53 protein-coding genes and 8 pseudogenes (1 of these 61 running past the window's edge) are annotated in these 57,671 nt (G+C 56.1%); 26 read left to right on the forward strand and 35 right to left on the reverse strand.

Annotated elements, in window-relative coordinates; translation table 11 throughout:
* The 6 genes and pseudogenes from FY156_16520 (at position 1) to FY156_16545 (ending at position 2,628) form a co-directional block, all read left to right on the forward strand.
* Positions 1–569 (forward strand): annotated as a pseudogene (locus FY156_16520) (hypothetical protein).
* A 29-nt stretch (positions 570–598) separates the two neighbouring features.
* On the forward strand, positions 599–943 hold the full coding sequence (locus FY156_16525) for a DNA polymerase III subunit beta (protein ID UXS03191.1): 345 nt from the start codon (positions 599–601) through the stop codon (positions 941–943).
* 95 nt (positions 944–1,038) lie between these two features.
* Positions 1,039–1,329: a type II toxin-antitoxin system ParD family antitoxin gene (locus tag FY156_16530; GenBank protein ID UXS03192.1), complete on the forward strand. Its 291-nt coding sequence runs from the start codon at positions 1,039–1,041 to the stop codon at positions 1,327–1,329.
* Between the two features lie 15 nt (positions 1,330–1,344).
* Complete coding sequence (locus FY156_16535; protein UXS05123.1) at positions 1,345–1,644, forward strand: type II toxin-antitoxin system RelE/ParE family toxin; 300 nt, start codon at positions 1,345–1,347, stop codon at positions 1,642–1,644.
* Positions 1,645–1,776: 132 nt separating this feature from the next.
* Positions 1,777–2,127, forward strand: a complete 351-nt coding sequence (locus FY156_16540) for a DUF2384 domain-containing protein (GenBank protein UXS03193.1) — start codon at positions 1,777–1,779, stop codon at positions 2,125–2,127.
* Between the two features lie 3 nt (positions 2,128–2,130).
* Entirely contained in the window at positions 2,131–2,628 is a 498-nt protein-coding gene (locus FY156_16545; protein UXS03194.1) for an RES domain-containing protein, read from the forward strand.
* A gap of 11 nt (positions 2,629–2,639) precedes the next feature.
* Here FY156_16545 and FY156_16550 read toward each other — a convergent pair whose 3' ends face one another.
* Positions 2,640–3,452: a DUF4242 domain-containing protein gene (locus FY156_16550; protein UXS03195.1), complete on the reverse strand. Its 813-nt coding sequence runs from the start codon at positions 3,450–3,452 to the stop codon at positions 2,640–2,642.
* 386 nt (positions 3,453–3,838) lie between these two features.
* Here FY156_16550 and FY156_16555 point away from each other — a divergent pair, with 386 nt between their 5' ends.
* Entirely contained in the window at positions 3,839–4,114 is a 276-nt protein-coding gene (locus tag FY156_16555) for a helix-turn-helix transcriptional regulator (protein ID UXS03196.1), read from the forward strand.
* Between the two features lie 253 nt (positions 4,115–4,367).
* Here the strand turns inward: FY156_16555 and vapC are convergent, their stop codons facing one another.
* Together vapC and FY156_16565 are read right to left on the reverse strand one after the other, a co-directional pair.
* Positions 4,368–4,769 carry a tRNA(fMet)-specific endonuclease VapC gene (gene vapC, locus FY156_16560; protein UXS03197.1) on the reverse strand — a complete coding sequence of 134 codons (402 nt, stop codon included), beginning with the start codon at positions 4,767–4,769 and terminating at the stop codon, positions 4,368–4,370.
* On the reverse strand, positions 4,769–4,999 hold the full coding sequence (locus FY156_16565; protein UXS03198.1) for an antitoxin: 231 nt from the start codon (positions 4,997–4,999) through the stop codon (positions 4,769–4,771). Before FY156_16565 ends, vapC begins: the two co-directional genes overlap by 1 nt.
* A 207-nt stretch (positions 5,000–5,206) precedes the next feature.
* On the opposite strand from FY156_16565, the gene FY156_16570 reads away from it, so the two are divergent.
* The 5 genes and pseudogenes from FY156_16570 (at position 5,207) to FY156_16590 (ending at position 9,829) form a co-directional block, all read left to right on the forward strand.
* The gene (locus tag FY156_16570) at positions 5,207–5,692 is read left to right on the forward strand and encodes a BA14K family protein (protein ID UXS03199.1); all 486 of its coding nucleotides are present in this window, start codon (positions 5,207–5,209) and stop codon (positions 5,690–5,692) included.
* Between the two features lie 278 nt (positions 5,693–5,970).
* Positions 5,971–7,035 (forward strand): class I SAM-dependent methyltransferase, encoded by a 1,065-nt coding sequence (locus FY156_16575; protein UXS03200.1) that lies wholly within the window; start codon positions 5,971–5,973, stop codon positions 7,033–7,035.
* A gap of 970 nt (positions 7,036–8,005) precedes the next feature.
* Positions 8,006–8,277, forward strand: a pseudogene (locus FY156_16580) (SAM-dependent methyltransferase).
* A 900-nt stretch (positions 8,278–9,177) separates the two neighbouring features.
* Positions 9,178–9,419 (forward strand): annotated as a pseudogene (locus FY156_16585) (hypothetical protein).
* Between the two features lie 239 nt (positions 9,420–9,658).
* Entirely contained in the window at positions 9,659–9,829 is a 171-nt protein-coding gene (locus tag FY156_16590; protein ID UXS03201.1) for a hypothetical protein, read from the forward strand.
* A 94-nt stretch (positions 9,830–9,923) separates the two neighbouring features.
* Here FY156_16590 and FY156_16595 read toward each other — a convergent pair whose 3' ends face one another.
* The 3 genes from FY156_16595 to FY156_16605 all read right to left on the reverse strand — a co-directional run bounded on the left by FY156_16595 (position 9,924) and on the right by FY156_16605 (position 12,202).
* The gene (locus FY156_16595) at positions 9,924–10,568 is read right to left on the reverse strand and encodes an ankyrin repeat domain-containing protein (protein ID UXS03202.1); all 645 of its coding nucleotides are present in this window, start codon (positions 10,566–10,568) and stop codon (positions 9,924–9,926) included.
* 131 nt (positions 10,569–10,699) lie between these two features.
* Positions 10,700–11,353: a cytochrome b gene (locus FY156_16600; protein ID UXS03203.1), complete on the reverse strand. Its 654-nt coding sequence runs from the start codon at positions 11,351–11,353 to the stop codon at positions 10,700–10,702.
* 27 nt (positions 11,354–11,380) lie between these two features.
* Complete coding sequence (locus FY156_16605) at positions 11,381–12,202, reverse strand: hypothetical protein (protein UXS03204.1); 822 nt, start codon at positions 12,200–12,202, stop codon at positions 11,381–11,383.
* Positions 12,203–12,339: 137 nt separating this feature from the next.
* Here FY156_16605 and FY156_16610 point away from each other — a divergent pair, with 137 nt between their 5' ends.
* The gene (locus FY156_16610; protein ID UXS03205.1) at positions 12,340–12,561 is read left to right on the forward strand and encodes a helix-turn-helix transcriptional regulator; all 222 of its coding nucleotides are present in this window, start codon (positions 12,340–12,342) and stop codon (positions 12,559–12,561) included.
* A 288-nt stretch (positions 12,562–12,849) separates the two neighbouring features.
* Here the strand turns inward: FY156_16610 and FY156_16615 are convergent, their stop codons facing one another.
* From FY156_16615 to FY156_16630, 4 genes are all read right to left on the reverse strand, one after another.
* Positions 12,850–13,005 (reverse strand): hypothetical protein, encoded by a 156-nt coding sequence (locus FY156_16615; GenBank protein UXS03185.1) that lies wholly within the window; start codon positions 13,003–13,005, stop codon positions 12,850–12,852.
* 335 nt (positions 13,006–13,340) lie between these two features.
* Entirely contained in the window at positions 13,341–13,832 is a 492-nt protein-coding gene (locus FY156_16620; GenBank protein ID UXS03206.1) for a type II toxin-antitoxin system YhaV family toxin, read from the reverse strand.
* A gap of 2 nt (positions 13,833–13,834) precedes the next feature.
* A complete protein-coding gene (locus FY156_16625; GenBank protein ID UXS03207.1) occupies positions 13,835–14,167 on the reverse strand; it encodes an AbrB family transcriptional regulator in 333 nt (110 codons plus the stop codon).
* Between the two features lie 182 nt (positions 14,168–14,349).
* A complete protein-coding gene (locus tag FY156_16630; GenBank protein UXS03208.1) occupies positions 14,350–14,658 on the reverse strand; it encodes a DUF2442 domain-containing protein in 309 nt (102 codons plus the stop codon).
* 248 nt (positions 14,659–14,906) lie between these two features.
* Here FY156_16630 and FY156_16635 point away from each other — a divergent pair, with 248 nt between their 5' ends.
* The gene (locus FY156_16635; GenBank protein UXS03209.1) at positions 14,907–15,170 is read left to right on the forward strand and encodes a hypothetical protein; all 264 of its coding nucleotides are present in this window, start codon (positions 14,907–14,909) and stop codon (positions 15,168–15,170) included.
* Here the strand turns inward: FY156_16635 and FY156_16640 are convergent.
* The 3 genes and pseudogenes from FY156_16640 to FY156_16650 all read right to left on the reverse strand — a co-directional run bounded on the left by FY156_16640 (position 15,116) and on the right by FY156_16650 (position 19,407).
* Entirely contained in the window at positions 15,116–16,360 is a 1,245-nt protein-coding gene (locus FY156_16640; protein ID UXS03210.1) for a type II toxin-antitoxin system HipA family toxin, read from the reverse strand. The genes FY156_16635 and FY156_16640 overlap by 55 nt on opposite strands.
* Positions 16,361–16,372: 12 nt before the next feature.
* The gene (locus FY156_16645) at positions 16,373–16,639 is read right to left on the reverse strand and encodes a helix-turn-helix transcriptional regulator (protein UXS03211.1); all 267 of its coding nucleotides are present in this window, start codon (positions 16,637–16,639) and stop codon (positions 16,373–16,375) included.
* 2,219 nt (positions 16,640–18,858) lie between these two features.
* Positions 18,859–19,407: pseudogene (locus FY156_16650) on the reverse strand (hypothetical protein).
* A 406-nt stretch (positions 19,408–19,813) separates the two neighbouring features.
* On the opposite strand from FY156_16650, the gene FY156_16655 reads away from it, so the two are divergent.
* The 3 genes and pseudogenes from FY156_16655 to FY156_16665 all read left to right on the forward strand — a co-directional run bounded on the left by FY156_16655 (position 19,814) and on the right by FY156_16665 (position 22,718).
* A complete protein-coding gene (locus FY156_16655; GenBank protein ID UXS03212.1) occupies positions 19,814–20,713 on the forward strand; it encodes an AraC family transcriptional regulator in 900 nt (299 codons plus the stop codon).
* Between the two features lie 139 nt (positions 20,714–20,852).
* A complete protein-coding gene (locus FY156_16660) occupies positions 20,853–21,830 on the forward strand; it encodes an alpha/beta hydrolase (GenBank protein ID UXS03213.1) in 978 nt (325 codons plus the stop codon).
* Positions 21,784–22,718 (forward strand): annotated as a pseudogene (locus FY156_16665) (AAA family ATPase). Before FY156_16660 ends, FY156_16665 begins: the two are co-directional and overlap by 47 nt.
* Here the strand turns inward: FY156_16665 and FY156_16670 are convergent.
* Both FY156_16670 and FY156_16675 read right to left on the reverse strand, forming a co-directional pair.
* Positions 22,693–24,612, reverse strand: a complete 1,920-nt coding sequence (locus FY156_16670) for a PAS domain S-box protein (protein UXS03214.1) — start codon at positions 24,610–24,612, stop codon at positions 22,693–22,695. The pseudogene FY156_16665 and the gene FY156_16670 overlap by 26 nt on opposite strands.
* Positions 24,613–24,633: 21 nt before the next feature.
* Positions 24,634–25,389, reverse strand: coding sequence for a helix-turn-helix domain-containing protein (locus FY156_16675; GenBank protein UXS05124.1), 756 nt, complete (start codon positions 25,387–25,389; stop codon positions 24,634–24,636).
* 113 nt (positions 25,390–25,502) lie between these two features.
* On the opposite strand from FY156_16675, the gene FY156_16680 reads away from it, so the two are divergent.
* Positions 25,503–26,234, forward strand: coding sequence for a response regulator (locus FY156_16680; protein UXS03215.1), 732 nt, complete (start codon positions 25,503–25,505; stop codon positions 26,232–26,234).
* On the opposite strand, the gene FY156_16685 is transcribed toward FY156_16680, so the two are convergent.
* Entirely contained in the window at positions 26,186–26,650 is a 465-nt protein-coding gene (locus FY156_16685; GenBank protein ID UXS03216.1) for a hypothetical protein, read from the reverse strand. The two genes, FY156_16680 and FY156_16685, sit on opposite strands and share 49 nt — an antisense overlap.
* A gap of 435 nt (positions 26,651–27,085) precedes the next feature.
* Here FY156_16685 and FY156_16690 point away from each other — a divergent pair.
* From FY156_16690 to cadA, 3 genes and pseudogenes are all read left to right on the forward strand, one after another.
* A pseudogene (locus FY156_16690) lies at positions 27,086–27,385 on the forward strand (hypothetical protein).
* Between the two features lie 185 nt (positions 27,386–27,570).
* Complete coding sequence (locus FY156_16695) at positions 27,571–30,261, forward strand: HAD-IC family P-type ATPase (protein ID UXS03217.1); 2,691 nt, start codon at positions 27,571–27,573, stop codon at positions 30,259–30,261.
* A gap of 214 nt (positions 30,262–30,475) precedes the next feature.
* Positions 30,476–32,236 carry a cadmium-translocating P-type ATPase gene (cadA, locus tag FY156_16700; protein UXS05125.1) on the forward strand — a complete coding sequence of 587 codons (1,761 nt, stop codon included), beginning with the start codon at positions 30,476–30,478 and terminating at the stop codon, positions 32,234–32,236.
* A gap of 16 nt (positions 32,237–32,252) precedes the next feature.
* Here the strand turns inward: cadA and FY156_16705 are convergent, their stop codons facing one another.
* On the reverse strand, positions 32,253–33,083 hold the full coding sequence (locus tag FY156_16705; GenBank protein ID UXS03218.1) for a universal stress protein: 831 nt from the start codon (positions 33,081–33,083) through the stop codon (positions 32,253–32,255).
* Positions 33,084–33,741: 658 nt separating this feature from the next.
* On the opposite strand from FY156_16705, the gene FY156_16710 reads away from it, so the two are divergent.
* The gene (locus FY156_16710) at positions 33,742–35,343 is read left to right on the forward strand and encodes an MBL fold metallo-hydrolase (protein UXS03219.1); all 1,602 of its coding nucleotides are present in this window, start codon (positions 33,742–33,744) and stop codon (positions 35,341–35,343) included.
* Between the two features lie 72 nt (positions 35,344–35,415).
* Here FY156_16710 and FY156_16715 read toward each other — a convergent pair whose 3' ends face one another.
* The 9 genes and pseudogenes from FY156_16715 to FY156_16755 all read right to left on the reverse strand — a co-directional run bounded on the left by FY156_16715 (position 35,416) and on the right by FY156_16755 (position 44,499).
* The gene (locus FY156_16715; protein ID UXS03220.1) at positions 35,416–37,023 is read right to left on the reverse strand and encodes a GNAT family N-acetyltransferase; all 1,608 of its coding nucleotides are present in this window, start codon (positions 37,021–37,023) and stop codon (positions 35,416–35,418) included.
* A gap of 75 nt (positions 37,024–37,098) precedes the next feature.
* A complete protein-coding gene (locus FY156_16720) occupies positions 37,099–37,917 on the reverse strand; it encodes a universal stress protein (GenBank protein UXS03221.1) in 819 nt (272 codons plus the stop codon).
* 98 nt (positions 37,918–38,015) lie between these two features.
* Positions 38,016–38,105 (reverse strand): annotated as a pseudogene (locus FY156_16725) (ornithine aminotransferase).
* A 353-nt stretch (positions 38,106–38,458) separates the two neighbouring features.
* Positions 38,459–38,776: a DUF1476 family protein gene (locus FY156_16730; GenBank protein ID UXS03222.1), complete on the reverse strand. Its 318-nt coding sequence runs from the start codon at positions 38,774–38,776 to the stop codon at positions 38,459–38,461.
* Between the two features lie 81 nt (positions 38,777–38,857).
* Positions 38,858–39,337, reverse strand: a complete 480-nt coding sequence (locus FY156_16735) for a pyridoxamine 5'-phosphate oxidase family protein (GenBank protein UXS03223.1) — start codon at positions 39,335–39,337, stop codon at positions 38,858–38,860.
* A gap of 120 nt (positions 39,338–39,457) precedes the next feature.
* A complete protein-coding gene (locus FY156_16740) occupies positions 39,458–39,760 on the reverse strand; it encodes a hypothetical protein (GenBank protein UXS03224.1) in 303 nt (100 codons plus the stop codon).
* 1,277 nt (positions 39,761–41,037) lie between these two features.
* Entirely contained in the window at positions 41,038–41,880 is an 843-nt protein-coding gene (locus tag FY156_16745; GenBank protein ID UXS03225.1) for a hypothetical protein, read from the reverse strand.
* A gap of 825 nt (positions 41,881–42,705) precedes the next feature.
* Positions 42,706–43,510 (reverse strand): annotated as a pseudogene (locus tag FY156_16750) (DUF429 domain-containing protein).
* Positions 43,511–43,527: 17 nt separating this feature from the next.
* Positions 43,528–44,499, reverse strand: coding sequence for a 3'-5' exonuclease (locus FY156_16755; protein ID UXS03226.1), 972 nt, complete (start codon positions 44,497–44,499; stop codon positions 43,528–43,530).
* 385 nt (positions 44,500–44,884) lie between these two features.
* Between FY156_16755 and FY156_16760 the strand changes: the two genes are divergently transcribed.
* Positions 44,885–45,490 (forward strand): J domain-containing protein, encoded by a 606-nt coding sequence (locus FY156_16760; GenBank protein UXS03227.1) that lies wholly within the window; start codon positions 44,885–44,887, stop codon positions 45,488–45,490.
* 457 nt (positions 45,491–45,947) lie between these two features.
* Here the strand turns inward: FY156_16760 and FY156_16765 are convergent, their stop codons facing one another.
* The 3 genes from FY156_16765 to FY156_16775 all read right to left on the reverse strand — a co-directional run bounded on the left by FY156_16765 (position 45,948) and on the right by FY156_16775 (position 47,825).
* On the reverse strand, positions 45,948–46,283 hold the full coding sequence (locus FY156_16765; GenBank protein UXS05126.1) for a hypothetical protein: 336 nt from the start codon (positions 46,281–46,283) through the stop codon (positions 45,948–45,950).
* A gap of 362 nt (positions 46,284–46,645) precedes the next feature.
* Entirely contained in the window at positions 46,646–47,257 is a 612-nt protein-coding gene (locus FY156_16770) for an ankyrin repeat domain-containing protein (protein ID UXS05127.1), read from the reverse strand.
* A gap of 238 nt (positions 47,258–47,495) precedes the next feature.
* Entirely contained in the window at positions 47,496–47,825 is a 330-nt protein-coding gene (locus FY156_16775) for a DUF2322 family protein (protein UXS03228.1), read from the reverse strand.
* Positions 47,826–47,975: 150 nt separating this feature from the next.
* On the opposite strand from FY156_16775, the gene FY156_16780 reads away from it, so the two are divergent.
* Both FY156_16780 and FY156_16785 read left to right on the forward strand, forming a co-directional pair.
* Complete coding sequence (locus FY156_16780; protein UXS03229.1) at positions 47,976–48,482, forward strand: hypothetical protein; 507 nt, start codon at positions 47,976–47,978, stop codon at positions 48,480–48,482.
* Between the two features lie 358 nt (positions 48,483–48,840).
* Entirely contained in the window at positions 48,841–49,752 is a 912-nt protein-coding gene (locus FY156_16785; GenBank protein UXS03230.1) for a LysR family transcriptional regulator, read from the forward strand.
* Positions 49,753–50,069: 317 nt separating this feature from the next.
* On the opposite strand, the gene FY156_16790 is transcribed toward FY156_16785, so the two are convergent.
* The 6 genes from FY156_16790 to FY156_16815 form a co-directional block, all read right to left on the reverse strand.
* Positions 50,070–51,350, reverse strand: coding sequence for a TRAP transporter large permease (locus FY156_16790; GenBank protein UXS03231.1), 1,281 nt, complete (start codon positions 51,348–51,350; stop codon positions 50,070–50,072).
* Positions 51,351–51,353: 3 nt separating this feature from the next.
* Positions 51,354–51,905 carry a TRAP transporter small permease gene (locus FY156_16795; GenBank protein ID UXS03232.1) on the reverse strand — a complete coding sequence of 184 codons (552 nt, stop codon included), beginning with the start codon at positions 51,903–51,905 and terminating at the stop codon, positions 51,354–51,356.
* A 78-nt stretch (positions 51,906–51,983) separates the two neighbouring features.
* Positions 51,984–52,979, reverse strand: a complete 996-nt coding sequence (locus FY156_16800) for a DctP family TRAP transporter solute-binding subunit (GenBank protein UXS03233.1) — start codon at positions 52,977–52,979, stop codon at positions 51,984–51,986.
* A 46-nt stretch (positions 52,980–53,025) separates the two neighbouring features.
* Positions 53,026–53,910, reverse strand: coding sequence for an NAD(P)-dependent oxidoreductase (locus FY156_16805; GenBank protein UXS03234.1), 885 nt, complete (start codon positions 53,908–53,910; stop codon positions 53,026–53,028).
* An 18-nt stretch (positions 53,911–53,928) separates the two neighbouring features.
* Entirely contained in the window at positions 53,929–54,234 is a 306-nt protein-coding gene (locus FY156_16810) for an antibiotic biosynthesis monooxygenase (GenBank protein UXS05128.1), read from the reverse strand.
* A 14-nt stretch (positions 54,235–54,248) separates the two neighbouring features.
* On the reverse strand, positions 54,249–55,607 hold the full coding sequence (locus tag FY156_16815) for a flagellar biosynthesis protein FlgA (protein ID UXS03235.1): 1,359 nt from the start codon (positions 55,605–55,607) through the stop codon (positions 54,249–54,251).
* 935 nt (positions 55,608–56,542) lie between these two features.
* Between FY156_16815 and FY156_16820 the strand changes: the two genes are divergently transcribed.
* Positions 56,543–57,671, forward strand: the 5' portion of a protein-coding gene (locus tag FY156_16820) for an IS21 family transposase (protein UXS03236.1). Its footprint extends 398 nt past the window's final position; the window shows 1,129 of its 1,527 coding nt (coding positions 1–1,129); its start codon is at positions 56,543–56,545; its stop codon lies off the right edge, out of view.

The following is a 57,671-nucleotide window of genomic DNA, read 5'->3' on the forward strand; positions in this document are numbered from 1 at the left end:
ACGGTGGTACCGAGACTGCCGAAGCTGCCAGCATCGGTCCGGCATTTGACTGGAACGGTGATGGCCTCGTGGATCCGACAGCCTGGGTTGGACCCGACGACGGCCTCCTTGCAATTGATCTCGCCGCAGATGGTACTGCCGGACCTGACGAGCAAATCACTCAGGCTCCCGAGATTGCGTTTGCGCTTTGGAAAACCGAGGATGAACGCCAGGCAGAGCTGAAGGCACTGGGCATCGACGACACGGGCCGTCCTGTCACGGACCTCGAGGGCCTGCGTTTTGCCTTCGACACCAACAAGGACAACGTGCTCGATAACCGCGATGCTCGCTGGAGCGAATTCCGGATCTGGCAGGACGCGAACCAGAATGGTGTAGCTGAGGACGGTGAGCTCCAAACATTGGATGATCTCGGGATCAAGCTCATCAATCTCATCCCGTCCCCTGATGGCTCGACGGTATTTGCCGATGGGTCGGCAATCACTGGCACCAGCACGGCGCAAAAGACCGATGGCTCAACTCTGCTGATAGGAGACGTCACACTGGCATACCGGCCTTCGGCATTCGGGTGAAGAAAACCAAAAATCCAACGGATAGGGTCATGAACCGCGCCATTGCAACTCGAAGCTTGAAGAAGCACGCTCGTGCCATAAAAGGTATGGGCGCTACAGCCCTGTATCTATTCGGATCAGCGGCCCGTGATGAAAGACGATCCTCGAGTGACCTCGATCTCTTCGTTGATTACGGTCCGGCCAAGACGTTTTCGCTTCTTGAACAGATTGGCATCAAGCAATTCCTCGAAGAAAAGCTCGCTGTAGAGGTGGACATCACCACCCGTAACAGCCTCCATCCGATGCACCACGGGCGCTGTACACCCGTTCGAGCGGCTGACGAAGCGCAAGATGCCAAGGCGATCAACGTGCGGCGGAAGGTGAAGGCCACCTGAAAGGAAGCATAGAGGAAGCGGGATTAAATTCCTTTTGGTGCCAGGTAGGATTTTATCCTACCATCATAAGCAAAGCACAACGAAAGGGTTGAGCCATGCAAACCGCCGAGAAAATCAGCATCACGATGACCCCCGAAATGCTGCGCCTCATCCGCGACACCGTCAATGCGGGCGAATATGCCTCTACCAGCGAGGTGGTACGTGACGCCATGCGGATATGGCAGCGCGAGCGGAAGGAACATGCGGAACGGCTCAAGGCCATTCGGACACGTGTTCGTCGCTCCTTCGATGACCCCCGCCCTGATGTGAGTGGACAGGAAGCCGATGCGGCATTGGAGGCCGCCCTTGCCAAGATTGATGAAGACCTCGACCGTGCGGCATCTTAAGGTTTCCCCGAAGCTATTGCCGATCGTGCGGAAATCTATCGCTTCATTGCGATCCGCAGTCAAAACCGCGCCATCGCCAGCGATTTCGTCGAACGGATTAAAGACCGGTGCAACCGCATCGGATATTCCCCGTTGGGCGGAACGCCGCGTGATGATCTGGAACTAGGATTGCGCACGTTGCCCTTTGAGCGCGCCGCCGTTATTGCCTACAAGGTCGAACAGGAAACCGTGCGTATCGGTAATGTCTTCAATGGCGGGCGCGACTTTGAAGCTCTGTATTCGGACGGAAATCTATCCCCGGAGGATCAGTCATGAGCGAGCCCACCCCGGGCCCCGAATTCAAGCACCATCGCCCCTCATCAGATAGATACGAACACATTGAAAGCCCCAATTTTTGACGCTATATAACGTCTATATTATTGGCGTTATCAGAATTGGAGGCGAACCATGGGCCTCGCCCAATACGCAGACAACGGACTGTTCGTACCACGCAAGATCGCCGACGCACTTCGCACAACCAGCGAAGAGATCGCCCGAACTGCAGGGCTGGGGAAAGATGCGATCCAACGCAAAGACCGTATTCGTTCTGATCGGACGCAACGACGGCTGCGCGAGATGATCGAAATCGTCAACAAAGTCGAACCACGCTTCGGCTCCGCCTTGATAGCCTACGCCTGGTATCGCTCCGAGCCGCTCGCTGGCTTTTCAGGTCAAACGGCAATGCAACTGGTCCGCGACGGTCGTGCTGAAGACGTTCTTGACTATATTGATGCCGTGGATGCCGGCGTTCACGCATAGCCAATGCGTTATCAGGGGAAACTGTATAGAGCGCTCAATCCGATTTATGCACGCGAACCATTGTCCGGTCGCGGTGCCGAACTCTATGGCGGCCGGTTTAACCCGAAAGGCATGCCAGCACTCTACACATCGCTGACAATCATGACGGCATTGAAGGAAGCAAACCAGGTCGGCAACCTGCAGCCCACAACCCTGGTATCTTATGATGCCGACATCGAACATGTCTTCGACTGCCGGGAAGAGAAGGCCTTGCAAGCGCTAGGCATGGATAACAGCGCGCTCGCAGATCCGACATGGCGCGACCAGATGAAGCTAGTGGGCGAGGCAAGAACCCAAACATTCGCGCGCCAACTGGTCACCGATGGCTACAGTGGACTCATCGTGAAACGTTTCGCTCCCGGTGCCGCGCATGACGATCTCAATTGCGTCATCTGGAAATGGGGCAGCGCCGCTCCTTCCAGCCTGATACTGATCGACGACGAACGTCGTTTGTCACACTGATGGGCAAGGCGCTAATTCAGCCACTCACAGCGGTAGGCTAGAACCGGCTCAGCAAAACCCTTCAGCCGGAAGTGATTGCCCTCCACAGCCACGTCAACGCTGCCACACTCCTGCAGAATCCTGTCCGAGAAGAGGATCTGATCACTATCTGCCGCAGCGCAAAGCCGGGCCGCCAGTTGCACTGTCGTGCCGAAAAAATCATTGCTGTCTTCAACCGGCTCACCGCAGTCCAGCCCGATGCGGACGTGGATCGGTTCTCCATTGTCCCGGTTATAGCGCTGAAAGGCGCGCTGGATATCAATGGCGCAATCAACCGCAAAGGGCGTCGTCGAAAACACCGCCATGATGCCATCACCAGTGTGTTTCACCACCCGTCCTGACCGTCGCGCAAGGCATCCTCTCACAAGCGCATCATGAGCCCTGATGAGTTCAGCTGCCATCAGATCACCCAGGCGGGACGTCATTTCCGTCGAGCCGACAATGTCCGTAAAGAGGACCGCCCGGTGACCCGCATCCATGTCTCTTGAACCGGTGCCGCTTCCCACAGGATCCTGTATTCGCCCCAGAAATGCTTCGACCGCCGAAAGTGCGACTTCCACGACTTCGCTGGCAATAAACCCGTGCGCCTCCCGATGTACGCATTGAGCCGTTTCCGCATCCGGCGCATCCATCAGGCAAAACGCCGTACCACGATGATCATCGAACCAGTAGGTCAGAAACCTGACGCCATACTGATCCTGAATGTTGAGGTCCTTGAGATGAGCCGCAGCGATATCTGCAGCCGAAACTCCGGCAAGATCGTGCCGGTCCATAAAGATAGGCATACGCTTCCTCCCCGAGAATGAAGTGCCTCTCCTGCAGCAGTTTACGACCTTAGAAAACACCAGTCCATCGCCCGTGTGGGTGACCCTCAAAGCCACGCCCTAACCGGAAGTGCAGCGCTCACTCCCGTCAAAAGCTCCTGGACCAGAAGATGACAATGAGACATCGAAAGAATAGACCCACTAAAACGGGTTGATTACGTCGCTTTCTGGATTTATTATCCCATTATCGGGGTCAATATGCGCCTTACGACCCGTAGCATCATGCCGCCAAACTGGAACGACGGGATGACACCGCCCGAAACCGTCGAACGTGCGATGAGCCACTCCACGGAAATCGCGCAGAGCGTTCAGGCTTCCCTGTCACAGACCTGAGCAAGGGCCACACCATGCCACGGTGGAAAAAGCCGACCAAAGAAGAAATACTTCAAAACCGTCGCGACATTGCCGAGCGGGCACGTCTTGGCGAATTACGCCTGCCTGCTGCAGTGGCGGAAATCCGCAAGGGCATCGGGCTGACGCAGGAGGAGTTTGCGAGGGTGCTGTCACTGACCAGGCGCCAGGTCGCAGAGATCGAAACTGGCGCCGCAAATCCGACCCTCGAAACGCTCGAAAAAATCGGCCGGCTGTTTGGATTTGGAGTTGGCTTCGTGCCCCGGGCATGAACCGCGTCCCTCACAATGCTGGCCCGAAGCCTGTCCGTACAGAGCCTGCCAGGCGAGGCCTCACATCAGCTGCGACCTTAGAAAACACCAGTCCATCGCCCGTGTGGGTGACCCTCAAAGCCACTCCGAGCCGGTAATGCAACGCACCACCGAAGGCGCCAGAGAAACGTCAAATAGCCTGCGGCCAAACAGATGGCTTTTACGCAACAAGAGGCAAGCTACGACCTGTCCACAATACTCGCGAGTGCGTCGTCTAGACCGTCCAATCCTCAACACGTAGCCCAGGCACGCGATCAAACTCACGCCGATTATTTGTCACGACGATAAAGCCACGGGATCGCGCGTGCCCCGCGATCAGTTGGTCATAAGGTCCGATTGGGGTTCCATTCCGAACGAGTTCGGCCCGGAGCTGGGCTGTATGGCTCGCAGCAATGTCATCATAAGGCAATACTTCGAGGCGAGACGCAAAACCTTCGACAACATCCAAATTACGCTTGGGACTTACTGACTTCTCAGCCCCGTAAATCAACTCCATCAAGCTGACTGAGCTTATGCACAGTTGGCCGGAGCGGAGATTGAATGCATCGCGCACCTGTTGTGGCTTGTTTTTGATGGTAAAAATGCAGATGTTTGTATCCAGCATGTATTTCAACATCAAAATGCTTCCCGCTCCTGCGCAGCCGGCTGATCACGGTCGTTCATAAAATCGGCCGACGCCTCTGGCCCTTCGAACCAGCTGTCCCAGATCTCACCGGCAGGGGCAATGATCCGGGTGCGCCCGATTGCAACGATATCGACGCGCTTCACATCATCTGGCAAAGCAACCGCCTTTGGAAGGCGGATGGCCTGGCTCCTGTTGCTCTGAAAAACCGCACCCTGCTCCATGGCTCACCTCGTCTGTATCTACAAATGACATATCCCAAGAATAAAACTACACAGGGATATGTCAACGGGATATACGCCGAGCCTTTCACAACCTGGACGGCCTCGATCCGCTGTCCAAGAGTGTGATGGTCCAGCCCCCAGAAACTTTTGTTCATATTGCGTTCAATCCCCGCGAGCATAATGAGATGTAGCTCGAAAGGATTGTTGATGAAGAAGATTTCAATCGTGCTGATGGCAGCGTTCACAGCATTGTCTGGCATTGTCCCAGCCACTGCGGCTCCCCTATACGCCGTGCCGAAACAGCCCGTCATCCAGACCGATATCGACCAGGTTCAATATCGTCATGATCGCGACCGACGCGGTCCCCCACGCTGGGAGAGAGATCGCCGTCCAGATTATCGCCGTCCGCCACCGCGTCACGGCTGGCATAACGGTTACCAAGGCTATCGGGATCGTCGCCCCGGCTACCGCCGTTATAATGATGGCTGGTGGTATCCTCTGGCCGCGTTCGGTGCAGGTGCAATTATTGGTGGAGCAATAGCAAACCAGCCTGCGCCGCCGCCTCCAGCTTATGGACGGCTCAGCCAGGCGCATATAAACTGGTGCTCATCGCGTTACCGCACCTACCGGGCCTACGACAATACCTATGCCCCGCAGGTTGGCGTGCGGGCGCAGTGCGTATCGCCGTACTGATCGCATCAACAGACCAGACACATTGCTGAAACTGGCGTTCATGCGCTTCAACCCTGCCGGAAACGGCGGGGTTTTCTTATGGGCAGATGTATGCGAGGAGCACGCCGTCCATCGCCCGTGTGGGTGACCCTCAAACCCACGCTCTAACCGGAATGTACGACGCCCGTTTACGTGACAATTCCGAGGTGTACGGCTATATTACGTTTCACACGAGCATTCACTGACGCGGATTTCTGCGCCAGCCTTTGCCCGCCAACAGATGATTTGGGGGGAATGCGATGACACAGCTCGACGAAGCAAAACTCAACTCTTTCATTGGTAAAATGCTGGGTGATCTCGGCGGCGCCTTTAGCGTACCAACCGTCAGGATTGGCCTGCGACTGGGGCTCTTTGACGCGCTGCACCGCTCAGGTCCCGTGACCTCGGCGGGCCTGGCAGCGGCAGCGGGCGACCTGTCAGAGCGATACGTGCGGGAATGGGCTTTAGCACAGGCTGCAAACGGATACATCGACTACGACAGCGCTTCTGAAACCTTCAGTCTTTCCCCCGAACAGGCAATGGTTTTCGTCAACAAGGATAGCCCGGTCTACCTGGAAGGCGCCTTTGATCTGGCAGCAGCCATGATCGAGGGAGAACCAAAGGTCGAGAAATCGTTCAGGACCGGCGGCGGCGTACGCTGGGGTGATACTGCCGGCTGCCTGTTCTGTGCGACTGGGGCATTTTTCCGCCCAGGCTATGTCAATAATATCGTTCCCTCCTGGATACCTGCTCTGCAAGGGGTCGAAGAAAAACTCGGCAGAGGCGCCAAAGTGGCTGACGTCGGATGCGGCGTCGGTTTCTCCACCATCCTCATGGCAGAGGCGTACCCGAATGCACGTTTCATCGGTTACGATTTCCATCAACCATCGATCGACGAAGCCAACAGGCATGCCAAAAACCATGGCGTTGGCGATCGCGTCAAATTCGTCGCAGCAACCGCCAAAGACATCATGGACACCAGCTTCGATCTCGTCACCAGTTATGACTGCCTGCACGACATGGGAGATCCGCGTGGATGCGCTGCGCACATGGCGAGGATCCTCAAAAATGATGGAACGTGGATGATTGTAGAGCCGATTGCAGGCGATCGCCCGGCAGACAACATGAACCCGGTCGGCAGGCTCTACTACAACGCGTCGACCATGATCTGCGTGCCAACATCACTCGATCAGGAAGTTGGTGAAGGACTGGGGGCCCAGGCTGGGGAGGCAAAACTTACTGAGGTCATTCGCGCTGGCAACTTCAAGACTGTAAGGCGCGCATTTTCAGGGCCGTTCAACATGGTTCTTGAGGCACGGCCTTAAAAACAATTGAGCTAGCCTCGCGGAAGACCGAAGTCGCCCAGGCTGGTCTTGTCGCACTAATCAATGCCCCGATCGTTCCCATACAGTGCTCAGGCCTATTTCGTTGATCAAACGATCAGCCGCAACGACCGATCTCTCCGCCCGCGCTGAGATAGTTTTTTTACCAACTCAAATGGAAACACGTCGAGTGATCTGACAAACGGCTGAACCCGGCGGCCGCCTCCGCAGCCACGATTCTCATGGCTGCGGCATTGTCTTGAACTCTCCCCCCAAGAGATAGCACAGCTGCGCGTGTCTCTGAGAGCTAACAAGCCACAAGAGACATCAGTGACATCACTTACAGCAGTACAGCAGTACAGCAGTACAGCAGTGACAGAAGCATAGCAGTGACGCCAGCACAGCACTTACAGAAGCATAGCAGTGACGCCAGCACAGCACTTACAGAAGCACAGTAGTGACCGCAGCGCAGCAGTCACAGAAGCACAGCAGTGACCGCAGCACAGCAGTCACAGAAGCACAGCAGTGACCGCAGCACAGCAGTCACAGAAGCACAGCAGTGACCGCAGCACAGCACTTACAGAAGCACAGCAGTGACCGCAGCATGGCGCTTACAGAAGCACAGCAGTGATCGCTGCACAGCACTGACAGAAGCACAGCAGTAACCGCAGCATGGCGCTTACAGAAGCAAAGTAGTGACCGCAGCGCAGCAGTCACAGAAGCACAGTGGTGACCGCAGCACAGCACTTACAGAAGCACAGCAGTGACCGCACCGCCAAGTTGCGCAGTCCCGATCCGATTTCGGAAACCGGACGCATGCATCGGAATGAATTGTTCGAGTGGCAGGATAGCAGTCTTCGTGGTACAAAAACTCGAGCCTGCCGCGGAGGGTAAAAACACCACCCCAGGTGGTCACCACGGAGTGCCCGACAGCTTCGCTGCGTCGACCAACAACTCCTCTTTCATTGATAAAATGCTGGGTGACCTTGGCGGCGCCTTTAGCCTGCCAACCGTCGGGATTGGCCTGCGACTGGGCTCTTCGACGCGCTTCCCCGCTCAGATCCCGTGATGGCAGCGGGTCTGGGAGCAGCAGCGGCTGACCTTTCAGAGCGATACGTGCGGGAATGGGCCTGAGGACAGGCTGCAAACGGATCCATCGACTACGACAGCGCTCCTGAAACCTTCAGCCTTTTCCCCGAACAGGCGACGGGTTTCGCCAACAAGGATAGCCCGGTCTACCTGGAAGTGAGAGCAGCACAGCAGTGACAGCATGGCTTCACAAGCTGCAAGCGGTTGGATCTACGAAACCGCCAAGTTGCGCAGTCCTGATCCGATTTCGGATCCCGGACGCAGGTTTCGGAATGAATTGTTCGTGTAGCAGGATAGCAGTCTTCGTGGTACAAAAACTCGAGCCTGCCGCGGAGGGTGAAAACCACCACCCCAGGCGGACACCATGGAGTGCCCGACGGCTTCGCTGCGTCGACTAACCACTCCTCTTTCATTGGTAAAATGCTGGGTGACCTTGGCGGCGCCTTTAACGTGCCAACCGCCAGGATTGGCCTGCGACCGGGGCTCTTCGACGCGCTTCACCGTCCAGTGACCTCAGCGGACTTGGCAGCAGCAGGCGACCTTTCAGAGCGATACCGTGCGGGGAATGGGCCTTAGCACAGGCCTGCAAACAGAGACATCGACTACGACAGCGCTACTAAAACTCTTCGTCTTGCCACCGAACAGGTGATTGTTTTCGTCAACAAGGATAGCCCAGTCGACCTGGAAGTTACAGCAGTGACCGCAGGACAGCAGTCACAAAAGCACAGCAATGACCGCAGCCCGCACCGCCAAGTTGCGCAGTCCCGATCCGATTTCGGATCCCAGACGCATGTATCAGAATGAATTGTTCGGGTGGCAGGATAGCAGTCTTCGTGGTACAAAAACTCGAGCCTGCCGCGGAGGGTGAAAAACACCACCCCAGGTGGTCACCACGGAGTGCCCGACAGCTTCGCTGCGTCGACCAACAACTCCTCTTTCACTGGTAAAATGCAGGGCGAGCTTGGCGGCGCCTTTAGCGTGCCAACCGTCAGGATCGGCCTGCGACCGGGGCTCTTTGACGCGTTTCACCGCTCGGGTCCCGTGACCTCAGCAGGCGCAGACAACACGAACCTGGTCGGCGGGCTCTACTACAACGCGTCGACCATGATCTGCGTAACGACATCGCTGGATCAGTAGGCTGCTGAAGGCCTCGGAGCACATGCAGGAGAAGCCAAGCTCTCCGACGTCATTCGTCCGGGAGGATTCAAAATGTCAGGCGCGCATTTACAGGACCATTCAATTTGGTCCCTGGAGGCCCGACAGAGCACACTAAAATGGCAATGGAGCCATGCCGATGAAATGGACCGCTCGGACCCGTTCACACCGAATGCAAAACTTTATCGACCGTCCGAAAACTCATGATGCCGGTTGTGACGGATAATGCGTCATCTGGCTTCCAAGCTTTCCACGACCTCGGTTTGGGATAGAAATCTTCACTCGACATATGAAACAACCGACCTCAATAGGGATATCAACTTACAGACGAAAGTTTCGGACAATATTCGCGTGATTAAAACACTCCCCACGAGGAGTACGCATGCCCGATAAACAAGACGATATTACCGAGGAAATCTTGATGCTGGCCTGGGCGATCACCGCCAAGCACCTCACACGCGGAGAAAAAGACGTCACCAGAATAGTTGCTGACGCTATCCTGCAGGAACGATTGCGTTGGGAAAATCGTCTCGGGCAACCTCAACAGGGATGAGACATTCACCGCACAATGTCTACATCATACCTTGCGCCATCGAGGCTGGTTAATTTACCGTTTGCCCGCGAAACAACCACCATCGCACCTATGCTCAGTCATTTGCTTTAGACGCTTCAAGTAGCGTGGCGATTGCCGACAGGTCACGGGCCCGAGCGTGGGCCAATGCATTCTTTCCGTCAGAGTCCTTGATGTCCACGTCAGCTCCCGCCTGCAGCAACGAGCGAACGATGCGCTGCGAGGTCGGACCACCATCCGTTAAGATCGCAACTTCGAGCAAGGCAGTCCATCCAAGCCTGTTGACATGATCGACATTAACCCCTGCAGCAATGAGCAGGTCGACGGCATCAGGATGCCCCTTCTCCGCAGCAGGGATCAAAGCGGTGCCGCCAAATCGGTTTGTGCTCGTTAGATCGGCTCCGTGCGCGAGGATCATCCGTAGAATGTCCACACGGCCTTGAGCGCCAGCCACGAGAAATGGGCTATCTTGAATGCCGTCCTTGGCATTCACATCAGCTCCGGCGGCAAGGAGGAGACGCGCGGCATCGATATCGTTTTTCCAGACTGCCACCATGAGGGCTGTTTGGCCCTGTGCGTTTTTCTCATCAACAGAGCTGCCCATTGCCAATGCCTGCTCTAATCCTTGATAGTCACCACGTTCCACGGCACTCAAAATTGTGGCTGACGCATTGCCGCCCAGTCCCATCATCAATAACCCTGCTAGAAAAAACTGCCGCATTGCATCCTCTAAGCGTTACTTGGCCATCCAAGAAGCGTGCCCGCAAAGAAATCACTCCAAGTAGCCGACCTGGCTCGACAAGCTTCTATGAACAGGCCGCACAAACACCGAGTTGTCAGGCACTGCTATTCCTAGATTAAAGGACGCTGCGACCGAACTGAAGATGACGCTCCCGTCGCGCTAATTTCAAGGTCGCAGCATCTTCCAGCAGTAGAGGGCCGAAAAGGTCCGGTCATGCGCGCAAGTGTGCCATCCTTGAGGGCCAGCTGATGGAAAAGCGCCATGACAATGTGCCCGGCAATCAAAGCCGACAGGCACCACGACAAAACGCCATGCAACTGATTGGCAGGCGCCACCATCCATTCGACCCTCACACCTGTTGCCGGGATCCACGGCATAAATCCGCGCCCGTTGCCGTAGGCCCGTACAAGCGCCAGCGCCGGAATGATGAACATCAGTCCATAGAAACAAAAATGGACAACAGCTGCCGCCCGGCCCGACCAGCCTGAAGCACGTGCCGGCCGCCGACCGCGATTGATCAGCGCCCAGATGACACGGATGACGACAAGGAGGATCGTCAGCAGGCCCACTGTTCCATGGCCCGGTCCGAACGATGTCACGTTCTTCACCCAGTCAGCCGAACCAAAGATACGCCACATGAGGATAACGGCAAACTGCCAAATGAGCAGATAGGCCATCCCCCAATGTAACAGCCGGCTGATCATTCCATACCGATCCGGCGAATCCAACCACATGTTCTTGTCGTTTCTGTTCATGCGCTGCATGTAGCAATGAACTAAAACGCGGGCAAATCACGCAGCGCACGCCTTTCCGGATCTACAGCGTCCGACGGATCTAGAAGCGCTTGCGACATCACCAATCTCCGCATCTGCCTGCAGCTCCTCGTCACCTACGATGGGTCGTAACCAGCGGATACGGGACTGCGGCTCAATGACTGACCATTGCGGCTGGATCAGTTCCTTCAACATGTTCCGGAGATAAGGCCAGGGATTTTCCTCTCGTCGAAGCCCCGGATCGTACATCACCAGCAAGCAGTGCAGTTTGGCTGCGATATCGTGAATGTAATAGGGCTGCAGTTTGATCAACACACGGCCTGCTATTCCCTCGTAACGGGCGATATCCTGTGCCTCTGCTCTGGCTGCACTGAACCCGAAATGTCCATCTGCGGATTTCCATTCGCGTCTGCGTTTGCGTAACTCCGCTCGCGCCTCCGCGGCAGCCTCAGCCCCGATCCGCGGTCCAATCTCGCGGATCTCTTCAAAAGAATTGATGACAAAAAACAGCGAAGGGTCACCGTCTATGTCGATTGTCACAGAGGGACGGCCACCGGTTTCCTCCAGCAGTTTCGCCTCAAGCTCCCGGCAGTTGCGCTCAGCAGCCAGCCGCTGCTGATGGAGGTCCCACCAACGCGGCCACAATTCCTTCGCATGCTTTGGACCGGCAATTGTTCGCGACGGAAGCTCATCCAGCAAAACCGGCAAAATGCGCGATGCCAGTGAAAGCAGATTCCGACGGTTGATCAGGCTCGGAAGGTTTTCGACGAAGCGGTCGTTCGGGAATTCATCTGCGCACGAAAATTTAGGTAAAGTTCTGCTATTCTCAGAATCAGCCATGATCCAAGCTCCAGCTAGCTAGATTGTGGTTAGGTCGAGCGGGTGTTCCAGCACCTACTCGACCGTTACAGCAAAGAGTAACTGCCTTATAAATTTTATGTCAAGGTTATAATTTGATAACAAGCGATCAAATTCGAATGGCTAGAGCAGCTTTAAGATGGGGTGTCAGGGATCTCGCAACACATGCGAAAGTCACACCTGCGACTATCACGCGCCTCGAATCTGGAAAAACAGGTCATGCGGCAACACTGATTGCCATCCAAGTCGCCTTCGAAAACGCCGGCCTGCAATTCATCGAGGAAAACGGTGGCGGTGCAGGCGTACGTTTCTCAAAACCGAGAACCGAAACACAACGCTAAGCCCCACACGATGCGGTTGTTGACGAGCTCTCACCAAACAGTGCGACGCCGTGTCCGACGAACAACCACGTGTCTTGTTCAAAGTCGCTGTTCGCGCCGACTTTCAAGCGATACGATTCTTCGTACTGCCTCAGTTCCGATCGAACATGCCGCTAAATTCCAGGTCGAGATAATACCGAAGCTTCTTGATCCGGGCAGGTCTTTGCCCCTGCCTGAGCATATCATCGTATCGTCAGAGAGCAGCATGATTTCATCGGCATTGATCAGGTTGCGCGCCGCGACAGTCTCTCAGACCTCTCCCTCGCTGAATGGCAGTGTCCCGGCGTAGGGAAGCGAGTTCCTCGACCAAACGGTATAGTCACCCTTGGTGGCCATCACCGTCATGCGACGGCGCCGGCCACCCTCGGGCCACTCGATAAGGACCTCCTGAGGGTGCTTCGACATATCGATCGCCACCGCCGTTTTTGGGAATAGAAAGATAATTTGTCACGGCTTGCCGCCTGCAAAGCGTTTTCTCGATAACTTCACATTAGAAACCTGTCGGTCGGCAATGACCACCCACTACGGCGCGCTGCGCACTACGGCACAGAGTTCACGTCCACGGCCATCCTGGCATGGGCGCAGGATCATGGCGTCGCCGCCCGCAGCCAGGATTTCTCTATGAGGACGGGACCGGCTTGTCGTGTAATGGCGAAAACGAACCTTTGGTATGGTACCGGCGCAGGCGAACGCCCGGCCCCGAGGGCAACACCGTATCCTGTGAGGTTCAACAGCATTCGTCACGGCTGCGGAGGTGAGGCTTTTTCTAGGCGGTCCACTGCGACCTGCTCGGACACGGCCTTGCGAAGCACGGCCCAATTGTCAGGCGGGTTGCCGTCCTCCAGCATCTCTTTGAAAACATTGTACGCATCGCTCTTCGCGCCATAGGTCCGCAAAGTATTTTCATCATTCACCCAGGCGAATATGATGACTTTCGCGGTCGAGTCGTAGCGGAAAAACAGGCGGAAGCGGCCATTGCCGAACTTCGCCCGGAACCAGTGCTTGTGCGCCTCGCCAAGCGTGGAACCCTGACGATAGACGGTTGCGGTCGGATCGGCAGGTATTGTCTGGAACACCAACTTGCTCAAAGCGGCCAGGAGTTTCGTGCTCGCGTTCTTTTGGTATTCGTCTGGCTTCCTGGCCTTCAGCATCTCAACAGCGTTGGTCAGCTTTTCCAACTGATCGAGAAAGAGGGGGTGCGCGAGAATGGTCGAGCCATTGATAGTCAGCATGGCTAGAGCGCGACATCCCCGTCAATTTCGGCATCGAGGTCGATATCCATGTCCCCGACAAGCGCGGCCACGCGATCGCGCAGGCTGTCGGGCAGCGTGGCGATTGATGTCCCGGGGTGTTTACTCATGTCCCGCGCCAGAAATTCGAGGAATCGATCTACGACTGGATCGCCGGCCTCTTCCGTCGCCTTCTCGACATAAACCCGGTGCTGATCGTCTACGCAGAAGGCGATGCGCCCGCCGTAGTCCACCCCCAAAACCTGCCGGACGCTCTTGGGAACTGTGGTCTGCCCCTTCGCGGTGATGGTGCTTTCTTCTTTCAGCAGCGCGCCCATGGTGTGGCTCCAAATTCGATCCCCGGAAAAGTAAGGAATTATCCTTACTTTGTCAAGAAGATCGTAGCTGCCGGTTATGACGGCATGCGAGAGGTCTGAGAACACTTTAGCAGCACGACATCGGCATTAGTCAACCCACCGTCGCGGCTCAGGGCCATCAGGGCCGAGCCGATGTGAAGACGTCATGCGCCTTCGGTTCCTCGCGACCAAAAACGCCGTGCCTTCAAGCCAGTCAGCGAAAGGTCCAGATCCAGCGCCTCCCAGTGCAGACCGTATCTTTGTCCGAGCATTTTAACGGCGGCTATCTGATGATCGTCGGCCATCCTCAATGCTTCCACCAGCGCTGCCGGAAAGGCGAAAACATAAACATTCGTGAGTTCGATGACGACTTGGCGCGAATGACGATCATAAGTCGCTTTGGCCGCACGGCATTCGTGCGTCTGCGCAACACGGCCACGCTCCAGCGCGGCGTCGATCATATCATCCGTCATATCTTGCGTTCAGTTGAAGGATGCGGCCTGAGCAATCACAACTCTTTGCCCGATTTTTAGAACCTTCGACGCGTTGATTACCAGCTGCAAGGCCGATCGGCGTTGAGGGGGCCAAGGATTATTCCGGCACCCAGGCGTCACGCGTCCGGGACAAATCGTTGCTCTGGGAACGCAATCAAATGTACGGTAAGTTGCCAACATCGCTCTCTGGGCCAGCCTCAAGCCATTCTCCAACATTGTCCGGCTGCATGAATGACGTCGGCAAGTCGTCGCAGCAGAAGTCGCCGCTAATTAACCCCCTGGACCGCAGCGAGCTTACCGGCATAGCCGCCCTTAACCGCCTCTCCAAATCCTGGCGCGCTCATGCTACCCGCAGATTGGAAACCAATACCGTAGAGGATTTGACGAAGCGCCTGGCCGGACGCATTCAAGGGACGCAAGGAAATGGCAGCGAAACCTACCCGATAATCTGTCGACTGATCCGCTGGCATCGCTTCCGGATGGCGAATTGAAGTGTTGCCCCAAACTCTCGCTGAAAAGATGGATAGTGCTCTGTCTCTCCCAGTGCCTCTTCGAGCTTTGACGTAACTATGTCGGTGAGCTCCCCTACCCGTCTAGTTAGGACGGCAGGACTGAGACCGACGGCTGATGCGAATTGCCGCCAGTCATTGCCGTGGAGTTCGTTAGCATTACTCTTAGTCGCGATCAGCTGCGGGAGCGACTGATCTACCTGTCTATAGACCGCTGCACACATCAGATCGTAGAGAGGCGCGAGTTTGGCAGTTCCGGCTGCACCGACGAGTATGGAATAGTTCTTAGCGTGGGAATCGGAGTTGCAGATCAAAATATTGAAGACCACAGCATCTAGCAACTCCAGTCTTTCGGCCGGTGACACGTAACGCGCCAGCACTTCAAACATTCGAACGAGCGATGCGCCACCGCGTTGGCCGAGCCCGGTCCGCTCATATTTTTCAGAAGGGAAAAGGCCGAGTAGCTGGCAGAAATCCTCCTGATGCACACGGCGTATCGTCCCTTGTGCATCGGCGATGCGATCATAGCGTTTGACGAGCAGGTAGTCACGCTTACCGGCGCGGCCCGTCGTCACTTCCGCTGCCTCCAGTCCGCACAGCCTGGCGAGAACCATGCAAAAGGCTTCATTCTGAACACTGCCAGCCAAGCGCCTGATGTCCGGTTTGAGGATATGCGTGGACGGGGTACCATCGACGGGAATGGCGATCTTCCCATCTTCCCCAAGGTAGACCGGCAGTTTGTCCTGCACTCCGGCGAGCGACATAGACACGCCCCGTTCCCCGACGAGGAAGGGTCTCTCGGGCAACTCATTCAAAATCCGCTCAAGCGCGGTCTCGTCCGGCACGATGCGAAAATGATTTCCGTCTCGGCGCGGTTCACCGATCGAAAAGGCTCCGGCGGTGTCTCGACCAAGGCGTGAGAGAAGACCCACAATGTCCTGCGGTGAAACCTTCAACTGTTGACCTATCTCGGAGAGATGTGTCTCTGGCAGGAGGTTGGCAAGCCATGGCATCACTTGCTCAGGACCGTAAGTACCCGATCGCAAAGGCATTGTCAGAGAAATTGGGAAAGCGGAAGCACGCCGCTCCCAGGTTTCCTCGTAGACAAGCGAAATCCCATCGCGGTCAATGAGATTGGCAACAGGAAAGCTCTCGTAGAAGATGGTGGTCACAGCGGCTCCCGATTAAGAGAAGCGGGGCAGATAGCCGAGATCGTCGTCGGCTTGCGTGCTAGGAGGCCGCGGTTCGGATTTCAGGTTACCTAGATCAATGCCAACCGTCTGTGCCGCGATGAGTGACTTTTCGAGATGGCAACTTGGCTTGCCGTTCTCCAGATCGACGATGAAGCGCTCCCCCGTCCCGCAACGTTCCGCGAGCTGGGTCTGGGTCCAACCCTGCTTCTTCCTGTGTTCACGAACAAGTGCACCGAACTCCGCAGCCGAACGGATCATCACAAACTCTCCCTAAGGTCGCCCTTACCGTACAGGAAGAATTTTTAAAAATCCACAAAAACTTACCGATAAGGAAGGAAACGCAAATACCCAAAAACTCATACCGATCGGGAAGCAAACGCCACCGAGCTTGATCACTGCGGAAATTTTTATAACCTCGCGTTGGATGCAGGCGAGACATATGGCTCGTCTGGAGTTTTAATCCGAACTCGTCAGCGCAACGCCCAACAGGGCTTCGTACCGTTCAAAGACTGCGGAGTGACGTATTTCGCATACGTCGTCTTGTGCGAGGAACATCCCTCCCAACTGAGGGATGACCTAATCGGTCATTGCACCTCGGCTTCAGCAATGAAGCAAAGGACGTGGATCCATGACATCAAAAAACAAACTTCGGAAGCTCAGAAAAAACGCTGCAAGGCAACAGGACTGGCAATGCTTCTATTGCAGGATGTCGATGTGGGACGGAAATCCGCATGCGTTCATAAAACAATTTGGACTCACAACCATATGGATCATTCCAGGGCTAGCCGTAGGCGTAGACATAGATCCTCGCAATAAGAGAAATCGATGTCTTACTCCTTAACCCGATGAACTGCAGTCAAACGAGATGGGGGCTGCTTATCGCTTACGACAGCTTTCCGTCTGGTGTTTCCGATATGATTCCAGCGTGGATTTTGTCGAGCTCAAAGAACCTCCAGAGAGAGGCTTTAAGCATTTATATTTTTCTGGAGATATTGGTTGCGGGGGCCTGACTTCATGGAGACTTGTAAATTCTGCGAGTTAAGCAGCGCATTGGCGAAAACAATTCCCATTCTGCCTTCGTCGGCTATGAACCGCCAAGAGCGGACATCGCCATGTAAGGGAATAAATGACCAAGTTGGGGCCGTCGGCAGACCTTCCGCTCTCAAGCCAACTAACGCGAAAAGCGGACACCCGAGGTGGGTACAAAGAAGGCGGATCGTGCGCGAGCCATTGAGCGCCAACCGCGCCCGTTCGCGGTCAGAGAATCTCTGGGCGCGGTTCACCTCCACCGTTACAGGATTGCCACCTCGAAGAACAAATCAATTGTGACTTTAGGCTTCAGGCACGACAACACTGAACTTCTCGACACGGAGTCGATTGATCGCGCTCTCTTGCCCAATCCTCTGTAGGGCTGACACGGCCTTCGCGGAAATGCTCTTCATCTTCTCGTCTGCGTTTCCAATGTTTCGGAAGTAGGTCAGTCCATAGATGACTAGGCGCAGCTCGTCGTCTTTTGCTACTTTCATGGCCGCATAGAAATCGTCGGCACTATGCTTGTCGATGAATTCTAGGGTGTCCTCGCTCCATCCCCTGTGTCTCACTATATCGGTCGCAACACCCGTCAGAGTTCTGTCGTCAGCGAACGCACCGGCTTTGGTAGCGAAAGCCGCGATCACATCTGGATCCTCGATACTGAAGCGCGGCGAAACAGGATCTCCCACCCAGAAGTCCTTTCCGTCATCTCGGCTGTCAACGTAGTCCTTAATGAGATCTTCGAGGCCGTCGCCATGACCGAGTTTTTTCAGGGTAGCGATCGAAGCGGAAAGATTCGCAGGACTGATTGCTGCGGCGTTGTCCCTGATCGACTGCTTCAGCTCCGTGGCGAAGGCATCTGCATTGTCATCGAAAGATCCATGGTAGATGTCCCACACCTTGCTGAACGCGGCATCCTGGTCCTTGAGTTCGAGCCTTCCCGTCAGCATGTCGGCTTCTCGCCGCAGGGAAACCTCATCGTAAAAACCGCTGCGGATGCAATCGAAGACGACGAGATCAAGGCCGTCCGCTGTGAGGAACTCATATCGCTTCAGAAGCTCGGAATGCTGGATCTCGTCTGGAGTTCGCTCCTCTCGGCCACCGAAGAGGTCGGCATAGGGGCGATGCTTCAGGATGGCATCGATCGGTGGTGCTTCGGTGGGCTGGTAGATCGCGAAGCCGAACAGGCACGCGCTATGGAAAGCCTGCTTGATGATGCGCTCGTCATAGCCCTCCAAAACCTCTTCTAGCCGACCGCATATTCTAAGGAGCTTAAAGATCGTCCGGATGTTAGTGATTTCTAGCGTCGCCGCATACTCTGCGACCATCTGGGTCAGGAGGGTCGTTCGATCCGGGACAGCTATGGCGACCGCCTCGCTCGCCGTCGGAGCGAATGTCAGATTGATGTCGATTACCTTTTCCAATTGAACGCGGAAGTCCTCAGCATTCTGCCCTTCCAATGCCTCACTGTTCAACAGCAGCACCACCTTGCAATTCTTCTTCTCTTTGAGGAAGGAGATCAGCCCCAGCACATCTTTCAGGTCGAGGCTGTCGCTCATGCGCTCAAGATCGTCGAAGCATACGATCTGGTTTCGCACGTCGAGGAACCCTGCTTCAACCAATCCTCCGTAGTCGGCAACAACGGGGATGCCGCGGATCATTCCGATCCCTGCACGCCATTTTGACGACAGTTGTGCCAAGCGTTCGGATACACCGCTGAAGGTCGCTTCCAGCCTTTCCTTCTCCCTGAAAGCTGCAGCTTCGACTGTGTTCTCGAAAACTGATCTGCGAACATCGCTTAGGGTCTCAAGGCCAAACAACGAGACGTAGGCATAGCGCGGCGGCCTTACCGTGGCATCCTTGAATGCAGCAGTGAGCAAGGTGTCCCAAGTATGGGTCTTGCCAACGCCCCACTTGCCGCTCAAACAAAGCGCAAGTTTATCCTCGGCCTTGAGAAATCGACGGATTTCGTTGTTCACTTGCTCTGTGCTCATGCTTTAATCCCGCAGCCGTCCCACTGCCGAAGGTTGTAAGTCCTTTTGCTGTTCTTGGCGAGCGCCCTGGATCAGATTGATCTCGCGCTCGAGCATATCCAGAAGGGCAGCGTCCACGATGCCCGCTTTGGCCTAGCTGCAGGAATGTCTGGTTTCAGAAACGGGCCGGAAATATCTGAACGATCAGAGTGAATGCGCTCAGCGGACAGGCTTCTTCAGCCGGAACGGCTTGTGCCCTCTATTGCAACCGCAGACGCCCTCCCGCACCTTGGGCTTGCGCGGTCCTAAGCTGACATCGGCTCAACAGGATAGTGGATTAGGCAAGATCGGATTTAGGCTTGTCTGTTCACTGATTGACAGCTCGGCTATGTTGTGCCGAACAAGCGAGCGACGTGTTTTGGACTTCATGAAGAATTCGACGATCAGCAATCAAGGCATGGAATATTTCCGTGCCAAACAGCGTGATATCGTGATTGCTCCGGTCTTCGGTAAATCTGAGATTTCGATGGCGAGGCTGTCATGCGTCACGCCAGGCCACGGAGTTATCGATCCACCCGCATATGAAAATGCGTTTTTCCTAGCATTCAATCTCCGCGATTACGAAGGCGATCTCTGGGTTGATGGCAAGAAGGTCGACACGAAAATCTCCAGGCGCGGCAACTTTACAATCTACGATCATCGTAGGTCTTGGCTTGCCGACATGAGATCAGCGTTCGATGGCGTTGGATTCCATATCCCCCGTACGGCACTAGACGCGTACGAAGAGGATTTGGGGGGCAGGCACATCGATACACTGCGTGCCGTACCTGGGCGCGATATCGAAGACGATGTCGTGCGACGGCTGATAGGCGCGTGTCTTCCCGTTCTGAATAATCCAGGTAGAGCAACGCGGCTCTTCCAGGATCATATTGCTGGAATCCTCACCTTCCACCTGTGCGCAGCCTACGGAGGTGCGAATCTTACGAATACACCGCAAGGTTCTCTTGCACCGTGGCAGAGAAAGCTAGCGCTTGAAATGCTGGAAGCCGATCTGACAGCGGACCTTCCGTTATCGGCTGTCGCTTCTGCATGCGGCCTGTCCCGGGGTTATTTTACAAAAGCTTTCAAGCTATCGACTGGCTACCCACCCTATCAATGGGTGATCCTGAAGCGTGTTGAGAAAGCGACGGAACTGCTTCGGCTGACGGACTTCACGATTGCCGAGGTCGCGTTGCTGTGCGGCTTCTGCGATCAGGCCCATCTCACGCGCGTATTTACTGGGAGACTGGGCATTACGCCGATGCAGTGGCGACGGACGTCGAGATAGCGAGATAAAGCCTACGAAATAAAAAGTCAGGAATATCCAAAACGCGTGACCTGAATACAAGAAACTGAACGCATCCGTCACGATAACGGTCCGGCCCAAGACTTTGCGAAACGCAAAGTTTGTATCGCAGGACGTTAAAATGACTCAGACTTTGCCCCCATTTACCCGCCGTGGTGTGCTGCTCTCCGCAGCGGCTACTGCTGCGTATGCGGCACTCCCAACCGCATTTGGTATGGCCACCAACGCTGTGTCCCCAACCGCTATCGAAGGAGACAAGACCATGAGCACTGTAACCACCAAGGACGGCGTCGAGATTTTCTACAAGGACTGGGGCCCGAAGGATGCCCAGCCGGTCATGTTCCATCACGGCTGGCCCCTGTCGTCGGACGACTGGGACGCACAGATGCTGTTCTTCCTGTCGCAGGGTTTTCGCGTGATCGCCCATGACCGGCGTGGCCATGGCCGCTCCGCTCAGGTGGCCGACGGTCACGACATGGACCATTACGCCGCCGACGCCTTTGCCGTTGTCGAGGCGCTCGATCTGAAGAACGTCGTTCACATCGGTCACTCCACCGGTGGCGGTGAGGTTGCCCGTTACGTCGCAAAGCATGGCCAGCCGTCGGGCCGTGTCGCCAAGGCCGTTCTGGTTGCCGCCGTTCCACCGCTGATGCTGAAGACGGCTGGCAATCCGGAAGGTCTGCCGATCGAGGTGTTCGACGGTTTCCGCTCGGCGCTTGCCGCCAACCGTGCGCAGTTCTTCCGCGATGTTCCGGCCGGCCCGTTCTACGGTTTCAACCGTGACGGTGCGACGGTTCAGGAAGGCGTGATCCAGAACTGGTGGCGTCAGGGCATGATGGGCGGCGCCAAAGCCCATTACGACGGCATCAAGGCGTTTTCCGAGACAGACCAGACGGACGACCTGAAGGCCATCACGGTTCCGACGCTGGTGCTGCATGGCGAAGACGACCAGATCGTGCCGATTGCCGATGCGGCGCACAAGGCGATCAAGCTTCTGGCGAACGGCACCCTGAAGACCTATCCCGGCTTCTCGCACGGCATGCTCACCGTCAATGCAGACACGCTCAACGCCGACCTCTTGGCATTCGTCCGAACCTGAAGCTCGGTGGCGGACGACCGTCGCAATTCTTTGCGCCGGTCGCCAGTCCGCAGAGTGTATCAGTTTTTCAGGGTCCCGTGGTCCAGCCCGAAGGGTACACTCTAACGCCGGGTCAGTTGTCATCGGCAATAAACACGTGCTGGACATTTGGTCACCCGAGTTGGTCGCCATAGGCGGCTTGATCGGCTCTGGAAAAACGAACGTCGCGGAAATTATCGCCCTTTGCTCGGCCCGGCGCCTGGCGCGCGCATCGTTGAAAGTGATCGTATCCGCAAGGCCTTGCACGGCGTTCCGGCCGAAACGCGGTTCCCCGAGGCGGCATATGGCAAGAAGGTATCTGAGCGAGTCTACGCAGAAATGGTTTTAAGAACGCATGTCGTTCTGGCGGACGGCAGTTACGTGGTGGCAGATGCAGTCTTTAATCGCGCCGATCATCGTAGCACCATAGAAGCCGCGGCACGAGCAAACCGAGCTGACTTTCGCGGATTTTGGCTGGATACGGACCCCGCAATCCTTTGGAGACGTATTCAAGACCGGATCGGTGGACCATCGGATGCCACCGTCGACATATTACAAATGCAACTTGCCCGACGGATAGGCGATATGAAGTGGCGAAGGATCGACACGTCCAGGAGTAAAAGCCTGTTGCGACGAGATTGCAAATATCTTGAAGCTGACTTCTCCACCGACACGCAAGACAGCAAGATTGTAGAAAACGATCAAAGTTTTGAACGCCGGGAAGCCCTCCTCGACAAGGCGCTTGCGGCCATGGGACGCTTTGATGGGTACCGGGAAAAGCAAAACGAGACGCTATTCAAAGGCCAATATGGTCACCATCGTGATCGTCATAGCACACTGCCTCCTAGTCGAGGAGTTCGCGTAGTCTGACGGCCAGTTCACGGGCGGTATAGGGTTTTTTAAGCCAGCTTCCCTTCATGGCCAACTGCCGTTCCGCGACCGCGGGCTCCGCATAACCCGACGTAAACAGAACTTTGAGATCGGGCCGCAAACCGCGCGCGAGGTCAGCAAGCTCATCGCCCGCGATACTACCCGGCATCACGATGTCGGAAAAAAGAAGCGCGATGTCAAAATGGCGTTCAAGCTGCTGGAGCGCCTCGGCGCCGTTGGACGCCTCCACGACACTGTAACCGAGCGCGACGAGCCGAGCGACAGCCACACGGCGTACGCGGGCGTCGTCCTCCACGACGAGAATTCGTTCACCGCCGCCAAGAGCAATCGGGGCTGAGACATCCTTGATATCACCCTCCGGTGGCATAGCGGCATCCTCAGCCGCGGGGAGGAAAATACGTACACTTGTCCCATGACCCTGCTCACTATAGAGCTGAACGTTGCCACCGGATTGTCTGGCGAAGCCATAAACCATGCTCAGACCCAAGCCGGTACCGGCTCCGACGTCTTTGGTTGTGAAAAAGGGTTCGAACGCCTTTTCCTGAACCTCCGCCGTCATGCCTGTCCCCGTATCGGTGACCGATATCAGCACATAGTTGCCTGGTTTTAAGTTCGGATACATACGCGCGTAGTCCACATCCAGCTTGACACGCGATATTTCGATCGACAGCCTTCCGCCTTTCGGCATGGCATCGCGGGCATTGATGACCAGGTTGAGAAGAGCATTTTGCAATTGCGAGCCATCGACCAATGCCTCGTTGCGAAAACCAGTCACGATCGTTTTGAATTCGATCGCCTCACCGAGTGTCCGCCGCAACAAATCAGAGATCGCGCCGACGAGTTCGGCGATGTCCGACTGCCGTGGGTTGAGCGACTGTCGGCGACCAAAGGCCAGAAGCTGGTTCGTTAGTTTTGCGCCGTCCTGCGCAGCATCCTGAGCTTCACGAAGCAGATGCCGGACACCCTCATCGCTGAGCCTGCTCTCAGCCATTTCAAGATTGCCGCTGATAACCGTGAGAAGGTTGTTGAAGTCGTGCGCCAGTCCTCCGGTCAGCTGCCCGATCGCCTCCATTTTTTGCGATTGGCGCAGCTCCTCCTCTATTTTTCGCCTGCTGGTCAAATCGCGGACAAAACCGGTAAAAATGCGATTGCCATTGGCGATCGCCTCGCCCACCGACAGCTCCATCGGGAAGCGTGACCCATCCTTGCGCTGCCCGGTCACCACACGTCCGTAGCCGATGATGCGTCTTTCACCCGTGGACAGATAACGCGCGATGTATCCATCATGCGCTTTCCGGTCGGGGTTCGGCATCAGCATCTTCACATTGTGTCCGATAACCTCGTCCGCGTCGTAACCGAAGAGCCTTTCCGCAGCGGCACTGAAAGACGAGACAATACCGCCGGCGTCGATGACCACCATCGCGTCGGGCACCGTCTCCAGGATAGAAAGAAGATGCGCCTCGCGCCGGGCCAACTCATCCTGCATTCTTTTCATGTCCGTTACATCATTGTTCGTCTGGACGATAACGGGTGAACGGTCACCGCCAAAATCAACGAATACCCATCGCGTTGCAATCAGAAGCCTGTGACCGTCCTTGTGATGGTGAACAACCTCGCCACTCCATGCCCCATGTTTGGAAACCTGTCTTCGAAGCTCGGACAACGGCAATGGAAACAGAGTTGAAAGAAGCTGGTGAACGATTTTTCCGGTCGCCTCCTCTTTGCTCCAGCCGTAAAGATGTTCGCAGCCCCTAGTCCATCTCGTAATCGTTCCGTCCATTTCGTGGACGATGATACTGGCATCATCCAGAAGTGTGGTAACGGCCTGAAGTTGTAGCCTGCCACGCTCTTCCATTTCCGAAGTTTCAGGCATCTTTGTCCTATCGAGCAGCGTTCACTGATAGCGGTGTCGCCCACCATGAACGACCGTCTGCCGCACGCCGAAACGATCATCGTCGTCGCCTGCCAATTGTGCAAGCAGAAGCGGCTTCTCGATCAGGATAGTCTGACGTGCAACGGCATTCTCAATCCGCACAACGCCCTTGCTGATCAGTCTCGTGAAGGTACGCGATACGGTTTCGATCGTCATTCCAAGATAGTCGGCTATATCCTGTCGGCACATAGGAAGTTCCACCCTTCTTACATGTTCTCCGGGCAGCTCGTTGCGCACCGGGAACTTCATGAGAAACGTACAAAGCCTCTCTTCGGCGTTCTTGGTGGACAGCAGCACCATCTGCTCCTGGGCTGCGGCTATCTCGTCGGAGACAACGGAAAGAATTTCTGGCTGGAGTCTGTGGTTTTCGCTTATGGCATATTCGAACTGTCTGCGCGTGACACGCCGCAAGGTCGTGCGAGACACTGTTTCCACACTATAGAGATAGCGGCCTCTTGCAGATATGCCAAGAATGTCGCCGGCATAAAGAAACCCAGTGATGATGCGACGGCCATCTGCTATAATTTTAAACAGTCGCAGTACACCTTCTGTAATCTGGAAAACATGATTTGCTTCGTCACCTTCAAGAAACACCGAACGCCCGGCCACTAGATGTTCTGCCGGCTGGTGACGGAAAACGTCCCGCAGCCAATATCTCCCATCGACGGGCGCCGGAATTTCACGAGCAGGTGGGCAAAGCTCATCCAAAATATGCATGATGTCCTCCATCTGGTTTTCAGTGGAGTAAGCACGACAAAAATAACGGAGTTATGCCGGAAAGAAGACGACAGGTTTCGATCTGTGACAAATTGTAACGCGGAATTGTGAAAATGGCTGGAGAGCTACACCATCTGCTTGTTGTCGATGACGATGCGCGGGTTCGCGATATGCTAACGCGTTTTTTTGAAGGAGAAGGATACAGAGTGAGCGCTGCGGCTGATGGTGTCCAGATGAAGTCGCATCTGAGGCACAATCAGGTCGACGCCATTCTGCTCGATCTCACGCTCCCCGGAGGACAGGACGGCCTTGATCTTGTTCGAGAAATCCGACCGGCTACGGATGTTCCGATTATCATGCTGACAGGTCGCGACGACGTGGTCGATAGGATTTTGGGTATCGAGCTCGGGGCTGATGACTATATTACCAAGCCGTTCCATCTTCGCGAGGTGCATGCAAGACTGAAGTCCGTTCTGCGCCGTCGTATATCAGGAGGTCCTCAGCAGCGACATGAGATATTTCGCTTCGAAGGTATGTCGCTCGATGTGTCCTGTCGCACACTTCTCGCCAGAGACGGTCGTGAACTCGATCTCACCACCGGTGAGTTCGACATGCTCGTCACTTTTGTCAGGCATCCGGGACGGGTTTTAACGCGTGAGTTTCTGATGGAAGAAACACGAGCACGCCACCTTGATACATTCGATCGGTCGATCGACACACAGGTCGCGCGTCTTCGCCGCAAGATAGAAATCGACAGCAAGCATCCAGGTATCATCAAATCAGTTCGTGGTGTTGGTTACGTTTTCGCTGCATTGTTGGAAGGCACGCCTTCATCAGCGGTCTGAAGATCGTAGACGAGACCCACAGTCGGGGGCCGCCTGTTGGGGTTCGTGACAATAGACCAGCCTTTGGGTCCAGCAGGCCAGAAATGAATGCGCTTGCATTTCAATTCCCGGGCTTTTCCCCTGGTTCCATCAAACAGCATTCGCGCAATGTTCCTCTCGTCGAACAGACTGAAGGAAGCAAAAACCGGAACTTCCATTTGAAGGGATAACGGATGGCCGGTGACGAACATATAGCAGAGGCCGCGCACCGCGCCCGCGGTATCAGTGACAGTCAACCAATCACGCCGTTTGCGATCGGTGTCCGTGGCCGCCTGCCATTGCTGGAAGGATACTTCGGAAAATAGATGCTGGATGACGGCATAGGCACGGGCTACATTGGCAACAGTGAGCGAACCAACCTCGTAATCTCCCGACATTTCCAATCTCCTGAATGACCTTGTCGATCATCGGGCGTCGAATAGTATTCGCATTGACAGCGATCAACGGCGTTCGAAGGAGCATAATTTGCACTGGCGAACCAAAAAACAGCGGGTGATTGCGCAATGTCAGGGCACTGGCCCCGGGTGATCGCCGATAGATGAACAATCACCGATCTTTCATAGGGACGCGCACTATCGCTATTCTAGTAAGCAATGACGTAGCGGAATACGTGCCGCAAACAGAAAATTTGAAGCAAGCTTCTGCTGACGTTTAATTCCGGTTCCTCACCGGTAAAAATCGGTATTTTCCGTCTGACGGAGCAATACCGAGACGTATCGAAGGCATCGGTGGATCTTTTGGACCGGCCATTGATGCTGAAGCTGCGGGAAGGGCCGCTCCCATTCTATCTGCCTTTATAGGGGGCCGCTAGTCATCGTCTGACCTGTAAACGCACCAATCATCGCAATATTCACGTGCGCGGCTTCATTTAGGAGGGCACGACGACAACGCCGTTCGATATGACCGTTCTGAATGAACTTGACCGGTTTCATCTCGCCCTGTCGGCAATCGACAGGGTGCCGGGATTGAAAGACAAGGTTCCTGGCGTCATTCGCATGCTGAGAGAAAAACTCACCGAGCATGATCGTTACGTTCGGCAACATGGCGAGGATATGCCGGAGATCCGCGACTGGAAATGGTCGAACCCGTCTCGGTCGGCAGATCAAACGTAAATCGCGCTACCTGGAATTGACCGCGATCAATGCCCGACATTGCGCGACAGGCAAAATGATCCCCGAGGGCATCTTCCGATCTTTCGGCGACAGCGAACCTCAAAACGCTACACGAAAGGCGCATTCCGATTTGTATCAGGCAGGTTCTGAAGATCGCATTGCGGAAGCAGTCAAAAGGAACGCACATGGCCGTTACGACCGCACCGTTACGACAGTCCGGGGTCTGGGCAAAAGGCCTTTCAGAGGCAGATGCACAGGCCCGTCTCAGTCTATACGGACCAAACGTCTTACCGGGAGGTGATGCTCCCTCGCCATTTACGATTTTCGTGCGGCAGTTCCGCAGCCCGCTGATCTATATCCTGTTACTAGCCGCAGCCGTTTCATTTTTCGCCGGCGAGGTGCAGGATGCCGCCTTTATTGGCGCAGTGTTGTTATTGAACGGGATAATCGGAACTCTGCAGGAATACACCGCAGGCCGGGAAGCCTCGACGCTCCGTAAACTTGAGCAGCCGTATGCAACGATCATTCGCGACGGTGAGATGCGTGAGGTTGAGGCGCGATGTCTGGTGCCTGGAGATCTGGTCGTACTTGATGCCGGCCAGCGGGTTCCCGCCGATATTGATCTGATCGAAACCACAAACCTCGTTTGTGACGAATCTCTCCTGACGGGCGAGTCTGCCCCGATCAAAAAGACAGCAGGGCCTTTCGGCATACGCGATACAGAGGACGGATCGTGCGTTGTCTTTGCCGGCACTCTGATCACGCGTGGTCGCGGCAGGGGAATTGTCACCGGCACCGGCCAAGCCACTGAAGTCGGCAAGATCGCCGTAGAGATTGGCAAGGCAGATACCGCCCAGCCGCCGTTGATGATCCGGCTTTCACATTTCTCGAACCTTATCGCCTGGACGGTCGGCGTAACATCCGTGATATTGGTCGCAATCGGCTTCTTTCAGGATTTGCCTTGGAACGAGCTTTTCCTGATGTCGGTGGGACTGGCTGTCAGCGCTATACCCGAAGGACTGCCGATCGCCATCTCCATTGCACTGGCCGTCGCCATGCGTCACATGGCAAATCAGAATGTCATCGTGCGCCGCATGCCGGCGGTTGAAGCACTGGGTTCGTGCACGATGATCGCGACTGACAAAACCGGCACTCTGACACTCAACGAACTGACCGTTGTTGAAATCCGCCTTCCGGGTGGCAACCGCTTCGAGCTTGACGCCGTCGGTAATCTTTATACGAGCGACCTTGCTGGAGCTGACAACGCTCCTTCAGCCGTTCGAGCGCGAACCGCCGCTCTTTTGCGCGCCGCATCCTTACCTAACGAAGGATCACTGACAGAAAGTGGTTCCGGCATGGATGGCGTTGGTGATCGCGTCGACGTCGCGCTGCTGGTAGCAGCGTCCAGAATTGGTCTCGATCAGGCCCGGTTATCGACAGATTTTCCATTAATCAGTCGCATCCCCTATGAGCCGGACCTCAAATATGCCGCCTCGTTCCATCGCGACGGCGAGCATGTTCGCGTTTTCGCCAAGGGGTCTCCCGAGACACTGATCGAGATGGCAGACCGGATGAAGGTGGATGACAGCGCAGTCCCCATTGACCGCAGTTCGTTGATCGCCCAGAAGGATGCAATGGCGAGCTGCGGCCTGAAGGTGCTGGCATTTGCGGAAGGTGAGATTCGTAGCGAAGTTGACCTGAACTTTGGCCCGCATCATCTTGTCGACCTCGTGTTCCTGGGTCTTGTCGGCATGCAGGATCCGATAAGGCCGGAAGTACCCATGGCGATCGAGGAGTGCAGGACGGCAGGGGTTGAACTGGCAATGGTGACGGGCGACGATCCCAGGACGGCTCTGGCCATCGCGAGGCAGGCAGGATTCAAGGTTGGGCCGGGAGAAATTACCACTGGTGAAGCCGTCGACCGGGCACAGGCGGCAGGAACGACCCAGTTGGACGAACTCACCGGAAAGGCTCGGATTTATGCTCGGGTTGACCCGGTTCAGAAACTCGCAATTGTTCAATCCATGGCCCGTAACGGCCACTTTGTCGCCGTCACCGGCGATGGGGTGAATGATGCGCCAGCGCTGAAGCATGCTCATGTGGGGATCGCGATGGGCCTCAAAGGTACGGATGTCGCGAAGGAAAGCGCCGATATCATTGTGACCGATGACAATTTCGCATCGATCATAAGCGGCATCCGCGAAGGACGGACAGCCTACGCAAACATTCGCAAGGTGATTTTGATGTCCGTGGCGACGGGCGCAGCAGAGATCCTTCTCTTTCTTGTTGCAATTCCGCTGGGTTTTCCGATGCCCTTGTTGCCCGTCCAGCTTCTCTGGCTCAATCTTGTCACCAATGGCATTCAGGATGTGGCGCTTGCGAGTGAAAAACCGGAGGGTGACGAGCTGTCTCAGCCGCCCAGACATCCCCGGGAGCCAATTTTCGATCGCGTGATGATCCGCCGCATTGCCCAGTCCACCCTTGTCATCGGCGGTGGCGGCTTCGTCGTGTTCTACTGGCTTCTGGCGACCGGTTATACGGTAGAACAAGCCCGCAACCTGCTACTTCTGCTCTTCGTGCTGTTCGAGAATGTTCAGACTGTGGCATGCCGTTCGGAACGACGGTCTGTTTTCGCGACACCCCTCTTTGGGAATCCGATCTTGATGGTCTCCGTCGGGCTATCCCAGCTTGTTCACATCGGCGCCATGCATAGCACCTGGCTCCAGGATGTCCTGTCGCTAACACCCATCTCCCTTTTCGAATGGACATTGATGCTGGTAGTCTCGGCAACACTCCTTGTCGTGACAGAGGTCGAGAAATTCGTCAGCGGCCGGTCACGCAGCGCAGATCCCACCACGACCATCTACACGGGATGATGCGTCATGCCATCGCAAGGAGGATTTGCTTTGATGCTCGCTCCGGAAACAAGCGGGCCCAGAACCTGGTCTGGCACAATCCAGGTGTTATCGACCTCACCTTTTTTTCCGGGAAACCGCTGTGCACCATCTGTCCTTTGCCGATCTTCTGAAGCGATTCAGACCAATCCTCGTCATTACCTCGCTTTGCGGGATTTCCGTTGCCCTCCTGGGCTTGCTGGCCGGTTTCGATGGAGTCTACGACGGCGCGCTGACAGTTGCCACACTCGTCGTAATTCTGGCGCTTGCGGCTCAGATTGTCATTAGCCTGCGCCAACGGGAATTCGGCCTCGATACGATTGCGCTGCTGTCGATGAGTTCTGCCCTTTTTTTCGGAGAGAATCTTGCTGCTGCTGTAGTCGCCTTGATGTATTCCGGCGGGCAATATCTTGAAAGTATCGCGGAGGGTCGCGCCCGACGTGAGATGACAGCGCTGTTGACGCGGGCGCCTCGAATCGTGACCCGCCGTCGGGGGGAAATTCTGGACGAGATCGCTATAGAACTCGTTGAACCCGGCGACCAGCTTGTCGTGCGCAGAGGCGACATCATTCCAGCCGACGGCATACTTGTCCAGGACGCCGTTCTGAACGAGGCGGCGCTCACCGGGGAGGCGTTTCCAGTTGACAGAAAAAGAGGGCAGCCGATCATGAGCGGTTCCGCCAATGCAGGCGACCTCTTTGAAATGACAGCGACAAAATCGGCCAGGGAAAGTACATATGCCGGGATCGTCAAGCTGGTGGAGGCCGCACATACCAGTAAGGCCCGCATGTCACGGCTGGCCGACCGTTATGCTTTCGCTTTCCTGTGCGTCACTTTGTCGATAGCCGGCCTCGCATGGCTGCTGACGGAAGATCCCGTTCGCGCCGTGGCCGTGCTTGTCGTTGCGACCCCCTGTCCTCTCATCCTGGCCGTTCCAGTTGCATGGACAGCTGGCATGTCGCGGGCCGCGGGCGTTGGACTTATTGTTAAAGGCGCCGACATTCTCGAAAAGCTCGGCCAGATACAAACGCTGGTTCTGGACAAGACCGGGACACTTACCGATGGCAAACCACATCTCGTGGGCATTAATGCAGTAAAGGACGAGAACGAACTGCTGCGGCTGATCGCCTCGCTGGATCAGGGCTCAAACCACGTTGCAGCACGTGCGGTGGTCTCCGCAGGGCTTGAGCGCGACCTCGTCCTGACGCCGCCAACCAATGTATCGGAGAAGCCAGGCGAAGGTATCTCGGGATACGTCGGAAGCACCGAGGTCGCCATTGGCGGCCTGGAGTACATTGCCTCGAAGGTTGCCGATACGCCCTCCCCCGATCGGGCTGACATCATGAGCGCGGCCGTTGCCCTCGACGGCAGGTTTGCCGGCACCCTGCATTTCAGCGACGCGCTTCGCGAGGGCGCCAGAGAAACCCTGACCGAGTTGAAGCGACTCGGGCTCAACCGTCTTATCCTCGCGACCGGCGACCGCGCCGAAGTGGCCCGTGCCATCACCAGCGGTTTGCCTTTGTCCGAAATCCGCGCTGGGCTGACACCGGCACAGAAGATCGAACTTGTTCGGAAGGAGGCACATCTGGCGCAAACCATGATGGTCGGGGATGGCGTGAACGATGCGCCGGCGCTCGCCGCAGCCGACGTAGGGATTGCCATGGGCTTACACGGATCGGCGGCCGCGGCCGAAGCAGCAGACGCGGTTCTGCTCTCCGAGCGGCTCGAACGCATCAGCGATGGCATCAAAATCGCAAGGGATTGCCGGCGGATCGCGATGCAGAGCGTCATAGCCGGAATAGGCTTATCGGTAGGCGCGATGATCTTTGCATCGCTCGGCTTTCTTAAACCGGTCGAGGGCGCACTACTTCAAGAGGCAATTGACGTCGCGGTCGTACTTAACGCGCTACGGGCGCTCCGCATGAAGGCTGGCTGGCGCCACCGGCGCCAACCATGATGATCGCACCTGATCGCTATCGGGTAAGAAAGACCGGTATCTGGCACTCCTCCAAAATCGAAGCCGTGACGCCCCCGAATATTCGCTCCCTCAGACGCGAATGCCCATAGGCGCCCATGACGATCATATCGCAGCCGATTTCGCGTGCACGCTGCCTCAGAACCGCTTCTATACGTCTGTCGGCGCTTGCCACTTGCTCGACGACTGCTTTGACGCCATGGCGGGAAAGAAAGGTAGCCACATCTGCCCCCGGTTCCCCGCCATTCGAATAATAGGAGGCGTCCGGATCGACGAGAACGATATGAACGGCATCCGCCCCCACCAGAAGCGGAAGGGCCTCCTTGGCCGCCCGAGCCGCTTCTGGCCGGGAATTCCAGGCAAGCAGCACCTTTTTTGGTTTGAGGGTCGCTTTTAATTCCGGCGCCAAAAAAACCAGCGGGCTGCGAGCATCGAACACCGTTGCGGCAATGACCGTTTTGCGAAGATCGCCGTCTTTTCGAATACCGTTGCCTGCAAGAACGATATCGGCATACAGCGACCGTGTGCAGAGATTGTTTTCAAGGATGAAGCGATCATCATAAATCTGGTCCACATCATAGGACACGCCATTTTTCTGACAGAGGGCTTCCGCCTCTACTCGCACGCTTGTCAATTCATCGATTTCATTCTGCCTCTCTTCCAGCCAGGCGGTCGTGAGAGGGTAATCGGCCGTCACGGGCGACAGCGCCGCCCCGAGAACGAGAATGGACAGGTGGCTGTCTGACTCGCGGGCGAGCTCGACCGCCTGACCGACATCCGCCGCAGCATGCTTTGCGCCGAGGGCAGCAAGTATGGTTTTGATTGACATTTACATGGCTCCTTCCCGTAGATCGTCCAACCAATAAACCAAGCCTGAACCGAACGTCGCAGCCCCGCGATGATCTTCGTCAACAGGTTTGCCGAATCCCGTGCACAAGAAGCCAGGCCTGCTGGCCGCGAATTGCAAGGCAGATGAAGTGTGGCATTGATCCCCATCAATGCCGGACCCGTAGCATCACGGTTGAATCGGCATGCTCACTGAAGAGCCGCAAGTAGTTGAAATGGCTCTCAACTGCTGTTTCGACCGATATCTTTATTGGAAAACAGGAGAATTATCATGGCTGAGGCCCCAACCAAACTTCGCCCGCGGGAAATTTCTGGTCGCCGTTCGAAACCCTTCGGGCGGAAGTCGATCGTCTTTTCGATGATTTCATGCCCGCATCTTGGCACGCACTCGATCTTTTCTCCTCCGGCCACCTGCTGAACGGATGGAACACCTCGCCAGCCGTCGATATGGTCGAAACTCTTCCTACTGGAGGAGGGCATTATTGACCCGACAAAGGTTGTTCGAGTGGCTTTGGAGAACGCCGTATCCGTGGCAAGCGTCCTTCCACCCACGGAGGTCACTATGACCGAAATCCCGGACCCTAACGTTCTGCAGTTGCCCGCGCCAGCCATTTAGGCGCATGTAAGCGATAGGAGGCGAAATGTCATACAGCCCGTCAATCACCTTTCATGGCGCGGCCGGCGCGGTAACCGGCTCATGCTTTCTCATTGAGTACGGCGACGAACGCGTACTAATCGATTGCGGTTTGTTTCAGGGATCCAAAACCGAAAAAGAGCTGAATTACCGTCCCTTTCCTTTCGCTCCCACCAAATTGAACGCCGTCATCCTTACCCATGCGCATATCGACCATACGGGCCTCGTGCCTAAGCTTGTAAAAGATGGTTATTCTGGCCCCATTTTCTGCACCGCTGCAACACTTGATCTTTGCGCAGTCATGCTGCCCGATTCTGGCCATATCCAGGAAATGGAAGTCGAACAACTCAACCGCCGCAACGAGCATCGGGGGCGAAAGCTCGTCGTCCCAATCTATACAGCCATGGATGCATCTGCGGCCCTGCCCCAGATGCGAGCTTATCCCATGAAGCAATGGATGGTGATTTCACCCGCCTTTCGGTTCCGCTTCTGGAATGCCGGCCATCTCCTCGGCTCTGCATCTGTCGAAGTTGAGGTTGGAAACGGCCCGGAGCGCCGGAACCTGCTTTTCTCCGGTGACATCGGACCGCAGCACAAACTGTTCCACTCTGTACCGGAGGGACCTTCTGGTCTGGATTATCTTGTCTGCGAAAGTACCTATGGTGATGTCGATCGCAATGATCCCTCGCCGGAGCAAAGGCGAAAAATGCTGCGAGATGAGGTGCAGCTCGCTGCCCGTCATCAAAACGGCGCGCTTCTCATTCCCTCCTTCGCGGTCGAACGGACGCAGGAGCTTCTTGCGGATCTGTTCAGCCTGCTTGATGCGGGCGCCATCAGAAGTTGCCCAATCATTATCGATTCGCCACTGGCAACGCGGGCGACAGAAGTTTTTAGCCGTCACGCCCGGGAACTCGAAAATGGTGAGCTACTCTCGCGTGCACTCCGCTCGCGGCAAATTCGCTTCACAGAGACGGCCGAACAATCCAGATCCATAGACAATCTCAAGGGTTTTCACATCGTAATTGCGGCGAGCGGCATGTGCGAGGCAGGTCGTATTCGCCATCGTCTGAAGAACTGGTTGTGGAGAGAAGAAGCAACAGTCCTGCTGGTAGGTTATCAGGCCTCCGGCACGCTCGGCCGCATCTTGGAGGACGGAGCCTCTACCGTTCGTATCCAGGGCGATGAAATTTTCGTACGGGCCAATATTCGCAAACTCGACGTCTACAGCGGTCATGCGGACGGGCCTGAACTGGCGGCGTGGGTTGCCGCCAGATTTCCCGTCAAACATGCGGTTTTTCTGGTGCACGGCGAACGTCCGGCAATCGCCGGTCTGAACGCCAGCCTCGCGGCAATGAACTCTACATTTGCCATCATCGAACCGGCATTGGACTCAACTTATCGCCTCACGCGCGAAGGCGCCCTTGCTGTTTCAACGCAGCAGGAACTGCCGCGACTTGAACCGCTCCACGTCGGACACCGAGATTGGCATAATGATTTCCAGTCCCTGATCATCGACCTGCAGGAGCGGATGGAGAAAGCAGCCGACGAAAAACAACGCGCCGTGCTACTGCGAAAAATGAAGCGGGCGCTTGACGACGCTGAAACCTGAAACAATACGCTTCGACTGATTGTTTATGCTGCATCGGGATTGCATGCAGATCGCCTGGTACTTATCGACGCTTCACCGGAGATTTTTTTCGATCAGGACCAATGTCGGGTCGCCTTCGTACGGCCTTGCGACGAAACCCTGTTCCTCTTCCAAGTTGACAGCGTAAATATGGTTTCGGTTTTCGATCGATTGCAGCGTTTGAACGCCTTTTTCGCGCGCCCTGTTCGACACATAGCGCAACAACTCCCAAGCAACGCCCTTATTTTTATAGTCGCCGTGCACGACGATGGCGACCTCCGCTTTCTTTTCTGCATCGTCACAAGACAACAGGGCGGATGCAATGAGCGTATTCGTCCCTTCGAGGAAAGCCAGATAGTTTTCGGTTAACCGATGATCCACCAGGGTCATGGACGCCAAGCGCTCATGGCTCACCTCCCCGATACCGCCGAAGAAGCGAAAGCGCAGGTCCTGGGGTGTGACATGCCTGAAAAGCTCCGCAAGATGCGGTTCATCGTCACTTCGCACGGGCCGCACATCAAGTAACAGGCCCACTCGCGTGGAGAGAATGACGCCGGTATCTGGCCCTCTCCCCTCGGCAACACGCTTACCGTCGTCTGAATGCACAACCTGCTCGTGTGCTGCCGGCATCTCGATAATGACCTTGAGCGCATGTGTACTGGCCGCCCGGCTGAAGGTGTCATAGGCTTCGAGAATATCGTCCAGTTTGAAGCGGTGAGTGATCATCTTCCCGGCGTCGATGAGGCCGGATTTCACCGTGCGCAGCAACATGGGCGTGCTTGTTGTATCGACCAGCCGTGTCGTGATGGCGATATTCCGCGACCACAGCTTTTCAAGGTGCAGGTCTGCCTTGAGGCCGTGAACTCCGATATTGGCGATCACGCCGCCGGCAGCGATAATCTCCTCGCAGAATTCGAACGTGGATGGCACACCGACGGCCTCGATCGCAGTGTGAACGCCCTTGCCATCTGTCAACTCGAAAATGCGCGCCACCACGTCAGGTTCATCGGCGCGAATAGTATGCGTCGCGCCGAATTGACGAGCTATCGCGAGTCGATGATCGTCAAGGTCAACCATGATTATCTCGGCGGGCGAGTAGAATTGCGCCGTCAAAAGCGCCGCCAGTCCCACGGGACCAGCACCTACGATCGCGATCGTATTGCCGGGCTGAACCTTGCCATTAAGGACGCCGCACTCAAAGCCCGTTGGGAGGATGTCACTCAGCATGACCAGGGCTTCTTCATCGGCATCCGCCGGAATGGGATAAAGGCTGGTATCGGCGTGCGGGATTCGCACAAATTCCGCTTGCGTACCGTCGATGGTATTGCCCAGAATCCAGCCCCCGGTTTCGCAGTGCGAATACATTCCCCGACGACAGTAATCACACGTGCCGCACGAAGAAATGCAGGAAACAAGAACGCGATCACCCTTCCTGAAGCGGGACACCGCAGCGCCCACGTCGTCAACGACGCCGACGCCCTCATGTCCGAGAATGCGTCCACGCGCGCAAGAGGCTACATCGCCTTTGAGTATGTGAAGATCCGTCCCGCAAATGGTTGTCCTGGTAATCCTCACGACTGCGTCCGTGACTCCTTGAATTACGGGTTTGGGTCGTTCCAGAAGCGCTTTTTGGCCCGGTCCTTGAAAAACAAGAGCTTTCATCTTTTCACCTTTTGACTTGAAGCCGTGTGGCTTGCGCCCTCTGCACCTGCCGGGCTGTCGGGTCCATCCAAGTGTTTATCGTGCCAGAAAGAGCGGCCGCCTGATCTGTTCAATCAGGCTACGCGTAGCGCCACCGAAAATCCGTTCGCGTAGCCGCGAATGACCATAGGCTCCCATGACGATCAGCCCTGATTGAATGCGTTCAGCGTAGACTTCGACGGTCTCGGCGACGGTCCGGCCCTGGCTCATCAGACTGTCTATCGACGGCGTGATGTGATGATGGGCCAGGTAGGAGCGCAGTTCGGCCGCGAGTTCCCGTTCGCCATCCGGATCAACAACGAGGATCTGAACAGACCTCGCGCGTTTCAGAACCGGAATGCTTGCCCTGACCGCAGCGGCTGTTTCAGGTGTGTCAGACCACGCGATGAGAACCGAGTTTTGGTCCCAGGAGAAGTTTCTGAGCGGGTCTATCAGCACGGGTACACGCGCGTGAAAAAGGCTTCCGTCAAGGACTGCGTCGCGTAGCGACGGATCACCCAGAATATCCGGACCTAAGGCCACGGCATCCGCAAATCGTGCACGATAACCGACGACGTTGTCCATATTGAATATCTCGGTATAGGCTTCTTCTATATCGTATGAAGAAATCCTGTCCTTGAAGTAGGTGTTCAGAGCAAGAGAGCGTCTGGCCAACCTGTCCTGATCCGCCTGTCGCTCGCCAAGCCACGCGGTGGAGACACTTTCCATATGTGCACCGACCGGCGGAGGCGACGCGACACTCGTCAACAAAACGGAAAGATGACTGCCCACCTCATCTGCCAGTCTGAGAGCAGCATCGCCCTCCAGCTCAACCGATTTACCTTTGGTGATATACAGTAGCGTAGAGAACATCATACACTCCTCCCCGACCGTGCTCGAAACGAGCAGTCCTTGTGCTGCGTGCCTAGCAGCGCTGTGGCGCGCGAGGATCCGTAAATTCGCAAGTGATCCGCATCGACAGCAACGCCGATGTTCACCGCATCAATGCTGGGTTCGAAGTCGAGCGCATCTATAATGTTCTGCCAAAGAGTATTGTCGTACATGACCATTCCCCCTTTGCTCGTTATAAACGCGGTCATGATCGGAGAACTTGCGAGAACTGCCATTGACCGCGGTCAACCCGGCCACTGATTTTGGCGGCCAACGGGTTCGGGTTCGGGTTCGGAAAGTTTTCTCCTTTGCCAAAGCGGGCGCGAAACGACGAGCCCGGCAGCATATATCAGGCAAGGCGTGTGGAGACGGTGCAACGATTGGGATAAGGCACAGGGCCCGTCAGCAGCGAAAAACGAACACGACAGTCAACAGTTTTAGGCCTGCTGCGTCCGCGTGGTGCGACATGCGAGTGCTGGCGGATCGGGCGGTCCATGTGTCGTCGTCACGGCCACGGGCACCTGTGCTATTGCCCGATCGACCCTTCGACCTCGCGCACGGCATCTGCGAGATATTTATGCATTTTTTCCCGTATCAGTTCATGCGCGCCCGACAGTCCCAGAACGCCGATATCGTGCTCCAGTTTTTTTAGGATACCTTCCTCACCCCGTGTAAAATCAGTTTCGATTATCTCTTCAAGACAACGCTCGATATCTCGACCAAGCAACATTGCCATCCAGTTCGCCAGTAATCTGTCGCGCCGCGCGCGAACCCTGAACGGCTTTTCTATCTGGATGACATATTGTTGTTCTGCCATTTTTTCACGTTCGTCGTAGATCGTCACAATGCAGACCTCCCGTGGTCATTTGTCGACATTCTCTTATCAGTCCCGCTCTGGACTGAGTTGGCATTCACCGCATCCATATCATTGCGGCGAAACCCGCTCAGGCTCACCCAGCATCGCCTCTCTTCCACTTAAGGCGTTGATATCCAGAGCGAAGAATATATGCCGGGAAGCGGCGCGAAGAGGTTGCGGTTGCGGTTGCGGTTTCAGCCCACCCGGTTCCCACCAGTCAAAGTGGTGCGAGAGAAGCGACCAGGCATGGAGCCGCTCCTCACCGGGCGGGTCTTCCTGGGGCAGTTCGCGGAAGGCCGCATCAACTATAACGCTCACCCATTGATGATCGCCACGGCTCTTGTCGACCTGCAAACAGGCACGCGGGTTCGACCGAAGAAAATCCAGTTTTTTTCCCGGCATCGAGAAGGCGTAGAGACTATTTCCGGAGTAAGCGTAGTATATCGGGACGACATAAGGGGTGCTGTCCTTAGCACATGCCATCCGCGCCAGTCTCCCTTCCGTGAGTACGGCCAGACATTCATTGTGGGTCATTTCTCGCACAAGCATTGCTCCACCTCTCTGACTAAGAAATTAAACCCTTCCTTCTTGCGAAACAAAAAAGCGGAAACCACAGGGCCATCATTCAACTTCGGCGGCCCGTCCCAAGCCGATCTTGACAGAGATGTGTCAGAGTATGGTTTTACCGTTGAGACCTTTGTAGCTCGTGCAAAGAGAAAATTTCCTCGCCTCACGCAGAAATTTGTTCGCTTCCTGCAATGTGAGCAACGTCTCACCACTCCTCCACTCGTTAAAATTCCCTGCGATCCAATGGATACCCCGGTCGGAAACAGCAAAAATCTTCCAGCCGTCGTCTCCGTGTTTCTGGAGTTCGAAATCGGCCACCTGAAACGACTGCTTTTGTTCAAGATGCCTATCGTTCTTTTGCTGATGGGTTGGCCTGCCCTGTTCCTCACTTTGACGTTCTCGCATTCGGCTTCCTCACCGTTTAACTGATCGAAAACGATGCCATCTGGACGAATGCCCGCGTTGATGCGCATCAATGGCTAACCGTATTTTTCCGAAAATCAGCATTAGGTTGCGAACCAAGCGAAGGCATCCGCCCTGTGTTGCCGGTACACTTGGCTGAAGAACCCGCTGAGCAGGCGAACCAGCGAGGACAAGCAACAGACCGATCTGCTCCTGGAGGCATGGGAAGAGAGCGACAAGGTTTACGGCTATCGAAAGCTGCACAACGATCTTCTCGACCAAGGCGAGATGGCTGCTTGAAGATCCGGGAACCGATGGTCTACTAAGGTTTTGGAGATGGAAGAAGACGGCGGTGTCGCGGCCGACTACATGACCGTGGCGAGGGAGAAACAAACAGACGAGCGCGAATTGGCCCCGGTCCGGACGCTCGACAGGCCGGTGCTCAAGCGCCCAGCCGTCGAGGCCGTCTTTGCCGCTCCATCATCAGAGCCAGACGGCGCATGCAGGCTTCGTCCTCGATGCCTTGGAGCAAGCACTTCATGATCGGCGTCCTTCTCATGGCGGCGGCCTCGTGCATCACTCGGACAGTCAGAAGATGATAACCAGTTCCCGGGCGGTTTGTCTCAAATACCGATCGACCGCTTGGTAGGCTGGCGCTGCAAGGCGTCCTGGTGTGGTTTGACCCACACTCCGATCGACCAGCATGTCTTTCCCTGGACTTGTCGGCCACCCGGGAGCGCCTTGCGGTGAGGCTTTGCCTCGGCGTTTGCTTGTGACCCAAGAAGGGCTTGACCGCGTTGGTCACATGACTGTCCTGTTGACCTGAGCCACATCGTCCCTCCAGTTTTTAGGAGAGTCTTGGGTTTTCTTGCTCTGGGACTGCTCTGATCCCCAAAAACTGGAGGAAGTTCAGGGGCTCAGGTCAGGGAGGCCAGGAATCCCCGCGAGAGTCAAACTTACCTACGACTGGTATGAGGGCCAGAACGCAAAAAGCCCTTGCGTGGCAAGGGCTTGATGCAGAAGCAGGAATCGTTGGTTGCGGGGGCCTGAACGCGGGGAGACTTGCAAAATTCTTGCTCTTGATGGGATCAGAACAGTTGGTCTCCACGCGAGCGTGGTCATCAGCTTACCGGCAGACAGTCTGGCCATTCCTGTGCGCCATGAAGCAGACGAAGAATTCGAAATGTCGTCTTCAGCGCGACGATCTGTGCGGGCTTGGTTCCTGCGGATCGGGCCAGTTCTCAGCGAGAACCAAGAAAACTCCGTTTATGGCGACACCGTTAGTATTGCACCGGGGGCTTTTTTTCCAGCCAAGTTAGAAACTGGGTATCGTAGAAGGTTGCATTTAAAAGCGTCTTTGCATCAATCCAGCCATCATTATTGGCCTCTTGCCACCCATCCCCCCAAGAGTTGCGAACCTTGAGAGAGTCAACACAGGCACCCGAGCGATTGCACATCTGGCGATAGCCTTCGATCACAACAGCATGAGCAAATCCGGCACTAGCGCATTGTGCGGTGCTTTTGAACTCAGGCTTCAGAACCGCGCAGAAGTTTATTGCCAAGGGCCTCTTCAGGTTTGCGATGACATCCCTGATCTGGTTGATTACCTCAGCGTAGGTAGGTCGCTTACCCTTGTCCTGATCTTCATTACTCGGCCAAAACTTGGGTTTGTCCATGCGACTACCCGTGCTGAGCTGGTCCATCCAAGCCTCGGCACATTTCTCCGGGACAAGTAACTTGTCCAGCACCAGCGGCCATCGCGCTTGAGAGAATGCGGTTTGAATCGTCTCTATGTCCGGCTGCAGAATGAAGTCACGCTTGAGAACCATGGCTTGCTCGGGAGTAAGTCTGGTCCCCCCTAACATCTCGTGAAAGCCCTTCAACTTGTCCCATAAGCCGCCTTGGATGCCGCCATCAAGCGCCCCGGTGATGTCCGGCGAGACACCTTTGAGAAAGTGTGCATTATCAGGCACGCAATCGAGCGAGATGGTACTGTCTGCATACCAGACACTCAGCAACACGTCATAAGTGCTGCCGCCCTGCGGAATGCCTTCGTATTTATACCGATTTCTTTTATCGTCCTGATCTTCGATCCTCTGGCTGAAACGCGCCAGGTCGATCATGGATACCTTCTCCACATCAGGCACACTTACACAATTTTGTTGTCTTTTTCATAACACTTGAATTCGTCAAGTAGGGTTGCAGCTACCGCCGCATAACATATTGGTAGACCGCCCTGGTGTCTTGTCTTGGGCATTGTCTCAACAATACATTGGTTCCTTACTATAGAGTATTTCTTGTCGACCTGGTTCATGTTCCATTCGGCATAGCATTTACCGGACATGCCGACGAATGCGAGCAGAAAGAAAATAAATCGCATGGCAAACCTGCTGATTTGGAAATATTTCCATATCGATATCACTTGCCGGCCATTCTTTTCAATATCTATGATACTTTGGTGACTCACAAAATAGGTAAACTATCTCCAACTTGTTGAGTGTGTGGAGTAAATCACCGATGCACACCGAATCCTCATCTACGGCAGCAATCGGGACCATTGCGAACAATTCCAATTCTGATCTCGAAGACTGCTCTAGTGATGAAGTATAGTTCTGAAGAGTACGAACGAACGCTCCGGCTGCTAGATTCGGCAGGTGATCGAGAAGATCGGATGATTACTGGCCACGCGACCGGCGGTTTCTGATCGGCAATTGCCTTGAGGACCTCGAAGTCTATCACCGCACGCGGCTCGATGCGCGCGACTTCGCTGGCGACCTTGGTGCAATGCCAGTATTCACCGGCGTTTCCTTGTGCGCGATTGCATGCGGCTCTTCGCTGCACTTGATAATAGGCTTTGAGCGGGTCAACGGCAGCAAGCCGTCTGGCAGCGTCCTACCAACGGCGGCGGATCGCCCGACGAGGCTCGATCCATTGCCGCAGGAATTGTATCATGGCAGGCCCCGCGGCAGTGTCAGGAGCTCTGATTGGGGAATCCAGATTGCCGAGGTCTTGTCCCCGAACGGCACGGCAGAGCCCTCGAAGGCGCATATCCCAACCCATGCACAGATGACAGCGTCGAGCGTATCCTCGAACGCCTTCAGTTGCCATGACGGCGCCTCGAAGTGAGGAAGCTGCAAGACAGCAGACGCGCCTCGTAGGTTCTCATCAAGGCAGGCGACGATCCTCCGCCAGGTTTCGAAAAGCTTGGCGCGACGGCCGGCGGGGCTTTCTCCTGGCCAATACTTACGGATCTTCCCGTGCTTGTAGGGCAGACGCCTTTCGGCGCACATCAATTCGACCAAGGCCGGATGCGGATAGACCTCCAACAGGCCAGGCACATCAACCTTTTCCGTCAGCAACCGGTATCCGCACTGTTCAAAACTGCCTCTCAGATCGTCGCTGATTTTGCCGGGCCGCGTCGCGCTCGGCGTGTGCGTACTGCAATGCCGGGCGCCATAATGAGCCGAGACCAGATTGTCTGAAACTCGTCGTGCCTTGATCGGCTCGAGAGACAGGGGCATGTCCACGGCAACAAGGTCGACCGGAACTCCAGCGATTTTCCCTGCTGCAGCAAGGAGAGTTGCAGCCTTCGGGACCGAGCCTGACGGCCTGGAAATGGAAACCACGCCCGCCTCGGCGTGGTCCAGAAGATGACTGTAGGACGGCCCCGCGAAGATCAGGTGCCAATTGTTATCCATGGAGGAAACCAACGCGACGCCACTCGGCTGCATCGATTCCCAGAATGGTTGTCAACGACCCCTCCCGACCATTCAGAAAGACCGGAAGCGATCGCACGCCGTCAGATACTTGACCGGCGGATCGGCATCCCAGCGATAGATTTCCATCCGCAAAAAATGCAGTTCCTCCTCCAGCTTCTCTTCGGACAGTTCCACCCACCAGGATTTCGGGCGACCGTCGGAACCGTCCGACCAGCGGTAACCCCGCGCTCTCAGATGATCCTTCATGTCATAGGGGCTGTTCTCAGCATAAATTCGGACGCGAGTGCGCTGGCTGGCATGATAAAGTTCCGAAAACGGCGTGATGGTTGCGCCCAGTCTGGCCCGCGCAAGGATTTCCAAAAGGGCGAAACAATCATCGACCGCGCGATGACCTTCGTGGAAATATCCGGATTGGCCGATCAGATAACCGAGCTTTCTGCCCTCGAAGCCGCGCGCAGGCCAGTCGATTTCCGAGACGGAACAGGCCCAGGCCTTATTGACGAAAATCCGAGAAAGCGCCTCACAGAAGGGACGATCGAATGCAGCATTATGCGCGATGATGAGATCGGCAGGCTCGATAAGGGCATTCAGCCGAGCGGTGTCGATAACGTGCCCCGCGACCATCTCATCTGTTATACCTGTCAGGCGGGTGATGTCGGCAGGGATAGTGATCGTCGGCTGCTGAAGTCCGCCATAGACACCTGTCACATCACCAAACTCTCCATCGTCGTTGAAGGTGAAGGCGATCACGCCAATTTCGATGATCTCGTCGGTGCGATAGTTCAGGCCTGTGGTCTCTGTATCGAGAATGACCCCCTGGCGCGGAAATTCCGGCCGTGGGCGTGTGACGGTCGGACGTGGCTGAAGTTTTCTCAAGATGCGGTAGTTGCCGGTCGCTTCCAGACGGCGTGCCATATCTTCATTACCAGCGCCGCCCATATCGTTCGCGGCAACCGACGGTCGAGCAGTTTGCGCCGCGGTTGGCGCAGCAGGAGCTGCGAAGAAGTCAAGTTGCGAGGCCATTCCATTCCAATCCGGTTACAGCGGTCGAGCACACAATACGCACCAGTACCCGTGTGAGAACGACCGCCATGCCCCAATGCTTGGACCCGCGCGCTCAGTCAAGGTGCGGATATTGAATTGCGTTCACTGTTTCAGAGGGATTTGGACTAAGATGAGAATTGCGACGGCCAAACAGCCTCCAAAGCAAGGCGCCCGTTACATCTTCGATCAAAGCTCGCCTCATATTTCCGCTCGCTCTCGGCTATGCCACCCAAGATTTACGAACTCGCAAACACAGTCCGTTCCCGTATCAATCGACCAGCGATGTTGAGTTCTCCCTTGGAGTCGGTGAGCACTTGGACTTCTCGGTGTTGCCCGGGCAAGCCTCTGAGTCCATAAGGTAACCATGACTCAAGATTCGAAAATATTCGTCGGCCTCCGGTCCACTCGTACGAGGTCCTCTTCTGTCAGCGAACCTTCAGGTCCGAGATGTCAGTGGGATGGGTGCGAAAAAAGCGGCACCCACCGTGCGCCTGTGGGAGCAGGTGGTGAAGGACTTTTCCTTCTCTTCTGTCTTGAGCATGTGAAAGATTACAACAAGGGATACAGCTACACGGCAGCACCAACGAATCCCGACGTCGCCCGTTATCAGAAAGAGGCAACGATCGGCTCCCGTCAAACCTGGGGAACTCGTGTTCAGGACGCAACGGAGATCCCGATGCCGTCAATGGAGCGCTCCGGCTCTGCGAAGACGCTTAATGCGCGCAGAACCGGCACGCAGGGACAGAAAAAGATCGGTCAGCAAGAGAGAAAGCTGAAGGCACTTGAAGCCAAAGCTTTCGAAACGCTTGGTCTTTCCACCCAGGCCACGGCCAGCGAAATCAAGGGTCGTTACAAGGAAAGGCTCAAGATGCACCATCCCGACGCCAACGACGGAGATCGAAATTCTGAAGACGAGCTCCGCGCTGTGATTGGAGCCTACAGAATCCTTAAGTTAAACGGGTTTTGCTGAGATCTGGCTCCTCTGGCATCTACAGATGGGATATTCCGAAATTAATGCGCGGCGAAAGACGCCGCAATTCCGAATGGCTTGCGTCAAGCCTTCATGGGGATCGGTGACGAGGCCGCCCCGCTGGCGTTGACAGCAATTTCTCCCCGTGGCTGAACGCTACCCTTCGGATTGGCCGGGATTCCGATCGGCTTCCGACGCTTACCGATCCGCACGTCGGATAATTTCCCAAAGGTGATCCGGCTTAACGACAGTGTAGGTTGCCCGGTTGTCGCGACATCGAACGGCGAGCGGTTGCTTTCAACTCCACTTATGGTGCATCGAAGCACATTCTTCGGGTGTCATTTCGCTCCAAGCCGGAACCGGCCCCCATTAAGGGGCGCCTAGCGGCGAAGGCTGGTCGGAATCAGAAGTAGGATCAGCAACACCGCAAAAGCCAACGCTGCGGCCGATGGAGCGCTCAGAGACGCACCCATATTTTCCTCAACGACGTTCCGAGGGAACGAGCGACCTGCAAATCCTGTTCTTCTGTCGTGTCCGGTACGTACGGATTGAGAACTTCCAGGGCGAACCGACCGAACGCGGCTGGCCATACGTACCTGAGATTGTTCAAGGACAAGTGAGCGCCACAGCAGCCAGCCGCCACGTCGAGGTTTTCAAAGTCTGTCGCAAAAGCGGCGTTCATGGCGTCATCCCACCATGGCTCTGCATCCGCTCCGCAAGAACTGCACTTCACTCCTAACCAGTTTTCGCCCGGATTGTAAAACACGACCTTCTCTTCGAAGATATGCGATATCTGCTCCGCGTTCGGGGCGATTGATCTAAGCACCGCGATGGCCGCGGTTGCGTCGTCCACAGCAGGTGTAAAAAACGGATCGGTGGGTACGTATCGAAGAATGCTGTCTGACATTGGCTCTCGCAGTTATTTGCACATCATCCAAGAGGGCGGTTTGCCGTTCGATTCATGGAAAGTTCTTTTAAGCCGATGTAAGTCGGCAATAGCTCGCCTGGGGTCTTGAGCACCGTCCGCACGTCCTGATCGAAAGGGCGAAGGGACCTTGATGCCCGGCATTCCGTACAGCACCCGATCATTAAACCGGTGACACTTCCGGCACATTCAGCCTGGACATCCCAGAAAAAGATCCGAAGGCGAAAAACCTATCGTCCTTTCAGGATCGCCACGATTTCCGCATAGCCTCTCTTTTGCGCATGCTCGATCGGGGTCACGTTATCGCCGTCGGCAAGTTGTACATTTGCACCCGCATCGACAAGGCGCTTTACGATCTCAACGTGCTTCGGCCCGCCGTCACTCAAAATGATGGCTTCGAGCAGGGCTGTCCATCCGAGATTGTTGACGTGGTCTACATCGACACCTGCCGCAATGAGCGTCTCGACAGTCTCCACATGGCCGCGCTCTGACGCTGGTATCAGCGCTGTGCCTCCGTATCGATTGGTGCTTCGCAGGTCCGCTCCATGGGCAATCGTCAGCTTGAGGATTTCCAGATGCCCTCGCGCGCCTGCGTACAGATAGGGGCTATCCTGAATATCGTCCTTTGCATTTACATCCGCGCCAGCCTCGATCAACACGCGGGCAATTGCGACGTTGTTTGCATGCGTAGCAACAAGCAAGGCAGTTTGCCGCCGCTCGTTCCGGACGTCCACATTCATTCCGGCCTTCAGCATAGCCGCAACGGCAGGCACATCGCCCTGCTCGACCGCATTGATCAGGCGGTAATCGTCGCTCTGCGACATCGCGGCTCCTAGGGTCATCAACAGAACGATTGCCCCCAAACAAAGCCTGCGGCCAGAGACAACCAGCACTCTTACTCCTCGAGATAGCATGAATTAGGCCCACCTTTCCCTATGAGAAGAACCTGGGAATTGACGTCAAGGAACGCAGATGCATGGCAAGCACAATATCCCCCTTCTCGACGCGAGGATCCGGATTTCCAGCATTTCTCCAAGGCTGCCAGGAAACAAGGATCCATCCGAACAGGCAAGCAAGCTCCTACCGGGCAACAACCCTGATGTTCAACGGCGCGGCGCCGTCAATGATTTCAAGCAATCGATCGATATTCGGGTGAGCACCGGGTCGCTTCTTTGCATCGTCACCGTGTTCGGCGAAAACATCGACCGCGTGGGTGGCAGCCTCCACATTGAGCACACCGAAGCATTGCTGGAGATATTGGTAGACTGCGAGCGACCCCTGTTTGCCGGGCTGGTTTTCGATCGTCGCGACAATCACACCAGCCCCGTCGGTAAGGTCTATCCGAGCGACACCTTCAATGGACGGCAGACCTTGCAGATTTTCCTTGAACGAAGTCGTCGGCTGAATCATGACGGTTCCTTTTCCTGGGGGAATTAGCGATGCGTTTAGCAGCTTCAGCGTCCGGTCGCTACACTGCATCGTTTCTCCGGTGGCATGGCTATCATCACCTTCGCGTTAACCCCTGCGTGCACAAGGTGCTGTATCTGCAGAATTTGCAGCGTGATCGCGAAGCTGCCACAGCCTGCGTGTGTGAGAATTTTGCCTTCGGAGCTGATGTTCCACGCCAGTGGCTGCTCTTTGGGAATCGAACAGCCGCTCTCATGGATAGCGACCTTGGTGGAGCTCATTAGACTGGCAGCAATTTATTTCGGTAGTGACAGCGTTCCTGCGCTTCTAACGTCCATCCGGCCGTTGCAGGAGCTTCTGGTAAAAGCCGATATCGAAATATTGCGGCACCGGGTTCGCGACCGTCTGGAACTCGACAGCGCCTACGATCTCAGCCGGCTTGAGCGCATTGTCGTTAGACAAACTGAAAAGGGCGCGGATCGCCTGTTACTGCGATCCTCACCATCTGTGCAGGCGAAGGGTCTTGAAAAGATGCGAACTGCAGCGTGGATGCAAACGATTGAGCTATTGAACAGCGCCCCTCATAGGACGCTGGTCTGTCTGGCAGACTTAACGATGTTTGCCGTTTGGAACGCAACCAATTTGAACGACTGCGTGTAAGGACGACGCCGAACCTCGAAAGTTCCTGCACTTTTTTCAGCGTTCAATACGCTTTTTGCTCTGCGACAGCATGCGCTGAGCCTAACGTGTCCGCGCGCAGACGAGTGCCTCCCACAGTTTCTGGCCGACATGCCAACGTGTATGTTCTGAACCGTGGGTCATTGGATCGCTTTATGATGTGAACTCTTGAAGGCTTTATAGAGGAAACAGGCGGCGGGCTGCAGTCGGGAGCTTGCATCGCAGCGATGCATTTTCGCATTGCCCGGTGTTGTCGCGGACCGTACTTTGCCCAAAGGGAGCGTTTCTTTTCAGAAACACTTGCAATAGATTAGCTCGACCAAGAGAGTTCAGGACAAGTATGCAACTCCCCATCAAGTCGATCCTGGTTTTCCACGCAGCCGCACGGGCAGGAAGCATCTCGCGGGCAGCAGAAGAGCTGAGCGTGACACCATCCGCCGTCAGCCAGCAGATTCAATTGCTGGAAGGGCAACTCGGGGTGGCGCTTTTGGCGAAAGCCGGCCGCGGTATCGTTTTGACAGAGGCCGGCGAGCGATATTTCTCGATGATCGCCGATCAGATCGAGCGTATCGAAGACGCGACGGGAACGATCCGGGGCTTCAGGTCCATTACGACATTGACAGTGCGCGCTACCCCTACCCTGTCCAACAAATGGCTGCTGCCGCGCCTGAGCACCCTGCTCGACAAGCATCCCGACCTCGAGCTTCGCCTCGATGGCACCAACGAACCGACAGACTTCAACCAGGAAGCCGTCGATATCGAGATCAGGCATGGGGACGGCCGCTGGCCGGGCCTTTTCGTCGAGGGTGTCGCAGACGAGCAGTTCTATCCGGTCTGTTCTCCAGATTATGCACCGGCTGGCAGCATGAAGCCTGAAGACCTGCTTGATCATCGCCTGATACATTCTGCAAAATCGCAAGCGCAGTGGAATGGCTGGTTTCCGCTAGCCGGAATCGCTCCGAAAGAACGTTGGCGCCGTATCCTGTTCGACCGAAGTCACATGGCGATTGACGCTGCGGTCCGGGGCATGGGCATCGCTCTCGAAAGCACGCTCATGATGGGTGACGAAATTGAAAGCGGGCGTCTGGTCTGCCCGGTGGCTTCCCCGCCAATCGTCAGGATTACGACACAATGGATCGTTTGTCCGCGTGATCATCTTCGGCAGAAAAAGGTGCGTATATTTCTCGAGTGGCTGCGAATGGAAAAGGAGGCTTGGCAGACAGCCTATCCCTCGGGCTCGCTGTCCCGTTGAGCGAGCGGGATCAAGCAGTTCGGCCGCCGCCCTCTCCGCAAGCAGATTTGGCGGCAGCGTTATTTCAAGCCAGATTTCCTCTTCGTCGCCGCCGGGTACCCAGACGCGCTGAGATCAACTCAGAAGAGCCATATAAGAACAGGAAGCGAACCTCTGGTGCCGGTCTCGCAACAACTCCTGATCGCTACGCTTTAAAACCGAGAAGGCAGGCGGGACGCCGACCTATCTCTAATTTCCCTGCCCCACGACTCCCATGACCACGAAAAACCTTGGGTATTTGGCCACTCCGAATGAAGGTGGCTTGCTGCCCTTCATGCTCAATACATCCCCAGCAGACGTATCGGACCGAGTGTCAGGACGGGGAAGAGCACCAGGGCGAAGATAGCCAGTGTTAGCACCGCCATCGGCGCAAGCGAACCACGGATGACGTCCTCGACCCTCATATTGGCCACCTGCGCTGCGGCAAACAGGCAAACGCCGACCGGTGGCGTCACGAGACCGAGTGTCAGTGTCATGACGGTCACGATCAGAAAGTGGATCGGATCGATGCCGAGCGCCTCCACCGGCGGCATCAGCACTGGAATGAGGATAAACATGGCCGGAATGGCTTCCATGAAGATGCCGATTATCAGCAGGAAGACGAAGATGACCAGCATGCCCGTCAGCGGACCGAGGTTCATTGCCTGCAGCAGGTCGGCGACCTTCTCCGGCAAGCCGTCATAGGTGAACACCCAGGCGGCAATTTGGGACGTTGCGGCGATGAACAGGATCGTTCCGGAAATACGTGCCGTCGAGATCAGGATTTCCGGCAGTTCGTTAACAGGCAGCGTCCGATAGACCAGAACGCCAAGTATTCCGACATAGACCACTGCGATGGCGGCTGCTTCCGTCGGCGTGAACAGGCCGCTGGCAATGCCGATGATCAGGATCAGCGGTGTGAGCATCGGAAGGATGGCGCGCAACCCCGTCACGACAACCATGCGCAGGTTGAACGGCGACGGAGGGTTATAGCCGTAGTAGACGGAATAGAAGTGGTTGAAGACCATGAAGGCGAAGGCGATGAAGAGGCCTGGCACCAGACCAGCTACCAGCAACGTCCCGATGGAAACATTGGCGATCGAGCCTGCAATGACGACCAGGATCGATGGCGGAATTATCGACGACAGTGTCGCGGTACAGAGCGTCATACCGACCGCATAACCCTTCGGAAATCCGTGACGCTCCATGGCCTTGATCTCGATGGCGCCAACCGAGGCGATATCGGCAACGGAGGAGCCGGACACGCCGGAGAAGATCACCGACGAAATCACGTTGACGTGGCCCAGGCCGCCAGGCAGCCAGCCGACGATGGCTTCAGCGAAATCGAAGATGCGCTCGGCCACTCGCCCACGCTCCATTACGGTGCCAACCAGAATAAACAGAGGCACCGCAACCAGCAGAAACGAGTTCATCGAGGAGAACATGGTCTGTGACAACAGATCGAGCGGCATCGAGGTGAAGAGCCACAAGGTGGCGACGCTGGCCAGTGCCAAGGCAACAGCAAGCGGGATGCCGAGCATGCTGAGCCCGAAGAAGGCGACGAGAAGAAAGACCGACATGGATCAATGTCCTGATGTGATGGACACATCGGCATGGGCAATCTCGCCCGCCGGAAGTCCGAGTTCGGGAAGGGCGATCAGATCGCGACGGCTGTGCAGTGAGTCGACGATCGCCAATATCGCAATGACTGCCGACACCGGCATGACCATACCAATGAGCCACATGGGAATGGGCAGGGTCGCAGCCGTTTCGTTCATCATGATTTGCTGGCGCATGAGCGTGAACCCGGTCCAGCCCATCAGCCCGAAGAAGAAAACCGATGACCCGACATAGATCGGCACCGCCAGATGCTGGAACAGCCGTCGGCCCATAACGAGGAAGACAACCACGCGGGCGCTTTCCACCGTGCGGAAACCTGCCGCCAAGCCGAGAAAAACCATCCAGATAAACAGAAAGCGGGTGGCCTCCTCAGTCCAGGGCAAAGGGTGCCCCGTCAACCGGCCGATGACCTGCAGAAGGACGACGATCAGGACGCCGGCACAGGCAGCACCCGCTGCAACATCGGCAATGATTCTAACCACAGTACCCAGCAGTGAACTCATAGAACTACGCATGCGAATGCCCTTCCAACAAGTGTGCATAGACGGATGGGAAACCGGCACCTTGCCTTAAGACAAAGCGCCGGCGAGGCATCAGTTGGTGGTGGTGAAGGCGCGCGTGCGATCGAAGAAGGACTGGTCCTTCACGAGTGCCGAGAATCTCTCCTCGAGACCCGCAGCGACATCGACGAAGGCCTTGCGCTGGTCATCGGTCAGTTCGTTGACCTCCATGCCATTCGCCTTCAGCGTCGCGATCGACTTTTCGATATCGGCAGCATCATTCTCGGCCTTCCAGGCTTCCGTTTCCTTCGCTGCTTCGTTCAGCGCTGTCTTGAAAGCATCGCTCAACCCATCATAGCGACGAGGGTTCATGCCAAGCACCCATGCATCGGCAATATGATTGCTGATAGTCGCGTATTTCTGGACTTCGTAAAGCTTGGCGCTGACCGGTACGTTGACCGGATTTTCCTGACCATCGACGACTTTCAGCTGCAAGGCGTTATAAACTTCCGCGAACGCCATCGGTGTCGGGGCGGCCCCCATGGCGCCAAAAAATTCGACCCACAGCGGATTGTTCGGCACGCGCAGCTTCATTCCCTTCATATCGGCAGGTGACGTGATCGGGAGCTTCGAATTGGTGATCTGGCGGAGCGGACGGGACCAGAGATCGACACCCTTGATGCCGATATTGCCGAGATCCGACTGCAGTTCCTGGCCGAGGTCGCTGTCGAGATAGGCCCGCAGCTGCTCGATATTGCGGAATTGATAGGGTATTGCGATCGCCGTGAACTTGGGATTGAACGTTGCGTAGAGCGATGTCGAGTTGAGCAGCATATCCAGCGAGCCGCCGGCCAACTGCTTCACTCCTGCGGACGGGTCGCCACCATAGAGCGTGCCGTTCGGAAAGACCTTGATGGTGAGTTCGCCATTGGTCTTGGTGGAAACGATTTCGGCAAATTTCTTTGCAGCGAGCGTGATTTCCGATGTGTCCGCATCCGGCGTGGACAACGTCAGGGTTTCCGCATGGGCGACCGAAACGGTCATCAAAGCCGCTGCGGCGATCAGGCTGCGAATCGTAAAGTGTTTCATGGTCATTCCTCCCGTTGATGGTCAAACTAGCATGTGTTTGGCATGCTCATTGTTGATTCATGCGCTGTAGTTCGCGGATAATCCCGCTGTGATCCAGATCGCCATCGCCATTATCGACCATAGCCTGGAAGAGCCGGTCAACCTCCTCGCCAACCGGTAGTGTCAACCCACGGCTTCGCGCAAAAGCCAGCGCCGTGGATGTGTCCTTCACTTGATATTTCGCAGGGCCACCGGGTACGAAATTGCCCTCAACCATGCGTAGCCCGTGTTGCCGGAATATCGTCGAATCGGCGAAGCCGCCGAGCAGAGCTTCGCGGACCTTCGCGGGGTTCGCGCCGCCACGTGCAGCAAGTGTCAACGCTTCGGCGACAGCGCAGATCGTCGATGCGACGATAAGCTGGTTTGCGAGCTTCGTCAGCGCACCGCTGCCAGACGGGCCGACATGCGTGACGCGTCCGAGACAGGCAAAGACCGGATCGAGACGGTCAACCGCTGCCTCGTCACCGCCGGCCATGATCGCCAACGTGCCTTCCTTGGCCCCCTTTTCCCCGCCCGAAACCGGAGCATCGAGACAGGCGATGCCTCTTGCGGCGGATGCCTCGCCGATCGCAATGGCCGTTTCCACGGGGATGGAACTCATCACAACCAATACGGACCCCGGCCGTATTGCCTGGACAACGCCGCCGTCGCCAAGCAGCACCGCTTCGCAAACAGGGCCGGAGCTCAGCATGCAGATGGTGACATCCGCATCTTTCGCTGCGGCATCTGCCCTCTCAACGATCGAAATGCCTTCCGACCGGAGAACTGCGGCCTTCTCCGGTGTCCGGTTCCAGACCTGAACCTGAAAGCCCGCATCAGCCAGGCGGCCGGCCATGGGCGCACCCATGATGCCGGTACCGATGACGGCAATGCGATTGATCTTGCTGGTCATGACTTTATGCCCCGCATATCAAGGATATTGCCGCGCGCAAAAGCGAACTGGCCGCTCTTCCACGATCAGTGGCGGGAATGCCTCCCGAAAACGCCCCAGATGAGGCGTTTCCAGATGGGCGTCGAACGCCGCACGACTGTCGTAGACTTCATAGAAGACGACGGTATCATCGGAGCCTTCCGGGCAGATAACGTCGAACTGTCGGCAACCCGGTTCATCCTCAACCGAGTGTTTCGCGTCGTCACGCGCGGCCTCCAGAAAAGCGGCGAGCTTACTAGGTTTTACCTGGAACTCCGCAATCACGACGAAGGCTTCGTTGTTCAGCGACGTCACGGCACTCACTCCGCAGCGATCTTGCTGGGACGGAAGCGATCCTCCATCTCGCGGCGAAGGTTGACGACATCCAGATCCTTGACGAGTTCAACGTCATCGAACGACACGATCTGGTCTTTCTTGATAGCACGCTTGAGCTTGACATTGTGTGCAAGACCGATCGGCAGAGCCTTTAGGTCAAGACTGCGGCTTGCGGGAATGGCATTGGCCCAGACAGCATAACCGCCCTCGCCGTCCAGCATCTCGCCGGGCTGCATGTCCTTCTTTGCGGTCGCGACGGCATCGCCACGGAACTCCTTGGAGCATCCGGTCGGCTCGTTGCGCAGTACCGCAGACAAGACGCTGATCGAAGTTTCAAGGCCGATGATGTGGAAGGGACGCCACATCGACGCATACCAACCGGACGGATCGGTCAGCAGGCCATATTGCTTGAAGCAGGCACGCGCATATTCGTTGTGAGCCTTGAATGTCACGAAGACGCCATAACGGATGTTGTTGAACACCTCGCGGCCGTCCGGCTCCTGGCTTGCGGCGATATCGACCAGACCCGAGCGTGCCATGCGGCCGCCATCGGCCACCGGACGGAACACCCGAGCCAGATCATGCAGACCCGCCGGTGGAAACGCGAGACCATCATCAGGGCAATCAAGACCGGTACCATTGGCAACCGCCGCCATTTCAATGGCGGCCTTCGTGCCATCGGTGAAGGAGTTGTAGAGCTTCGGATTGAGATTGTCGGCAGCCACCTGTTCCTCGGTCCAGCCGAACAGACCCCAGACCGTATCCGGCGTGGAATACCGGTAGCGCGGCTCGAAATTCATGCCCTTGCCGGCGGACGTGATTTCAAAGCCTGTGGCTCTGGCCCAATCGACCAGTTCGCAGATAAGAGCCGGCTGGTCGCCGTAGGCCATGGAATAGATCAGGCCCTTGGCGCGGGCTTTTTCCGCGAGGATCGGCCCGACCATCACGTCGGCTTCGACATTGACCATGACCACATGCTTGTTGTGTTCGATCGCTCCTAGCGCATGGCGGGTACCGGCAATCGGGTGGCCCGTCGCTTCGATGACGCATTCGATTTCGCCGCATTCGAGCAATGCGTTGACGTCGTCCGTTACGAAGGTCGTGCCGTTCTTGATGGCATCGCCGCTGCTGGTGGCAGAATAACGCTCCTTCGGCCAGCCAACGCGGTTCATTGATTCCTTCGCCTTGCCCACATCGAGGTCGGCAACAGCCACCATATGGAGACCGTCAATGCGCTGTGCCTGAGCCAGCACCATCGAACCGAACTTGCCGGCGCCGATCAACCCCACCCGCACGGGTTTACCATTGGCGGCGCGCAAAGAAAGAAGAGAATAGAGATTCATAAGACAGCGTCCTCGACTAGGGAATGAATATGAGGAGTGCCCCGCAACGTCAGCGCATAAGGGCTCACCGCAGCAAGGCGCCATGCCCGACTGGTTCACGGTGGCTGAAAAACGCTTAATTTCCTCCGGGGAAGCGCGGGGTTAGCCGCCACTCCCAGCTGCCTCCCGAGCAGCTCTGAAAAAAAACGTATACCGCAGAAGAAATTAGCTCAATTTAGAAAGATGGAGAGAGTCGTTAGATTTTCTAAACTATTTGAGTTGCCGAAAGAGCCTTCTTGGTACTCTAGCAGAGTTGCTTCAATGGCAGCGTGTAAGTGTAACCAGGGAACGGTGAGTCGCATTCGCCTTCGTAAATTTGGCGTTAGACAAGCAACCGATCAGCCCTGCCGTGAAGGTGAAAATTTAAGGACATTAAGCTCTTGAGATAAATCGAACAGCCGTTCTCCAGATGATGACTGTCGTGGAGTTCATGAGACTGGCAGCAATCACCCCGACGCGTCAATGCACCGATCTCCACGAGTTGCTGAAGGTCGCGTGTTGCTGTGGCGCGGGATGTGCCTGTGATCGAGATGTAGTTTTCGGCACTTAGCCCAACTTTGAAGCCTGCCGTGCCCTCCTTGAAGATACGCGCGACTACCGTTTCCTGCCGTGGTCTAAGAACGGGTAAGACGTCAATCTATCAACGCCCACAACGCGGTGCTGGACAGGACAAAATGTCTCCATCGTTCAGTTCCGTTTCCTAGACTCTCGAACGGAATCGAATAGAGAACCCGCCATTTTGCAGGAAGAGGCCGGATCCCCTAACCTGCAAAGCGGCATGAAGTGTTGATTGCCACTGAGAACTGACCCGGCGTGGCCTGATATTTCCATTGAGAATTGACCCATGTTCCAACCTTCCCTCGCATGTTTTCAGCGGGGGCTATGGAGTGATCGACATGGCGTTATTGAGCGTGATCCGACGCTGGCATTTTCGAGAAGAACTATCGATCCGGGAGATTTGCCGCAGGACCGGCCTATCCCGGAATACCATTCGCAAATACCTGCGCCTGGACGGCGTGGAGCCGAAGTTCAAGGTCCCGGAGCGGCCGAGCAAGCTTGATCCTTTTGCCGATCGGTTGTCGGCCTGGCTGAAGACCGAATCGAAGAGAAACCGCAAACAGAAGCGGACGATGAAGCAGTTACATGCCGATCTGATGAGCCTTGGCTACGGGGGCTCCTATAATCGGGTAGCGGCCTTTGCTCGGGAATGGCGTGATGATCGGCAGAGAGAATTGCAGACGACGGGCCGCGGGACATATGTGCCTCTGGCGTTCGATCCCGGCGAAGCCTTCCAGTTCGACTGGTCGGAAGATTGGGCGATCATCGGCAATGAGCGCACCAAACTGCAGGTGGCGCACACGAAGCTGAGCTACAGCCGGGCCTTCATCGTGCGAGCCTATCTCCTGCAGACGCACGAGATGCTCTTCGATGCCCACAATCATGCATTCCGCGTGTTCGGTGGCATCCCCGGACGCGGCATCTACGACAACATGCGGACCGCGATCGACAAGGTCGGCCGCGGCAAAGAGCGTGACGTCAATGTTCGCTTCCAGGCGATGGCCAGCCACTACCTGTTCGAACCCGAGTTCTGGAATCCGGCTTCAGGCTGGGAGAAGGGACAGGTCGAGAAGAACGTTCAGGACGCGCGTCATCGTCTGTGGCAGCCCACGCCGCGCTTTCCATCGCTGGATGCCCTGAACGACTGGCTCGAGCAACGCTGCAAGGAGTTCTGGGCACAGACCCCGCACGGTCAGATGCGTGGCACCATTGCCGACATCTGGGCGGAGGAAGTACCCGCGCTTATGCCTGTTTCCAGACCTTTCGATGGGTTTGTCGAATACACCAAGCGTGTTTCTCCGACCTGCCTCGTGCATCTGGAGCGCAATCGCTACAGCGTGCCGGCGTCCTTCGCCAATCGGCCGGTGAGCCTACGGGTTTACCCGGACCGTGTTGTGGTCGCCGCAGAAGGACAAATCGTTTGCGAGCATCGTCGCGTCATTGACCGCTCCCACGATCGGCCAGGGC

This window comes from Agrobacterium tumefaciens, from assembly GCA_025559845.1.
Lineage (GTDB): Bacteria > Pseudomonadota > Alphaproteobacteria > Rhizobiales > Rhizobiaceae > Agrobacterium.

Bases quoted from the DNA above. Each gene is read 5' to 3' on its own strand.
- FY156_16525 (UXS03191.1), top strand. From the start codon at position 599: ATGAACCGCGCCATTGCAACTCGAAGCTTGAAGAAGCACGCTCGTGCC.
- FY156_16530 (UXS03192.1), top strand. From the start codon at position 1,039: ATGCAAACCGCCGAGAAAATCAGCATCACGATGACCCCCGAAATGCTG.
- FY156_16540 (UXS03193.1), top strand. From the start codon at position 1,777: ATGGGCCTCGCCCAATACGCAGACAACGGACTGTTCGTACCACGCAAG.
- FY156_16545 (UXS03194.1), top strand. From the start codon at position 2,131: ATGCGTTATCAGGGGAAACTGTATAGAGCGCTCAATCCGATTTATGCA.
- FY156_16550 (UXS03195.1), bottom strand. From the start codon at position 3,452: ATGCCTATCTTTATGGACCGGCACGATCTTGCCGGAGTTTCGGCTGCA.
- FY156_16555 (UXS03196.1), top strand. From the start codon at position 3,839: ATGCCACGGTGGAAAAAGCCGACCAAAGAAGAAATACTTCAAAACCGT.
- vapC (UXS03197.1), bottom strand. From the start codon at position 4,769: ATGTTGAAATACATGCTGGATACAAACATCTGCATTTTTACCATCAAA.
- FY156_16565 (UXS03198.1), bottom strand. From the start codon at position 4,999: ATGGAGCAGGGTGCGGTTTTTCAGAGCAACAGGAGCCAGGCCATCCGC.
- FY156_16570 (UXS03199.1), top strand. From the start codon at position 5,207: ATGAAGAAGATTTCAATCGTGCTGATGGCAGCGTTCACAGCATTGTCT.
- FY156_16575 (UXS03200.1), top strand. From the start codon at position 5,971: ATGACACAGCTCGACGAAGCAAAACTCAACTCTTTCATTGGTAAAATG.
- FY156_16590 (UXS03201.1), top strand. From the start codon at position 9,659: ATGCCCGATAAACAAGACGATATTACCGAGGAAATCTTGATGCTGGCC.
- FY156_16595 (UXS03202.1), bottom strand. From the start codon at position 10,568: ATGCGGCAGTTTTTTCTAGCAGGGTTATTGATGATGGGACTGGGCGGC.
- FY156_16600 (UXS03203.1), bottom strand. From the start codon at position 11,353: ATGCAGCGCATGAACAGAAACGACAAGAACATGTGGTTGGATTCGCCG.
- FY156_16605 (UXS03204.1), bottom strand. From the start codon at position 12,202: ATGGCTGATTCTGAGAATAGCAGAACTTTACCTAAATTTTCGTGCGCA.
- FY156_16610 (UXS03205.1), top strand. From the start codon at position 12,340: ATGGCTAGAGCAGCTTTAAGATGGGGTGTCAGGGATCTCGCAACACAT.
- FY156_16615 (UXS03185.1), bottom strand. From the start codon at position 13,005: ATGTCGAAGCACCCTCAGGAGGTCCTTATCGAGTGGCCCGAGGGTGGC.
- FY156_16620 (UXS03206.1), bottom strand. From the start codon at position 13,832: ATGCTGACTATCAATGGCTCGACCATTCTCGCGCACCCCCTCTTTCTC.
- FY156_16625 (UXS03207.1), bottom strand. From the start codon at position 14,167: ATGGGCGCGCTGCTGAAAGAAGAAAGCACCATCACCGCGAAGGGGCAG.
- FY156_16630 (UXS03208.1), bottom strand. From the start codon at position 14,658: ATGACGGATGATATGATCGACGCCGCGCTGGAGCGTGGCCGTGTTGCG.
- FY156_16635 (UXS03209.1), top strand. From the start codon at position 14,907: ATGAATGACGTCGGCAAGTCGTCGCAGCAGAAGTCGCCGCTAATTAAC.
- FY156_16645 (UXS03211.1), bottom strand. From the start codon at position 16,639: ATGATCCGTTCGGCTGCGGAGTTCGGTGCACTTGTTCGTGAACACAGG.
- FY156_16655 (UXS03212.1), top strand. From the start codon at position 19,814: ATGAAGAATTCGACGATCAGCAATCAAGGCATGGAATATTTCCGTGCC.
- FY156_16660 (UXS03213.1), top strand. From the start codon at position 20,853: ATGACTCAGACTTTGCCCCCATTTACCCGCCGTGGTGTGCTGCTCTCC.
- FY156_16670 (UXS03214.1), bottom strand. From the start codon at position 24,612: ATGCCTGAAACTTCGGAAATGGAAGAGCGTGGCAGGCTACAACTTCAG.
- FY156_16675 (UXS05124.1), bottom strand. From the start codon at position 25,389: ATGCATATTTTGGATGAGCTTTGCCCACCTGCTCGTGAAATTCCGGCG.
- FY156_16680 (UXS03215.1), top strand. From the start codon at position 25,503: ATGGCTGGAGAGCTACACCATCTGCTTGTTGTCGATGACGATGCGCGG.
- FY156_16685 (UXS03216.1), bottom strand. From the start codon at position 26,650: ATGTCGGGAGATTACGAGGTTGGTTCGCTCACTGTTGCCAATGTAGCC.
- FY156_16695 (UXS03217.1), top strand. From the start codon at position 27,571: ATGGCCGTTACGACCGCACCGTTACGACAGTCCGGGGTCTGGGCAAAA.
- FY156_16705 (UXS03218.1), bottom strand. From the start codon at position 33,083: ATGTCAATCAAAACCATACTTGCTGCCCTCGGCGCAAAGCATGCTGCG.
- FY156_16710 (UXS03219.1), top strand. From the start codon at position 33,742: ATGTCATACAGCCCGTCAATCACCTTTCATGGCGCGGCCGGCGCGGTA.
- FY156_16715 (UXS03220.1), bottom strand. From the start codon at position 37,023: ATGAAAGCTCTTGTTTTTCAAGGACCGGGCCAAAAAGCGCTTCTGGAA.
- FY156_16720 (UXS03221.1), bottom strand. From the start codon at position 37,917: ATGATGTTCTCTACGCTACTGTATATCACCAAAGGTAAATCGGTTGAG.
- FY156_16735 (UXS03223.1), bottom strand. From the start codon at position 39,337: ATGCTTGTGCGAGAAATGACCCACAATGAATGTCTGGCCGTACTCACG.
- FY156_16740 (UXS03224.1), bottom strand. From the start codon at position 39,760: ATGCGAGAACGTCAAAGTGAGGAACAGGGCAGGCCAACCCATCAGCAA.
- FY156_16745 (UXS03225.1), bottom strand. From the start codon at position 41,880: ATGATCGACCTGGCGCGTTTCAGCCAGAGGATCGAAGATCAGGACGAT.
- FY156_16755 (UXS03226.1), bottom strand. From the start codon at position 44,499: ATGGCCTCGCAACTTGACTTCTTCGCAGCTCCTGCTGCGCCAACCGCG.
- FY156_16760 (UXS03227.1), top strand. From the start codon at position 44,885: ATGACTCAAGATTCGAAAATATTCGTCGGCCTCCGGTCCACTCGTACG.
- FY156_16770 (UXS05127.1), bottom strand. From the start codon at position 47,257: ATGACCCTAGGAGCCGCGATGTCGCAGAGCGACGATTACCGCCTGATC.
- FY156_16775 (UXS03228.1), bottom strand. From the start codon at position 47,825: ATGATTCAGCCGACGACTTCGTTCAAGGAAAATCTGCAAGGTCTGCCG.
- FY156_16785 (UXS03230.1), top strand. From the start codon at position 48,841: ATGCAACTCCCCATCAAGTCGATCCTGGTTTTCCACGCAGCCGCACGG.
- FY156_16790 (UXS03231.1), bottom strand. From the start codon at position 51,350: ATGTCGGTCTTTCTTCTCGTCGCCTTCTTCGGGCTCAGCATGCTCGGC.
- FY156_16795 (UXS03232.1), bottom strand. From the start codon at position 51,905: ATGCGTAGTTCTATGAGTTCACTGCTGGGTACTGTGGTTAGAATCATT.
- FY156_16800 (UXS03233.1), bottom strand. From the start codon at position 52,979: ATGAAACACTTTACGATTCGCAGCCTGATCGCCGCAGCGGCTTTGATG.
- FY156_16805 (UXS03234.1), bottom strand. From the start codon at position 53,910: ATGACCAGCAAGATCAATCGCATTGCCGTCATCGGTACCGGCATCATG.
- FY156_16815 (UXS03235.1), bottom strand. From the start codon at position 55,607: ATGAATCTCTATTCTCTTCTTTCTTTGCGCGCCGCCAATGGTAAACCC.